Raw genomic sequence first — 57,127 nt, 5'->3', positions numbered from 1 at the left:
CTCTACCTTTTTTTAGCAACGATAACAATAGAAACGCCGAATGGAAAATTCATTCGGCTGAGCCAGTGCCGCTCTGCGGAAAAGAGCTTTCCGAAAAGGCCGTTGAGTGCCGATACGTTGATAATGTTCTCGGATTCGGGTTTGATGCCGGTAAGTTTCATGAATACGCGGCCGCCGAGGATCGGTGCAAAGAAAGTGAAATTCGCATAAGTCGCGCGTTCGACGGTGTAGCCCGCCTTTTCGATACGTTTGACGATCTGTGCCCGCGTGTAGCGGATGCGGTGATTCGAAATGTCGTCCTGCACGCCCCAAAGCCACATGAACGCCGGCACGAAAAACAGCGAATAGCCGCCGGTTTTTGTCACGCGGTGCATTTCTTTGAGTCCGGCGACATCGTCGTCGAGGTGTTCGATAACGTCGAGAGCGGTCGTCAGATCGAACGTCGCATCATCGTACGGCAGCTTTTCCGCGAGGCCTTTCTGAACTTTCAGCCCCTTTTTGCGGCAAAATTCCAATGCATCATCCGAAACGTCAACGCCTTCGGCATCGCCGTATTGCGACAGCATTTCGATGTTCGCTCCTGTTCCGCAGCCGACATCGAGGATCTTTAGTGGCGAGTGACGAGGGGCGAGTGACGAGCAGATCCGGGTTAGAAAACTTTCGAGTATCGCCCGGCGGCCGACGAACCACCAATGCGAATCCTCTACGCGGTCCATTATCGCGTAGGTGTGTTGTTGCATTTCTTGCGGCATCGTCGCGTTCATAAATTCATTTTGCCACAAAGCGATCCCGCGAAACACGCGAAAAATACGAACAAAGTCTGATCGATCTCTTGCACACTTTGTTCCCGTACCGGTTAGAAAGTTCGATTTCGTGTGTTTCGCGTATTTCGCGGATGGCTTTTCTTAAACCACCAGACCGAGCATCTGGCTGGCCGTCGGGCCCTGGTTGCCGTCCTCGCTCAGGCCATAGCTTTCGCTCAGGCGGCGGCGGATGCCTTCGTCGCTTACCTCGCAGACGCCTTTCTCGTTGTTGCAGAGGATCATCAGCGAAATGCCCTCGTTGGTGTATTCCTCAATTCCGACGGCGAGCATCCATTCAGCAGACGTCTTGTGAGCGGCGTATTCAAGCTCGAAAAGCGTCGGATCGAACATACTGAGAGGGCTGACGTCCGAATTTGAAATACTCGCTATCGTGCGTGCGAAATCGTACGCATGGCGGCCTTCGTGAACCAGAGTCCCTTCCGTGCCGCGTCCGCCCGTCGGGCCGATGGTCTCCGCGGCAAACGTGATGTGAACCTCGGCAAGTGCGTCCTCGACACTAAAACGCCGTGTCGCCATACGCATATTTGTCTTAACGGAATTTATCACTCCCGTGATGCCGGATGCGTTGATTTCGCTCACGGGAAGAACGCGTATGAGCAGCCGCGAATCTACGATCGCCTCCGCGACCTCGCGATGCTCCGCATTGCCTTTTGCGATGATGTGATCGAACGCCCGTTCGACCGCATCGCGATAGTGTCCATCGATGCCTCTTTCGAACTTCATGCGACCTTTCCGAATCCGCACCAGCTATTGCGGTTATGCCAGGTTATCTCAACGTCCTCGGCATTGATAGTTTTCCACCAGTCCTCAAAATCTTCTTTTGAAATATAGAACGCCGTCGGGGCGACGAGGTGGTCAAATACGATATTGTGCTGTTCGCGCCACCCGAACGTGCCCAGGTGATTCAGATAATCGTTGTAAAAGAGCTCTTCCGCGACTCCTTTCGCCGCGGCGTTCAGCGGCCGATAGACAAGTTTAGTGGTGAGGAAAAGCGGCAGCGTGGGCAGCTTTGAAAGTTGATAAAGAACGGGCTGCGAGATCCGCGACGTAAAACCCTCGCGTACGGGATTCACGTATTTCGTGATCCATTCGTTGTTTTCCGCACCATATATCCAAGCTGAAATGTGCCCGCCCTTTTTCACCTTGCCTGCAAGCGATACGAAGGCACCTTTCGGATCGGGCGTGTGATGCAGAACGCCGACGCTGAACGCGTAATCGAACGCCTTTTTCAGCGGCAGCTTAAAGATATCGCATTGAATTATGTGCGCATTTGGCATCTCCCGCGTCAACGCAAATGCCGATTCGACACCGTCGCCGAGGTCGATGCCAACGACGTCCTTTGCTCCCCATTCTGCGGCGAGTTTTGTGTGACGGCCTTTGCCGCAGCCGCCTTCGAGAACGGTCTTGCCAGCGAAAAACTCGGGTTTCACGGGCTGCAGCCATCCGAGGAATTGCTCGTTGTATTTCGGGTCTTCCTGAGTAAAATTCGTCCATTGCCAGCCGAAATTTTCGGCCGTTGCCGCCTTGTCTTCCTCGATCTTGCCCAGATCGACAAACCGCGGCACTCCGCGGACGACCTTGTATTCGCGGTCACATTTTTTACATGTCAGCACTCCGCCGATGATCTCTTTGCCGTCGTACTTTGACGCGTAAGCCAGCAAAATATCACCGCCGCAGGTCGGACATGCGAGTAGATCTAAAAGCCTCTCTTTCATATTAGATCAGCCACGAATTACACAAATTACACCAATTAGGGAGTGTTTCATTCGTGTCTTTCGTGCTATTCGTGGCTAGATCGCCAGTTTTCTGAATTCCTCGTATTCGCTGTACGGAAACGGCTGACGCCAGTTGAATTCGAATTCGTCTGTGTCGCGATCCTCATAAAGCTGATCGAACGTAGTTGCGAAAGCAGCGAGCACATCGCCGGCATCGCCCGCATAGCTGTAAACGAGTTCGCGTGTTGCAGAATCGCGTTCTTCCGTCGCGTATTGATAGATCTCGATCGCTATGTTTTTCCCGATACGAATGAAACGAAAATCGAATTCCTCCGGATCGCGGTTCCATTTGAGCAAATATTCCGCATCGCCGTCGCCTGACAATGCGGTCAATATCCGCATCAGATTCGGCAACGCCGTTTTATACGGCAAATGCGCGGTCGTGGTGTGAAATTCCGTCACGCCGTCGCTAAAACCGATCGACATCCATCCACACTGCGGCGAATTAAAACTTACTTCGAGTGTGCTCGACATAGTTCCTAGATTGTAAATTGTAAATTGAAAAATTGTTAATTGGTTAAGAAAGGTTTGACGATACCAATTAACAATTTTTCAATTTACAATTTACAATTAAAGCCAATGCATCAGTATCACGGACTGCTCAAACACATTCTCGCGAATGGCACGCGGCATGAGGACCGGACCGGTGTCGGAACGATATCGACTTTCGGCTATCAGACGCGTTTCGATCTGCGCGAGGGATTTCCGATCGTGACGACAAAACGCGTGCCGTTTCGCTGGGTTGCGGAAGAATTGTTTTGGTTCTTGAGCGGTTCAACAAATGATGCCGACCTGCAGGCACGCGGGGTTGATATCTGGGAAGAGTGGGCGACGGCAGAGCAGACCGCGAGATTCGGCCGGGAAGCAGGCGACCTCGGGCCGGTTTATGGATATCTGTGGCGTTCCTTCGGCGGCGATTATCCGCAAATGAACGGCGTCGATCAGATCGCGAGATTGATCCGCGAGATCGAGACGAATCCAAATTCCCGCCGGCTGATCGTCACAGGCTGGAATCCGGAAACCTGTGACGATGTCGCTCTCCCGCCATGCCACACACTCTTTCATTTCAAGGTAGAGAACGAGAGGACGCTGCATTGCCAGCTTTACCAACGCTCTGCTGACGCATTTCTCGGCGTACCGTTCAACATTTCAAGCTACGCACTGCTCACGCATCTCGTAGCTCACGTTTGCGGGCTCGAGGTCGGTGATTTCATACACACTTTCGGCGACCTGCACATTTACAGCAACCACCTCGATCAGGTCAACGAGCTGCTCAAACGCGAGCCCTTTGAACTGCCCACGCTGGAAATTGTCGACTCAGAAAGCCTAAACGGGCTGGACGGACTGCTGAATTTTAAATATGAGAATTTGAGATTAGAGAACTATCGCCATCACGGAAAGATCGCTGCACCTGTGGCTGTTTAGGTCATTTCACATTAGGCGGGTGCATCATTTTGGTGCGTATGGTGACGCCTTCTTCGGCAGTCAGCAGAATACGGCGTGCGTCGAAAGAAGATGTGTTCGCCGGCATATACGAGAGCAGATAGCGGTTCTTTTTCAGCTCATCACAAATGATCTTTGCCGCGTTCTTCGCATCGTCCAGCGGAAAAACAAGCCCGCCTGTTCCTTCGGCAAGCTGATTTATCACGGCGCCCGCTTTAGGCTGGTCGCGGCGAAAGGCACCGCCAGTCCGGTCATTGACCTGAAGCGCATAGACGACGATGTCCTGCGTCTGCAGCCGAGCAAGGATCTTGTCAAAAGCGGTGCGGCTGCCGCGGTCGAGCCCGTCGCCTATCAGCACGATCGCCGTTTTTCGCGTGCCGGGCATCAGCGGCAGCAGAATTTCTGCCACTGAAACGTCAAGTGCGTCAAAAAGATAGGGATTTCCTTTTTTGCGGAACGTGGCAAGGCTCGTTTCGATCTTTTTCGCATCGTCGGTCCATTCCTGGATGATCTCGGCTTTTTCGTCGTAGGCTATGACGAAGATCTGGTCGCCGTCATAGATCTCATACGCGAATTCCATCACGGCCTGCTGCAATTTTTCAGTTGCGGCGGGAAGCGTCAGCGAATTGTCGACAACGATCAATATCTTCGCGGGTGTGGGATCGAAGGCGAAGTTTCGTATCTTCTGTTCGATGCCGTTTTCGTAGAGGAAAAGGTTTTCTGCGAGGATCGGGACCGCGGCGTTTTCGCGGGAAGCGGTGACAGAAAGGACCGTTCCGTCCGGATCGATGCCGCGTACGCTCCGCCTCGATTGCGCGTTCGCTGCATCGCAGAGCAGAACTGCGAGCAATCCGAACATCAGCGATCGAAGTACGAAAGTTCTCATCAGGCCGCGGTTTTCGTGTCCGTACCGCCGGACGGTTTTTCGGTTCCGCTTGCAGACTTTGATGCAGTATCGGCCGAAGCGGTTGATTCAACCGATGAGCTTTTTCCAACGGCAGTGCTTCCGTCGCTGCCCTTTTTCGAATAATCGGTTACGTACCAACCGGCACCTTTGAACTGAAAACCCGAAAGCGACCATTGCTTCTCAAGGCGGCCATGACATTTTTCACACGTCGTCAGCGGGGCGTCCGATACGCTCTGACGCACCTCTATATGGGCACCACACTGCTGACATTTATATTCGTAGATCGGCATAGATCAATCACAAATACTCCCAATGAACATTATAACCGGAATCTAAATCGTAATGCGCGTCGAAATCATCAGTGCGGACAAGAATTGTCCTGCGGTTACGTATATGCCTATTGTTGCTGCAATGTTTGCCCTACTTTTGTTCTTCGGTGTCGTCTCGGCGAACGCCCAAAGCTCGCCGCGAAATGAACCGCCTCGTCCGGTCAGCGGCCTCGACCTGAAACGCTACTCGGGCAAATGGTACGAGATCGCCAAATACCCGAACCGCTTTCAGCGGCAGTGCATAGCCAATACGACCGCAGAGTACACTCTGAAAAACAACGGCCGCATAGAGGTCTTGAACTCGTGTACGAAAAGAGACGGCGTGTCCGATTCCGCAAAGGCAGAAGGCAAGATCGCGGACAAGAAGAACAATGCGAAGCTGAAGGTGCGTTTCGCCCCCGGCTTCACGTCCTGGCTTCCGTTCGTGTGGGCAAATTATTGGGTGGTCGATCTGGCGGAAGACTACAGCTACGCCGTCGTTTCAGAACCGGGAAGAGATTATTTTTGGGTCCTCAGCCGAACGCCGACGATGGACGAGCCCACATTTCAGGCAATCGTAAACCGTGCACAAGCTATGGGTTTCGATGCGAACCGGATCGTCCGAACGCCGCAGAACGCCACCGTCCGCGACGGCCGTGTGGTCTCGACCGAATAGGTAAATCTTACGCAGCGGCCGCGGTGTCGCCTTCGTGTTCAGCCAGGAACCGTTCAGCGTCTATCGCAGCCATACATCCGGTCCCGGCGGCTGTGATCGCCTGGCGATAATAAGAATCCTGAGCATCGCCCGACGCGAAAACGCCAGGAATGTTTGTCTTTGTCGTTCGGCCCTCAGTGATCAGATAGCCGGTCTCATCCATATCCAAAACGCCGCGAAACAGCTTGGTGTTCGGTTCGTGGCCGATCGCGATGAAGACTCCCTCGGTGGGGAAGGTTGTCGTCTCATTGGACACGTTGTTGTACAGCGTAACGCTCTCGACGCCGGTTTCTTTGGTCCCGTGTATCTCTTTGACCTCGGTGTTCCAAAGCACGTCGATCTTTTCATGTGCGAGCACGCGGTCCTGCATGATCTTCGATGCTCGAAACTCGTCACGCCGGTGAACGACTGTGACCTTTGAGGCAAATTTGGTCAGGAACAAAGCTTCTTCCATCGCGGTGTCGCCTCCGCCTACGACTACGATAGGCTTGCCGCGGAAAAAGAAACCGTCGCAGGTCGCACATGCCGAAACGCCGTTGCCGCCCAAGCCTTCGGGCACGGGAGCCTCGCCCGGAATATCCAGCCATTTCGCCGATGCACCGGTCGCGATTATAAGCGTCTCGGCCTTGATGACCTTCACGATGTCGTCGCTGTCCGCACTCGTTTTGGCGTTCAGGGTGAACGGCCTCGCCGAAAGATCGACATTGTCGATCCAAACATTAATGATCTCCGTTCCAAAACGCTCGGCCTGTGAGCGGAATTGTTCCATCAGGGCGGGGCCCATGATGCCTTCTGCAAAGCCGGGGTAATTTTCGACGTCTGTCGTTATGGTGAGCTGCCCGCCTGGCTGCGGCCCGTCGATCACCAGCGGATCAAGCTGCGCACGGCCCGCATATATAGCCGCAGTCAGTCCCGCCGGCCCTGATCCGAGTATCACAACCTTTCTGTGGATGGTCTCAATTTCCATGATCAAATGTTCCTTCAAATTAGTATAGTGGTCTGCGGTCGGCTTAGTCTATCTTGCCCGCGTCGCGAGTCAGATGCGATGAGCTAAAGGCCGAATATATCTTATTTTCAATGCCGCAATATAACTAGATTTATTCCGCAAATCGGCCAATCGTGCTACTATTAGTCGAGTTTTATTTTCTTTTTAGACCGTCATGGCATCCACACAGCCTCTTTTTGAGGAGAAAAGGTTCGCACTTCGCATGGCCTTGCGCCTGCCGATAGTCGTGTCAGGCAAAGCCGACGACGGCTCCACGTGGAGTGAACCGACAGAGACGGACGATATCTCAACGCTCGGTGCCTTGTTCCAGCTGAATCAGCCGATAGCTCCCGGAGAAAATCTTTACATCCGATCGCATCGCCCGAACGGTGCGCCTGTCGAGGTCAAAGCTCAGGTCGTCCGCGTGATGCCGGCGAGTTATGGAACTTCGCGGATCGGAGTTTCGATAGAGGAGCCGAAAGAGAGCTGGCTGCGGCTTTTCGTCGCGTGGATCGCCGACGACAATATCGTTCAGGGCGTCAGCGAGTAGATCTTCAAATGTGAAAAAGTGAAAAGGTGAAAATGTGGCCTCGTCGAATGCCGAACGCATTTTCTCTTTTTCACTTTTTTACGTTTTCACTTTTTAACTTTTCCTATGTACGAGACCATTACTTTAGAAAAGCGCGGCAAGGTCGCCGTGATCACCATTAACCGCCCCGATAAGCTGAATGCTCTTAATTCCAAAGTCCACGCAGAAGGCATTGCTGCACTCGACGAACTGCGGCGTGATGACGACGTGGTCGTTGTGGTGCTGACCGGATCGGGCCAGAAGGCATTCATCGCGGGAGCCGATATTTCCGAATTCGAAGGCCAGACACCTGTTACGCAGCGAAGCCAGTTTCAGGAACGCACGCTTTTCAACTCCATCGACATTTTTCCTAAGCCGATCATCGCTATGGTCAACGGCTTTTGCCTCGGCGGCGGTAACGAGCTTGCTCTCGCGTGCGATATACGCATTTGCAGCGACAACGCGAAATTCGGCCAGCCGGAGATCAACCTCGGCATCATTCCCGGCGGCGGCGGCACCCAAAGGCTGACACGGCTGATCGGTGAGGGCCGTTCGATGGAAATGAACCTGACCGGCGATATGATCGACGCCGAGACCGCATTGAAATTCGGCTTGGTGAATCACGTTTATCCTGCCGACCAGCTTGAAACGGAAACAATGAAGATGGCTGAAAAGATATCCGAAAAAGCACCGATCGCTCTGCGGCTTGCCAAGGAAGCCGTCAAATTTGCTTCGAGGTCGAATCTGGACGAAGGGCTCCGCCGCGAGGTCGATCTGTTCGCCATCTGCTTTTCGACCGAGGACAAGCAGGAAGGCGTCTCGGCTTTCCTGGAAAAACGCAAGCCCGTTTTCAAAGGTCGTTAGCGGCCATTGGCGGCCGTTAGGCTTGACGCGTATTGGCAGATTCGGTAGATTTTAAGTTCTCTTCATTGTGCATTTTTCATTCTGAACTCTGCACTTGAAGCGGGGACGTAGCTCAGCTGGGAGAGCGCATGAATGGCATTCATGAGGTCAGGGGTTCGATCCCCCTCGTCTCCACCAAGTTTTCAAAAGGCCGTCGTAATTGGCGGTCTTTTTATTTTGCGAAAAGTTTGCGGTATCTATCGCTGAGATCGTTGATATCGAATACTACAAAAAGATCGATAGTGCCGAATTCGCGGTCTAGAATCGGCGGACTGCAGACCTTTGCCCCGAGCCGTAGATACATATTGAAAAGCGGCGGCAGTTCGGCATCGCCTTGGCCGGCCGGTACATTCATTTCGATCGCGTTCCGGATCGGCTTTAGTCGAATTTCGTCGTGAGTATGTCCATCTGCAATGATCTTTTCGAACGCGCGAATGCCTATAGGTGCGTCGGTGGAGAATATCGAACAGCAGCCAAAGAAGTACTGTTTTCTCATGTGCCGAAGATAGGCGATCAGCGTTTTGAAAAGCAGGAAAAGCACCTTTGTATTTCGATGTTCTGCGGCAACGCAGGCACGGCCGATCTCGATCCCGCCGATCAGAATATCGTGCGGCAAATGTGATAGGTCGAATTCGGTCGCTGAATAGAAGCCGGATCGATTCTTTGCGGTCTCGATGGTGTTCAGCCTGTAGGTGCCGACGGTCTCGCCGGTCAATGTGTCCCGTACGATCAGATGCCTGCATTTGAAGTCGTATGCATCAAATTCCACACCTCCCGGCTCGCCGGCATGCTTGCCGCCAAGCTCTATGTTGAAAACGGCATGGCGCAGCCGCAATGCCGACGCGATGTCCGCTGCTGATTCAGCAATGAGTGCCTCATACCGGCCGTCAATGATGGACGGAAAAGCGGGTTGTTTGTTAAGGGGTTTCGATTGCGGCCGGCGAAAGGGAATTGCCGGCAGTTTCGAGCGAAGCTTTCTGAGAACCTGCATCGGCTCTCAGACTATTTCGGCGCGGTGAATGTATTGTTAAAACAACTTTAAGAAGTCATTAAATCTGCAAGGAGATCTCCTAGCAGCGAAGTTTGGAAAAAGCCGGCCGGGCCTCGAAAATGGGGGACTGCTCGCGGGAATAGTCATTCAGATTGCGTTTAAGGCGTCGGAAAACGAGGCACCTCTGCCGATCATTGGCCAGCCGTTCGGCAAGATAGTCCAGAGTGTCGAGTTCACTGGCATATTCACGTGCGGACCAAAGCTCGACCGGCGTGCCGCCCATTTGATCCGCGAGTTCACGGAGTTTCTTGTCGGCGGCGTTTTGCCCGTTTGAAAGAAATATCGAGACGTAAACCGGCATCAGCTGCTTTTGCAGCAAAAACTCCTCGGCGTTCTCAAGTTTGGCATTCTCGACGTGGCTCAATTCGTGTGCAAATTTCGCCCCGGCCAGCGCTCCCCTGCGAATAACCTTTCGGTAGCTTGATATCGCCGAGATCGAATGAAGGACAGGATAGTAAACGGGTTCAGGGAAGCCGAGTTCGAGTTCGTAACCGAGCGTGATCGTTGCAGCGATCAGCTTGCCATTCGGGTCCCATTCAAATGCATCGGTTCCCGCACCGCGGACGTATTTGTCCGATACGGCTACGGTCAGAGTGAAAGAATCGTCAGTCTCGAATGCCTGCCAACGCGAGCGCCCGAATTCTGTCGAGAAAAGCTCTGCTTTCCATCGCTGATAGTTCTCTTGCCACTGACCCGGAATATCCTCGACGATACGTGCGGACGCAGTACCTGCTACGGCGAAAATGAACGCCGCGCACAATACCCACAATGCCTTTCGCCGAAGGAACATATCGAAACCTATTTCAGAGGTTCATCAGATACGGTAAAGAAATCGCCGTTGCCGTTGTTCGTTCTGAGCATCCGCATCACTTCCTCAAAATTGAACGGCCGTGCTCCGCGGCGGCCGAATACGGCTAGCTGATTGCCGCTTTCGTCAACGGCACGGTCACGGTCGAGGCCCTTTGAGATGCTCAGAGCTTCGCCCTTTGTCTTGAACGTCGCGATCAGACGCGGTTCGGGCCGAGGGCTGAAACCGGCGTATGTCGGCATCGTTTCGGGGTCGGTGAGCTGAAGCACCTTGAGGCCGTTCTTGCCGTCGGCGACGTAGCCGTAGAGGCTGGCATTCGTCATCGCGACCTTGATCGAGTGAGCGTCGTTTATAGTGCCGTCCGCGGTGAACATTTGATCGAGCCGCGGCTGTTCGGGGCGTTCGACATCGATTATGGCGATGCCTTCCGAGCCGTTCGCGACGTAGGCATAGGTGCGGGCGACGTAAATATCGTGAGCGTGCGATAGCGGCACAGTTGCTCCTTCGACCTTACGGACGTTGCCGTTGATCTGCAGCTCTTTGATATCGAGAACATGCATCCCGGCCTTGTCCACAACGAACGCGTAGAGGAATTGCACCGCAACAGCACGCGGGTTGTCAAAGGGCATTTCCTTGACGATCCGCGGCTGCAGCGGCGTTGAAAAATCGATGATCACAAGGCTGCGGTCCGTCGTTACATAGGCGTAATTTCCGGCAAGGACGATGTTATTCGCTCCCGTCAGCACTCCGCCCGGATTGTAAGTCAGCGAGCGGCCGAGGAAATTATTCCGCGGATCGCCGTCGAGCAGCGTTGCGGCGTTGACCAGGATCACGCCCTCGAATTTATCCGCGATAAATAGGTATGCATAGATCGGATGTATGGGGCCTTCTTCGTTGACCGCTGGAGCCGGCTTGCCGGCGGCCTTTGCTTCAGCGTTCAGCCGCAAAGCTTCGTCCGGCGGCACCTGTTTATAGCTGCCGTCCTCGTTCCTAACGGTCCGCCATCGCGTCGGATCGACGCCGAGCGTAGTCGGCGAGGCAACGGATGTCGCATATTTCGTCGGCACGTAGAACTTTTGACCCAAGGGCGAAACGGGTGCCGTTACAATGCGTTCCGAAAAGCCTTTGTGATCTATTTGCGCGATGTCGTAAACGCGCAGGCCGCCTTTGCCCGCGGCGACATAGGCGTATTCACCGCGTACCTGTACTTGCAGAGCTTCGGGCCGGCCCTTATTTTCGTAAAATTCAGTCAGCTTTCGGCCGCCGTTCACGAACTTCTCGTAGTTGTCCTTATAGGCGAGCTTGTGCAGATTACTGCCGTAAACGGCCTGCGGCTCCGTGTGTTCGGTAACGACGACAGCCTCAAGCGCGTGGCCGGTCGCCACGTAAACGTATCGGCCGATGAAATTGACGAAATTCGTCCCCTGCAGCATCACCTGAGCCAGCCAGGCGTTGTTGTCCTTATCTTTGGAAACGTGGCAGTCAGAGCAGCCTTGCGTTTCCTTGCCGCGGACGGTGTGCGGGACGTGGGTTGAGAAAGACTGTCCCGAAAATCCTTCGGCCGATATGGTCTGCTGCTGCGAATAGATCCATTCGCGGTTCTGATTGCGCGAACTCACAAGAACAGCCGAACGTGAAGCGACAGGGGCGACCTGATGGCCAGTTACCGTGCCGTCTTTGCCAAGCATGAAAATATCGTCGCGAAGCACCTGGAAGTTATAGCTTGTAAAGTTGCGCGACATGCCGCCTTCATTGTGGCGGTTCGGCATCTTGCGGTTCGCTTCCATGCTCAGATGGCAGCCGAAACAGCTCGTCACCCACGACGTATGGCACGCGTAGCACGTCATGCTGTTCTCGCGGTGGGCAAGCATTTCATCGCTCGCTTTTGCATCGCCCCACGTTGAGTTGTCACGCTGCATCGTCTTTGCGTAGGCCGACTTTTCGCTGTAATCGTCATTGCCGGGCGTAACGGTATCGACGGTCTGCGTAACCTTCCAGCAGAGTCCGGGCTCGACCATCGAATTCTGCACGATGTCGCCGATCTTTAGCGGTATCTCTTCGCCCGTCTTTTTGTCGGTACACTTCTTGTTTCTGAGCAGTGCAGCGGTCATCACCTGCATTACGGGCATTCGACGGCCGTCAACGCCGCGGAACTGCAGCAGCGTCAGGTCGCGGCCGACAAGCGGCTTGTTCTGCTGCTGCCGCCGGTTCAACTCACCGCGAGGCGGCGGCATCACGGCAGGTCCGCTGGTGATGGTGTTCGCTTTGGCCCGCATCGAGCCGTGGCAATCTACGCAGCCGATCTCGATGGCCGCACGCGGTTCGTTGTATAGAATTCCGGTGCCGTGGTTGTCCTGACGGAAATGACAATCGACACAGTGCATGCCTTTTTCGAGGTGAATGTCCTGCAGATGGACCGCCTTGTTCCATTTCGCGGGGTCGCCGGGCAGGACGATCTGATCGTCCTTGTCGAGCAGGTTGCCCTTGCGGTCCTTCTTATAGACGTTCTTGAACATCCAGCCGTGGCCGTGAGCGTCGCCGAACTGCACGCGGTCGAGCTTTGCGTTGAATTCCGGCGTTCCCGTCTGCTGCAGGAAAACCGAATCTGACCACAGTCCGCGGAGCGATGAGCCTTCGGGATTCTTGTCCAGCTTTCGTGCTTCGTCGTCCTGGCTCGGATCTATCTGGCGGTCGGCAGGGTACATATGCTTGCCGTCCGATTCGTTGTCCCACCACATCTGCCCGACATAGGTCGAAAGCATGTTCGTACCCGGATGCATATGACAGGTCATACACTGCGATGTCGGTATCTGCGATGTGAACTGATGCTTTATCGGATGGCCGGGCTGGTTGCGGGGAATGCTTTTGTCCGCGGTAGCGGTAAAGCCTTGGTTGCCGTGGTCGGCGTATTGCGCCGATATGGTCTTTGATCTGTCATTCGCGTAAATGACGTGGCAAGATGTGCAGCCCGCCGAACGGTAGTCGCCGGGATGATCGTTGGTACCGAGAAAATTCAGCGTCGGATCGAGAAGACGCGTTTTCTGCAGGCCGAGATAGACTGGATCCGTACGGTTGAGCGTCCCGAGCCCACGCGGGCTTAGGCCCTTGTCAGGACGGCCGGGTTCTTCTTCCTTGTCGGGAAGTCCGACCTCAAGACGGCGTTTGCCGCCGCGTTCAAATACGCGGAGTATGTTGCCGGGTTGTGAAAGCTCCCAACGCGGCAGCGGGAAAAGCTCCGTCAGAAAGCCTTTGAACGCCTGCTCCTCGCGTGTCGGTACGGGCTTTTGGAAGAGAGCCTGCGGTCTGCCGTCCTCGTTGTAGCTTTCGCCGAAATGGGTGTCTTTCAAATGGAAGCCGCCATTGTTGTAAAGTGCGGCTCCCCACAGCATCGCTCCGTGTGCCATCATGCTGCGTGCCGACTTTTCGTTGGTTTCCGCGTGGCAAGAACCGCATGCCTGAGCGACCACGCGGAAATCGCCGGGATTTATGAAGCGAACAAATTCATGACTTTCTTTTGCCAATAGAGTGTTTGAGCGTTCCGGATTCTTGCTGGAACATTCGCCGTTCTTGCAGCCCCATTCTTTGGGGAAACGAGGCTGTACATGTGCGTCCCGCTGAATGATCGAAGCGGGATTTCCGCCGTGACATGCCGTGCAGGTCAGCCCCAAAGCATCTTTTCCGTCAACAAGTGTGTCGAAAACGTCGCCGCGATTGTTGTAGCGGTGCATCGGCTCGATATTGCCGTGGCATTTCAGACAGCCTTCCACAGGTGCTGCCGGAGCTTCGGCGGCTGCGGCGGGCGTTGGTGCCGCGGCGGCCTCTTCGGGTGTTGCGGTGGCAGCGGGTGCGGGCTGAGCCGCGTTTTGCCGGGGGCTGAGTTCCGCTTTGATTTCCATCCGCCATAAAGCTGAGGCGGCCAAAATACCGGCAAATATGAGCAGGACAGCAAATTTAACCCTTGTTGCGTTGAAAGTCTTTTCGGCCATTTAAGGTCAACCCCTCTTTTAGCGGATCAAAATATCAGTTTCACTTCGCTGAAAAGCGAGTATTGCGGTTTGGACGGATCGGGCACGACGCCCTGGCAAAAACTTGGTATCGGGCAGTTTCGCGTGCGGTCCGTAAAAACATCGCGAAAGCCCTTGCCCGGCAGCAGCATACTGCCGCCGAACGTCATAGTGACGTTGTTTATCAGAAACGGACGGTAAACCACGCCGAGACTCAGATCGACGCCGATGTCCTTGCGTATCCGCGGATCGAATAGCAAATACTGCAGAACTTCCGTTCGATGAAATCTCAAATAATTCGCGTTGAAAACTGCCTTTACGGTCTGCGTGACCTCGGCATCGACACCGGCGTTCAATATGAAAATGCCCGGATTTACAAAGTTCGCCTGGCCTTCAGTTTTGCTGGATCGAAGGCTCGGGAGCAGGCTGTTCGGCGAAACAAGCGCGACGTCCGTCGACAGCAGACGAATGCCCTGGCGGCTCCAATACGAGAACTGTCCGCCGGCAAAATTAGGATCATCGAAAATGGCATCAAAGCCTGTGGCTTTGTCGTCCCGCGGGTCGCTGTCGCCTGAAGCAAAAAAGGCTGACACTTTCGGCCGGAACCAATTCTTGTCTATCGAGAATTCAGCCGCGGCCATATGCGCGCCGATGGTCGTCCGTTTTGCCGCGATCTGATTGAAGGTGTCGCGTCCGAAAGCATAAAAATATGAGTGCGTCAGATTCAAAATGCCAAGGTGCCCGTCCCCGCTGAAACCGACATAGCCTGCCTGCACCTTGTGCAGACGAGGAATGCCTATGAGAGCCGGACGTACAATGAATCCGTTCGTATCGTAATGCGTGCGTCCGCGGTCATCGTTATAGGCGGCAAGCGCCTGGATCGTGTAGCCTTTCTTGATGAAATCCTGACGAAAGACATTGCCGATGACCACATTCTGATTGCGGAACTGAAAGGCGTTCAGATTACTGTTCGTGTCCTTTTCGAGCTGGTGAAACCACGTCGCGTTGAAATTGACCTTGTTGTTGTCCCATCCCCCGAAAACGCGTAATCCGAGGTTGTTGTCCGAATACAAAAAGCCCCTAAAATCAGCAACGAAAGGCTGGATGCCGGCCCTTACCGACACGAAATCGAAGTTCTTGTTCGTATCGAAAAGCTTGACCTCGACGAAAGCTTCCTCCAGCGAAACATGCGTATCGGTGCGGTTAGTGCCTCGCCGCGGATCCACATTGACGATGCCGTTCTCGCGTGCGTTCAAATAATTCGGAATGCTGAATGTCGGCGATATCTTGACCGCCCACGATCGCGGCCGAAATACGGTCTGCCCCTTGAAAAATTCGAAAGAGACCTGGACGACCTGATTGACCGAAAGGCTTTCAGGGCGGCCGAAGAAATTGTTGCTGTTCGGATTTGCCGAGCTCACGGCATTGCCGGACGGTGTGCGGCGTATCTCGACACCGGTCTTGCTGACGGCCGAAAGGACCATGAAATAGTCATCGCCGATGACGGGAATGTCGCCTTTTATCTTGCTTTGGTCGTACGGGTTGTACCACTTGCCCTTTCGAAACGGAATGTCGCGGCCGCGATTGCCTTCAGACCCGTAGCGTTCGTATTCCGGATAGGCGATGCTCCAGCGGTCGCGGACCTCGCGTCGTGTAATGGGCTTCGGTTCGGGCTTATCGGCACCTTCGGGGACCTCTTTGCTCGGATCGACGACGGAAAAGTCCAGCTTCCGCTCGCTGCCGTCGATGATGATGTTCTCAAGTACAGGGCATTTGCGTTTCGTCTCGTCGCAAATGAACTGTGCGAAGGTCCCGTATTCCGCCGCTTTGCCTTGATCGAACCTTGCCTCGTACGGTGCTGCGACACTGATCCTGTAGGCGCCGGCACGCAGACGGACAGAATAATTGCCGTCGGCGCGAGTGACGCGGGTCGTCCTTTCCGATGTCACCTGATTTACTATGACGACCGTCACGCCGGCGAGGGCTTTGCCTTCGGCGTCGCTGACGGTGCCGCTAAGGCGGCCGCTGGCTGACTGTCCGCTGATCAGTACCGCCAGGCAGAGAACAATGGCGGCGGAAAATATGGTGCGTCCTGCAGAACCCAGATCCATAAGAGTGGAGGGCCACGGAATAGCCGCGGTCGATGTCGAGATTTCTGACACTGCTTTTAGCACACTTTGATTTTTAATACAAATTAAATATATAAAGGCTTGACTAAAATTAAGGTTGGGGTAATACTTCTACGCATCATGAAGGACAACAATTTGGTGAAAACGGTAAGGTTTTTTGCCGGCTTCATGACAATGCTGATCCTCGGCATTCCGGCCGCGTCTCAAAGCCTAACAGTCTCTGATGTACAGACGGTCATCGCGCAGGCGGTCTCTAAAGCTGCGTCCCTGAACCGAAACGTCACCGTCTCGGTGACCGACAATGAAGGCAATCTTCTGGGCACCTTTACAATGACCGGAGCGCCGTCGATGACGCGAATTCGCAGCGTCGGCCGCGCCGGACAGGGACTCGAAGATCTGCTCGTTCCATCTGCTGCTGCATCGCACTCTAAGGCGGGAACGGCAGGACTGCTGTCTTCCGGCGGCAACGCCTTCACTACTCGAACAGCATCGTTCATTGTTCAGGAACATTTTCCGCCGACCATCGATAATCGTCCGGGCGGGCCGCTGTACGGCGTGCAGTTCTCATCGCTGCCGTGTTCGGATGTCGCGATCGCCGGGATGCCGTTGGGGCTTTCGGGTGATCCGGGCGGCATTCCTCTTTATAAGAGCGGAGTTGCGGTGGGCGGCGTCGGCGTCGAGGGCGACGGGCTCTATACCATCGACCGAAACCCGTACGACAATGACTACTCGTTCGAAGAGGAGATCGCGGTCTCGGGATCAAGAGGATTCGAATCGCCGGTCGATATCCGCGGCGATAACATTTTGGTCGAGGGAATTCGCCTGACCTTTGCAAATATCACAAATCCGAGCGTCGTCGCGACCATTCCTTTCGGCAGCCTTCCGGGTGCGGTGACCTCGGCGATCACGGCGGCGCCTGCCAGCGATTTTGTGCCCGGCGTGCTAAACGGCGTCAGCGGCCAGTACAGTTCGCGGTTCCCGACGGTTGCGGGTTCGCAGCTTTCACTTGCTGAGGTAAACCAAATACTCGGCCTCGCCGCAGATACTGCCAACCGCACGCGTGCCGGCATTCGCTGGCCGATCGGCAGCAACGCCCGCGTGAGCATCGCGGTCGTCGATGTCAACGGAGCAGTGCTTGGCTTATTTCAACAGCTCGACGCACCGAAATTCGGCCTTGATGTTTCCGTGCAAAAGGCACGTACTTCTATGTTCTTTGCCCGCAGCGACGCGGGAGCGAAACTCACGGCCGCAGGAATGGGCTCGTATGTAACGCGTGCCGCGGCTGATGGCTTGCCGCTAAACGGCACCACGGCATTTTCCGACCGCGCGGTCGGCTATATTCACCGCCCATTATTTCCGGACGGCATAAACGGCACGCCTGCGGGGCCGCTCAGCACACAGCTTGCAGACTGGAGTCCGTTCAATGTCGGGCTGCAGCTTGATCTGATCTTGCCGGCTCTTACAAATCCGCCGATGGTGTGCGGGACGGCCGCCAGGACGAAACGCAGAGGGCTGCCGCCGTGTCCGTGTTCCACCATTCCTGAGGTGCGAAACGGCCTGCAGATATTCGCGGGCGGCATACCGCTCTATCGCGGCAGTACACTTGTCGGCGGTATCGGCGTCAGCGGCGACGGCATCGAACAGGACGACCTGATAGCGGCCGGCGGAGGACAGAATTTCGCCCCGCCGCAGGCGATACGCTCAGACAATGTTTTTGTCCGCGGAACGAGACTTCCGTTTCTAAAGTTCCCGCCGCGGCCTTATCTATAAACTCTCCCGGAAATTCACTGATGCGAGGGGTCTTTGTCCTTATATTCCTGCTATTGCTGCCGGTTTTGCCCGGCAGCGTTTCCGCGCAGGAAACCGGTGCTTTGGACGTCACGGGCCGCGTCCGGATCGGAAAAGCTCAGGAAAAGATCGTCCGCAAACGCTTCTATCTGTTCAAAGGCGGCCTGGCCGCCAACAAGGACCTTGTCGAACGCATCAAGAATTCCCAGAGCACTACCCGCGATTGTTTTTATTGCGGGCTGAAGGCGAGCAGCGAATATATCGAATGGCTGCGTGCTGAGGATTGCGAATCGCCCTACTGCCGCGAGATCACTGAAACCGACGTGGCAAAGGTCCCGGAGTTTCAGGCAGCTTACACGAAAAGCCTCCGTCAATACGGCAACCGGCCTGCTGTCGCCCGCAGATGGCTGACAACGAACCTTGCTCCTGAACTGCGTGACGGATTCTACCGCTCGCACAAGGCGGACCTCGCAAGAGTTCTGGGAGATCAAAAACCGCTGCAGTCCAGCATGACCGACAGCGTTTCCGTGCGTGCTACTTTTATCGATCTGCCGATCGCCGCAGGTGCAAAGAATGAGACGTATCTTATCTCTAACATCCTGCCGATTGTCATTAAGGACAAGAGCTACATCTGGATATGCGAGGCGGACGTCAATTCTGCGAAGCGGACCAATCTTGTGCTTCAGGTACCCGAAGGCGACAAGCCCGTCCGACGGTGCGAAGTGATCGTCCGAGACGTCCCGCAATGCAAGGAGGGAAGCTGCGCAGCGAAATGAGACGTTTGCTGAACATCGCATTGCTCACACTGCTAGCCGCCTTGTTCGCGGGTCTTTGGGCCTTCGATGTCGATGCTCAGAACCGCGGACGCTTTTCACACAGTACTGCACAGCACAAAAAACTGAACTGCTCGGCGTGTCACAAGATACCGACGCCCAACTGGGCTTCGACAAGCGGTTTTCCTGACGTTCAGGACTATCCCGGCCACGCATCATGCGTTTCGTGCCACCGTCAGGACTTTTTCCGCGGCAATCAGCCCGCGTTCTGCGGCGTTTGCCATTCGACGGTCGGCCCGCGTGGAAAGGCGAGGTTTCCGTTCCCGCACCCGACCCGTAATTCGGACTTTTCGACCATTTTTCCGCACAACGTTCATCAGGACGTGATCGCGGAGCTTGCTCCGCCGCGTGTCGAACGCCCATATGCGGTCGCTCATTTCGTGATGGCGTCTTTTTCGCCTTTTAGAATCGACGATCCAAAACCGACCTTCAATAATTGCGCGATCTGCCATGAGACGGTTTCGAAAACCCCTAGGCATGCGGTGCGGGTTTCGGGCTCGCTGAAACCACTCGCAAATGCGGCAGCCGAGACGTTCGAGCCGAAAGCCGGCTTTTTCAAAGATATGCCGACCGGACACGCGGCATGCTTCACCTGTCATTATCAGGGTCCTAAGCCGACCGCGACAGATTGCGCCGGATGTCACGGCCTGACGGCATCGACGCCGAAGACCGGTGTCGTTTTCAAACGCTACTCGATCAAATTCGATCATCTGCAAAAAGAACACAGCACGCGCGACTGCATGACATGCCACGTACGCATCTCGCAAAACGCCGATCTAAAGACCATGAAAGACGCCGATGTTCCGTTCATCACGTGCGTGCAGTGCCATAACGACAAGATCTTGGAAGAAATGGGTAAGCGTGCGGACAGTCTGACAAATAACCAAGCGCCGTTCCAGTGCGTCTATTGCCATTCGACCGCGGTCGGGCGATTCCCGCTGCCGCCGAGCCACGAAAAGAGGTGATGACGACAACCAACGGCGCATCGAATTTTGTGAAAGCGGTGATCCTCGCGGCGGCGGGGTTTTTCGCCGTGAGCTGTCTTCAGCAGGCAGCTCGCACGCCCGTCCCGCTGACATCGTCTGAGATCCCCGAACCGGCAGCCGTAAAGGTCTCAGACAAGACGTTCAAGGAGTTCGATCACAAGATCCCGGAACATAAGGAATTCGAATGCGCGTCGTGTCACCGGCGTGAGGGAGCAAAGCTCGATATGGAATTCGCCGCGCACGATTCATGCGTCGGCTGCCATTTTGGCCAGTTTGCGGCGAATGATCCGGTCATCTGTGCAATTTGCCACAGTGACCTGAGCGGGACAGACCCGGGAATGAAGGACTTTCCGAATAAGTTCAATGAAGGCTGGAATATGAAGTTTGACCACGCAGCACATGACCGCGGCGACGGCCGCCCGAAAGAAGGGTGTGTTGCGTGCCATCTGCCGCAGGGCCCGGGAAAATCGATCCCTGTCGGCTTTCAGGCTCACACGACCTGCTATGCGTGTCACACGGCGGAAAGCGAGATCAGTTCCTGTTCGGTCTGTCACGAACTTGCACCGTACAGCCGTACTCTGCAGTCGCGTTATGTTTTTAGGTCGGCCTTCAGCCACGCCGATCACGGCCCGCGTCAAGGCGTCAGCTGCAATGAGTGCCATTCCGTGCGTGCTGGAGCTCCGCAAGGCCGTCAGGTAACGAACATCGTTGCGAAACAGCACAATGTCGCCGCGGGCAATAACTGCGTTTCGTGTCACAACGGCAAACGTGCTTTCGGCGACGATCCGATAAGTATGACGACCTGTACGCGATGCCATTCGGGTTCGGGCTTCAATATGCTTCCGGGTTCACCCTGAGGCGGGAAGTTCGGCGGGAAACGAAATCCCGTCATGCTTCATCTGACCGGACAGTTAACCCGATATGCCAATTCGTTGACATTGTTCCGCTTATCGGAGTTTAATAGGGAATCCATATGAAACACTTTGCCAAGATCTCAGTAGTACTTGTTTTCGCAGCGACCGCCGTCATCTTTGTCGCCGGCAGTGCTTCTCCGTCGGGAGCCTGGGACGCTATCGCGGCGTCAGTCCTCGCAACACCGACACCGCCGCCCGGAACAAAGAAGATCCCCAAATCTTATACTCTCAGCAAGGATAGCCTGTCTGAATACGGCGATGTGGCATTTGATCATGATACTCACGCATTCGGGCTTTACAGCCCGGACGGTAAATCACAGATCGCCTGCGTCGAGTGCCATCACACCGATCAGCCGAAATCGGCATTGAAACCGCCGCTCGTCACTTCTGAGCGAAATGAGATCCTGACGTGGGAGACCTTTCAAAAGTCGGATCAGAAGGTGACCGGCTGCCGCGACTGCCATTTTCAGGACGGAGCCGTTCCTGATGACAAGGAGATGCCGACCGCCGATTATACAGAGGGCGGCAAAAAGGTGACCAAGGACCTGAACAACGAGCTTGCATATCATATCAACTGCAATACTTGTCATGATGAAGCAGCGAAACTCCGGCCCGAGGTCAAAAAGACCAAAGGGTTTGCTACCAGCAAGGATTGCCTGATCTGCCATTTGAAAAACTGACCTTAATGGAAACTCGGCAATGCGAAAACTGCGGTGAAACCGTCGATGCGGCCAAGGCGTTCTGTCCGGGCTGCGGCAACGCCTTTGTAGAAGAAAAGGCCCGGGAAAAGGCGAGCGAATTTGAAAGCCACGACAGCACGGTCCAAATGGGCCAGACGATGTATAACCAAATGCTGTCGGACATGGGGCTGAATATCAAAAAGAGCCCGGCCAAACCTGAGGCCGAGGCAGTGCCCAAAAAGGTCGAGGTGGCCGCACCTGTCGCCCCTGCAGCCGCAGCACCGGTCGAGCTAAAGCCCGCCGCACCGTCGCCTGTCGAACTGAAACCGGCCGCACCGCCGCCTGCGACTCATCCGAATACGCAGGCCAAACAGCCGGCGACGGGCTCGAATAAATGGATCTGGATCATGGTCGCCGGCCTGGTACTGATATTTCTTTTTGCGGCATTGATCGTCGCTGCGGGAATTGGGTTTTACATTTTTACTGCCAGGTAGTTAACACAATTTGAAGACCTGCGATGCCGGAGGCACCGCGTCTTAAGATGCCGCGTGAAATAGAAAATCACGAGCAGTTGATCGATGCGTTTCGCAACGTAGAGATCGTGTCCGAGCTTGTCGAGCAGCTACCGAATGGTGAGTTCAGGAACGAGCTCGACATGGATATCATTCTGTTCGGCCGCAGCTATCGCGGCAAAAAGGTCGGCCCCTACTGCCGGCTCCTCGAGTTTCAGCCCGGCGAAATAATAGTAAAGGCCAATACTTGGGAAAGCAGTATCTTCTACATTCTGGTCGAAGGCCGCCTCGACGCATCTATTCCCGATGCCGGCGGTGGAATGCGTAAGGTCGGCGAGATCGCCGCGGGGAATTCCTTCGGCGAGATGGCACTGCTTTCGGGCACACCGCGAACGGCAAGCGTTTCAGTGTCTGATGGCAGCGTGCCGGCACTCGTTCTCGAATTCACACGCCCCGCGATACGCCTTCTGCGTAAGCTGCCGAAATTCGGCAAAGCTCTTGACCGCAACTACCGTAACTACGGTTTGACGCTTTCTATCAATGACCTGAAAGAGTTCCTCGGCCCGTCCGCCACGCCTGACATTCTTAAGAGGATTGGCGACGCCGCTCGTTTCGCCGTCTACGAAAAAGACCAGGTCCTTTTTAAGGAGGGCGACCCGATAAATCGAATTTTCTTCGTCCGCAGCGGTTGGATACAGCGTGTGAACGGCGTCGAATTCAATCCGCGTGCGGCGGAATTGCTGTTGGATACTGACGATTCCGTTGGGCTGGATTTCTTGGGTTCCGGCACAACGATGGGAAGCGAGGCCCTCGACGGGACGGGTGATTGGAAATACACGGCGACCGTTTGGGGCCGTGCCGAGGTCGTCGAACTTGCCGTCAGCCGCCTGCAGGACGATAAGGAGATGGCCGCCGCAATCGTACCGCTGCTTCGCGGGGCCGTCGAAGGAAAGCCTGTAATACCGAAACATCCCGAGGACAATCGGGTTCTGGCCGCCGCCACTCGCGAGATCGAGACGGGCGTCGTTGACGGCGTCAATCTGATGGTGATGGACATGGCGAAATGCGTCCGGTGCGGCAACTGCTCGCTAGCCTGTCACAAGGTTCACGGAACGACGCGGCTGACGCGACGCGGTATTCATATCGAGCGGCCTTTAAAAGAGAACGGCCGCGCGATGCAGAGTGTACTCGTTCCTACCGTCTGTATGCACTGTCAGGACCCGGAATGCCTAACAGGCTGCCCGACCGGAGCCATCGCCCGGCTGCCCGACGGCCAGATCGATATCGAACCGAAAACCTGCATCGGCTGCGGCGACTGCGCCACGCAATGCCCCTACAACGCCATTTCGATGATCCCGCGCAAAGGCGAAACGAATGGCAGCGGCGGCATTTTCTCGTGGTTTTCATTGAAACAGGCACCGATGCCCGAACCCGTAACGCAGACCGAAGACCTGGTCGCGGTCAAATGCAATCTATGCGAGGGCACCGGCCTTAATCCGCCCGGAGCAAAGACGCCCGCATATTCCTGTGAGGAAAATTGCCCGACGGGAGCTCTCGTTCGCGTTGATCCGCGCGAGTATTTCGACGAGGTCAAAGGTACCATCGGCTTGATACGACGCGGCGAGAACCAGGCTTACGGCGTCAACATTCACAAATTCGATCTTTGGGCGACGATCTGGCACATTGTCGGAACGCTCATCGTCATCGCGGGCGGCGTTGGTGCGTTTCTGGCGACCTGGCAATACACGCAAGACACCGCTCTTTTTCCGGGAGGCTGGGTGACGATGCGCTGGATAACAGGCATCGCGGGCCTCGCCGGTATTGTTTGGGTGATGGCGTATGCTGCTCGAAAGCAGGTCTATCGACGCCGAGCCGGTGCTTTGCGGTATTGGATGCTATCGCACATTTATATCGGCGTTCTGGCGGGCGTAGTTCTGCTGATTCACGGCGGGACGAGTTCGGGCGGGCTTGTGACGACGACGCTGATGATCTCGTTCGATCTGGTGATCTTGTCGGGTATCTTTGGTGCGTTCTGCTTCGTTTTTGTTCCGCGTCTGATGACGCGGATCGAGCCCGAGCCGCTGCTGATGGAAGACCTCGTTACGCGGCGTAACGAACTGCGGGCAGAACTATTCGCCCGTGCGGAAGAGACCGAGAACACGACGCTCAAAGCACTTATTGAACAGAAGGTCCGCCGCCGTTTCCTAGGTCTCGGTTATTTGTTGAAACAATATTTCAGCAAACAGGACCTCCGCGGAATGCTGGCCGACGCCCGCGAGGAATTTCGTTCCGCCGCCGCCGAAATGAGCCGTTCCGATGACGCTCGTCTTATGGAAGCGGTTGAAAATGCGGCGACACTTCGTCGGGTTGACGCTCTTTTGTATCTGCATAAAATGCTGAAGATATGGGTCGCCCCGCATGTTCTTTTTACAGCGATAATGCTGGTCCTTCTGGTGATACATATTGTTCAGGCGGTGTATTTCAACGTCCGTTAGCGTATGGCAGAAACGCGTGAAAACTTCAGGATAGTCTTTGCCAACACGGGCGAAGCGGTCGCTTACGCGCAAAATTCCGTCCGCATCGGCCGCCTCGACAGCTGCGAGATAACGCTCGACCACAGCACCGTTTCGCGTATCCACGCCGGCATAACACTGCAGGACAAGAAGTTCATCGTCGCCAATCTTTCCACGTCGAACATCATAACGCTGAACGGCCGCCTGCTGCCGCCGCAGGCCGACGACATACTTGCGGGCGGTGATACTATCCAGATCGGGCCTTTCACCATTGCGGTCACGATCGACAGCGGCATCGCCACGCTGACCGTCAACCGAGCCGTTACGGGTGCCGATGTCGCGGGCGAAAAGGCGGCTGCCAAAAAGCCTGAGTCCGTTTCGGGCGACGTACTGAAAGTCTTTTGGGAAAAGCGGAATCGCGAAAAAGAAGAATGGGGAACTCGTCTGCGGCCCGCCGAAAAGCCTGTGCCCGGCAAGGCGATGTACAATTGGCGTCCGACACGCGACCTTCGGCGTTCGTGGCGTATGGGCGTTTTTGTCTGGGCGACACTCGTACTGGGTGCGGCGGGCGTTTACGCTTTTTTGAAGTATCCGCAGGCATACGCACCGAAACCGCTTGCGAATCCGCACGCACAGCCGATCGAGGGCTCAGAGATCGCAAATATGGCGAACTCCAACTCCTGCACGACGTGCCACAGCCCGAACGAGCCGATGGAAAATTCGTGTATCGCTTGTCATCAGGCGAGCCAATTCCATCCGACGAATACAAAGGCACACGAAGATGCCGGTATCACCTGTACCGTCTGCCACAAGGAGCATCATGGTCCTGAGTTTCGGTCAAACATAACGGCGATCCGCATGTGCGCCGAATGCCACAACGATGCGAACAAGCAGACCTACAACGGCAAGTCCGTCGGTACACCGCACGGCGGCACCTACGGCTATCCGACACAGAACGGGCAATGGATCTGGCAGGGCGTTTATCGCGAGGTCGCCGACGCGATACCTGAACTGCTGCGGCCCGCGACCGGCGACAAGGATGAACAGGCTAAGCTGAGCCGCTATTTTCACACGATACACGTCGCCCGGCTCGAGGTGCCCGCCGGGCTGAAAGGTGACAAACGCGGCCTTGTTTCGTGCTCGACTTGTCACAATACTTTTGATCCGATCGACCGCGAAACACCGCGTCAGACATGCGCTGCTTGCCACACAACGCGTGAAGGCGATCCGACGCGCGACACACGTTTCGGCGTGAACACCAGCAATTGCATCTCGTGCCACGTACAGCATCCTTACAGCGGCCGACGATGGCAGGAGTTTCTGACCGACGAGGCTCTCGAACGCCGCCGCAAAGCGGTCGCACGCATCCTGGCACCCGAAACATTGGAACCGAAACCGTCACCGACGCCCGAACCTGAACCCGAACAATGAAGCTGCTGCATATCATTTTCTGCGTAGCGATCGCGGCATTCTTGGTCGCGTTGAACAGGATGTTCGTCCCGGCGGATGCGGCAACGTATGGCGGGCTGTCGCTCGTAGGCTGGCTTAGTATTCTCGCGTTCGTCGGCGTATTGGGATTTGTTGCGGTCGCGGGCGACGCGGCACGTGCGGCCACGTTCTTTCGCCGACGCGACATCATGGATGCCTCGGCTCCGAAGATCCGCACACTTGATGAGAACGAGCTTCGCGAGCTTGGCCTGGATAAATACCGCGGCCCGAGTTATCCGCATCCGATCATTTTCCCGGACCGATGCATCGGCTGTCAGGCATGCGTTGACGCCTGTCCGCACGATGTGCTGGCGATAGTTGACGGCAGAGCTTCGGCGGTCGCTCCCGACCTGTGTATGGAGGATACGGCATGTCAGGCGGAGTGTCCCGTAAATCCAAAGGCATGCATCGTCATCAACACGGCCAAAGAGGTGCGTTCGCTGCCGACGCCGACGCGAAACGGAGCTTCTTTTGAAACGAACGTTCCGGGCTGCTACATAATCGGCGACGTTTCCGGCGTGCCGCTGATCAAGAACGCCGTTAAAGAGGGCGCCGAGGTCATCGCACGCATCCGCGAAGAACTCGCCGCTGCGCCGCCCGATCCGCAGACGGAATACGATGTCGCAATAATCGGCATCGGCCCCGGCGGAGCCTCTGCCGCAGCGGCTGCACACGACGCCGGTCTGCGATACGTCGGTATCGAACAGAACAATATACTTTCGACCATCGACCTGTATCCAAAGGGCAAATATATCTTTTTCAAACCCGACACGAAGGACTGGGACGGCGGCATACCTGCGGTCGGGCTTGGACTTGCAAAAGCGAAATACGGCGGCGACGCGGCCGACGACGATTCGCCCGTTATCGAGGCCGCGGGTCCGGCGGTCGATGCGTTGATCCGGCAAAATGCGTCGGCAGTGCACGACAAACTGATCGGGCGAATACCGCAGCAGCTTCGCGGTGAGCTGTCGCCGCTGCTGCGCGAGAAAGCGGCCAAGGAGATGAAACGCCGCGTTGCCGCATTTCTGCGGTCAAAAGGCTCCGGTGATTGGGCCGCCGTCAGTCGTCAGCATCTCGAGCCGGCGGGCGAGGCACTTGCGTCAGAATTTCGCGCCGACGTCGTCGATCAGCTTCAGCGGAAAATTCCCGGCGACCAGCGTGAGAACATACTTGCGATCTGGCTTGGCAGCCTTGCCGATCGCGGCGTCAAGATCAACGAATACGAAAGCTGCAAGTCGGTCACGCGTGCGGACTCAGGCGACGGTTTCGTTATCAATACCGAACGCGCCGCCGACAAAGCACAGCAAACATATCGCGCACGCCGCGTCATCATCGCGATCGGGCTTCGCGGTGCGCCGAACAAACTGCGTCTGAAGGACGAGGAAAAGATGACCGTCACGCTGGACGGCCGCGAGACTCAAAAAGTGCAGTACGGCCTGTCGGAGCCTATGGCCTTCCGCGGCAAAAAGATCGTCGTAGTGGGCGGCGGCAACGTCGCGGTCGAAGCCGCAGTAGATCTGGTCTGCGTACGCGACGGCAACGCCATTTCACCTCGCCGCCCTGAGGATATGAATCAGGTTACCGTCCTCGTCCGCGATTTTCTGGCACCGACCGTCAAATTCGGCAACAAGCTCCAGCTTTACAGTTGCGCCGAACGCGGCCTGCTAGATCTGCGTTTCGGTGTCGGCATAAAAGAGATGCGCGAGCGGGAAGTCGTACTCGAGGACGTGCCGACAAAGCGGGAAATTGAGATACTAGAGAACGATCTCGTTTTCGCTCTCATCGGCGGAGAGCGGCCAAACCGCTTTTTGGAATCTATCGGCATCGAGATCAAGTAGTAAATGAATAAAGAGAATCTAATGTACGGAGTGATCGGCCTGCTCGTAGGCTCGATCATCGGTTTTACGTTCGCAAATAATGTAAACAGATCATATGTCGGCCAGGTGCCCGCGGCCGCAAATACCGCTGCGCCCGGTTCCGACCCCACTCTCCCGCCCGGCCATCCGCCGCTTGCCCCCGGCGGAAACTCGGACACGGCGATGCCGCAGATCGCTGAATCTATCGATAAGGCACGCAACGAGCCGCAAAATTATGAGGCGCAGATGACCGCTGCCGACCTCTACTATCAAATACAGCGTTTTGACGATGCTGCGAAATTCTACGAACAGGCTGTCAAGCTCAGGCCGAAAGATGCCGAGCCGCTGATCAAGCTGGGCAACGCGCGTTTTGACGGCGAGCAGTTTGCCGAGGCCGAAAAGTGGTACGTCAAGGCTCTCGAGATCGACCCGAAGAATCTGAACGTGCGGACCGACCTCGGCCTGACGTTCTTCCTGCGTGAACCGCGCGACCTCGACCGTGCCATCAAAGAGTTCAAGGCGGCGCTCGCGCAGAAGCCTGACCTCGAGATCGCACTGCAGAATCTGATGCTCGCTTACAAAGAGGCAGGCGACGAGGCGAACCGTAAAGCGACTGAAGACAAACTCCGAGCTATCAACCCGTCAAATCCGGCTCTGGGTCCGCGGCCGCAATAGCTTTTTGTGACAAGCCGGTCATAATTCACGCAGTTTTTGCATAAAACCAAAAGGGCGTTCGCAAAACGAACGCCCTTTTAAAGATTGGCTCCGCAGGTAAGACTCGAACTTACAACCCTTCGGTTAACAGCCGAATGCTCTGCCATTGAGCTACTGCGGAATAAGGCACGCCGCAAATCGCAGCGAACCTAAAGATTAGAAATTCAGCAATTGATTGTCAAGTATTATGGCCTGCGTTCGCCGTGGTCATGGCTTATTGAATATAATAAGGCAACTCGTTCGGGACGTCAGCGATAAAGGTGGGCACTGCTCCTATACCGCCGCCCTATACCGCCGCTCGGCAAATAAGGGAAAGATATGACGACATCTAAGACCAAGTTCTTAGTCGCAGCAGCGATACTGTGTGTTTTAGGCGTCGGCGGGGCTTGGGCACAATCGGCGGTGGTTTTTGTTCCTTCGACGGACACGATCGAGAGCGGAAAGGTAGTGATCGGGGCTGATCTCTACTCGCACTTCGGCCGGTTCAGGAACGGCGGCCTTATTTCCACCGGACCGACATTCGGCTACGGGCTGACCAAAAATATGGAGATCGGTGCGAATGCCTACGCCACGCGTACCGAAGGTGGTTGGACGGGCGAATTCCAGCCGAATATAAAATGGCGTCCGGTTGACCAGGATAAATTCGGCATCAGCGTATCGTTGGGAGCAATAGGTTATGTCCCGATCAAGGACAGCAGCCAAAAGACCGCCGCAAAGCTTTACGTAAACGCAAGCCGTTCGTTCAGATGGCGAAAGACGCACGTCTGACCGGCGGCATCTACCGCATCGCAGGCGGCGGCAGTGATTTTGGGGACAAGACCGGAGCTCTTGTAGGATTTGAACAGCCGTTGATCAAAGATAGGCTGGCCTTTGTTGCAGACTGGACAAGCGGCGTGAACAAGCTCGGTTATTCGTCGGCGGGGTTCAATTACAAAATGGGAAAGCAGGATCTGATCGTCGCGTATGCTTTCGGTAATACGGGCCGCAGAAACAACTTCCTCTCGCTGCTTTATTCGTTCACATTCTGATCGGTCGTCTTGGCTCTTTGTTTTGCTCGATAGACCTCGTCGTTCAGCTTGCCGCCGCTCATGAAATTCACCACCGCGAAATAACTTCTGGGAAAGATCCGTGCGATCCGGCTGATGATGGCGGCGTCCGGGCCGACCAGGATCCGAGGCTCCCGCCACAGCATGCCGGTAACGATGATCTCGGCAGCGCGTTCGGGCGTCGTACGGGAGAGCAGCTTATTCTGAAATTTTCGCTGTTTTTCCAGTTCTTCTTCGGTGATCGAAACGCCGGCGGCGATGCGAGCGTTGTTTACGATGTTCGTTTTCACACCGCCGGGATGTACCGACGAGACGGCGATATTTGTACCTTCGAGCTCGTGCCGCAGCGATTCGGTAAAGCCGCGTACCGCAAATTTGCTTGCACAATATGCGGCCTGTCCAGGCGGTGCGACCATACCGAAAAGGCTTGAGATATTTACGATGTGAGCTGAATCCTCCTTCTCGAGATGCGGCAGAAAAAACTTCGTTCCGTGAACGACGCCCCAGAAATTCACGCCCATCAGCCACTCGATCTCGTCCAGCGAAACGTCCCTCACGGTCCCGCCGAGAGCGACGCCGGCGTTGTTGATAAGGTGAGTTACGCGGCCATGTTCGCGGACGACTTCGTCAGCAAATTGCCGCATCGCATCGCGGTCGGCGACGTCCACCTCGTGCGTTGTTACCTTCGCACGGCCGGTGATCAGCTTCGCGGTTTCGGCGAGGCCTTCGGCGTTCAAGTCGGCTAAGGCAAGGCCCGCGACACCTTCTTTTGCGATACGAACCGCAAGCGCCCGTCCGATGCCAGAGCCCGCACCGGTTATCACCGCAACGCTGTCTTTCTTGATCGTCATCTCAGCCTAATGAAACTCCATCGTATCATCTTCCAGCCGTCCGTAGCGCAGCATCCGCAGGTCTTTGAAATAATTTTGATGCAGCCGCCAAGGGTGTTTTGAGCCCTGGCTCGGGATCTCGTTGAGGGCACGCAGGACGTAGCCGGAATTGAAATTTAGAGCCGGTTCGCGAGTGACGGAAGGGTCATTTAGCCGCGGGACGCAGTACGTATATCCATGCTCATCCATGTAGTTTATCAGCCGGCAGACGTATTCGCTGGTGAGGTCGCATTTGAGCGTCCACGAGGCGTTCGTGTAGCCGAAAGCTTGTGCCACGTTTGGCACGTCGTTATACATCATTCCTTTGTAGGCGACCTTTTCGCTGTGTACGACCGGCTCGCCATCCACGATGAGTTCGAGCCCGTCCATCAACTTTAATATCAGCCCCGTTGCCGTAACGACAATGTCGGCATCGATCGCATCGCCGTTCTTGAGCCGCACGCCGGAAGCGGTGAACGTCTCGATCTCGCCCGTGACGATCGACGCTTTGCCCGACCTGATAGAGTTGAACATGTCCGAATCCGGCACGATACACAGCCGCTGGTCCCACGGGTCGTATCGCGGCGTGAAATCGTCAAGATGCTCTTCGCCGAGCTCAGCCTTGATGCCCTTTGCGATGAGCCGCTTCATCAGAGCAGGCCGCCGCCGCGAGAGCGTGTAGAAAAAGCTCTGCCGCAATATGTTCTTCCAACGCGACAGCGTGTATGCGGCCTTGTCCGGCAGAATTTTGCGAAACGCATTTGCGATCCGATCCTGCGAAGGCATCGTCACGACATACGTCGGCGAACGCTGCAGCATCGTAACATGCCCCGCATCCTCAGCCATCGCGGGAACCAGAGTCACCGCCGTCGCACCGCTGCCGATCACCAGCACACGCTTGCCTGCGTAGTCCAAACCTTCGGGCCATTTCTGCGGATGCACCAGCGTGCCTTTGTAATCGCCAAACCCCGGCCAGTCTGGCGTGTAGCCCTCTTCATACCGGTAATACCCAGTACACAGATAAAGGAAATTACACGAATACCAAACTCTCCCGGTCTCCCCATCTCCCTGTCTCTCAGTCTCACTTCGCTCTTCCTTTGCGGCTTTGCGGCTTTGCGGGAGATCTTCCCCGCCGAGGGGCACACTCCCGATCGGTCGTGCCTCCGCCTCGACCGTCCACTTCGCCTCCACCGAGTCCCACTCCGCACGCCTGACACGGTGGCCGTAGCGGATCTCTTTTTCGAGGTCGTATTCTCGTGCCGTTTCGCGTATGTAATTCAATATCGCCGGCCCATCAGCTATCGCCTTACCGTCACGCCACGGTTTAAATCGATATCCGAGCGTGAACATATCCGAATCCGACCGCACACCCGGATACCGAAACAGATCCCAGGTCCCGCCGCTTCGTTCACGCCCCTCAAGTATCGCGAACCGCTTCCCCGGCAGGTCCATCCGCACCCGTGCCCCCGCCCCGATCCCCGAAAGCCCTGCACCTATTATCAAGATGTCGAAGTGTTTAATCGGGCTCATCGCAACCGAAGGAAAAACTCTTAGTGCAAATTAGTTAGCGGGAACAGAATTAATAGAAATTTGCCGGCGGTAAGCGGAAATATCCCAGTCTAATTCGCGCCAATATGATTTGTCTCTTTCAATGTGTACCTCAATGTCTGCATCTGTCCATCCGATACCCTCGATCCGTTTCAATAGTTCAGGCATGGGAATCACAAAGGCTATTCCTTCCTTCGGGGACGTGAAAACAATAAAACTCGATTTATCGGAACGAGAGAGAGCAATTCTCGCCTTTTCGTCAATTCGATACCAAAGCACCTTATCCATATTCGAGTTTTGAAAATAAACCATCTCGGTAACCGATTCATACATGAATCTGAACCGTACCGCTTTCTCGAATTCCGAATCGAATTCTCGCTCTAGAACAGTCTCTACGAACCGTCGAGTCTCTTGGGTATCCATGCGGGTCGCTCCGGCATCAACTGCAGGTTCCCGAAACTCAGTAATTTTACGCTCTTCTCCGTTTGAATCGATGAATTTCCAAAACGTCCATCCATTTTCTGTGTTGTCGGCAGGAGCACCGAACTCAGTCTTGACAGCAATGGCCGCTCGGCTTGGACTATCGAATATCTTCTCCTTGTAATAGATCTTGTGGCTAGCGGGATTAAATGAAGCATCAACCCGATGGCCATGGTAAGTTCCAAACACCTTGATATTGGCGGCTTCTTGAATTTTTGGTTCCTCGTAAAACCGCATACGGATTTCCGACGACGGCTCAAATACGTGCTTTTGCAAAACCCTAAAAATCTCCTCGATCCGCAAATCGAGAAAAAACTGATATTCGTCGTCGAGTTCCCCTGTCAAGAGATCCTTGCTTATAAGGTGATTTTCTAATGTCTTTTCGAATTCCGTATTACTTTCCTTGATCTTGTTCAGATATTCTGAGGGGCATTGTGAACTAATCTTGATATTCAGCTTCTTTGGAACCAGCGTCCTGTTTCCAACGCAGTCTATCAAATCAGCACCTGGTTTATCGGAATGGACTTTTTCCAAGTACGCCTTCGGGAAAATGTGATGATCTTCAAGCTCCGAATTAAGAGATAGCTTACTATCGTTGTTCCAGTTGATCAGCCCCCCTACATGAAAATTGATCAGATTCAAAATTCCCTTGTAGATAGCATTACCCTTCTTCTCAAATCCATATAAATCTTCCTTGCCTGTCACCTGAGATTTCTCTAACTTGTTGAAAAATGAAGCTGAGGAAATCTTGTTACCTTTCGCAATACTTGTCAAAATTGTTGAATCCTCGATTATCCTTTCATTTGACGCACCCGAATACCTCATTGAAAAAATCGAGTTCAGGTACCAATATGTAAGAAACTGCTTTTGTTCTTGGGTCATTCTGTGATAATCACCCCCCAACTCATTGAGGAAAATCATCATCGGAATGAGCATATTCTCGTAAGGCATCCAGCTCTGGGAAATAATAAAACTATTTTCATAAAGAAAATCCAGGGTGATCCGATAGTAAGTTGTAAGCCGATCCCACAAATCTTCGAAATCCGACGCCTTTAGATGTGAGAGAATATAGTTACGGTCCACCTCTTTGCCTTTGCTAGTAATGTACGCAATTGCACGAACAATGGTCTCGGGCGATAAATCATAGTTGGGATTTGTATCCCGAAAGTCTTCGATCTTCTTCTTAAGGTTAAAATTCCCGGTGTAGAGCTTGGCTGCCAAAATATCGATGAAGTTAAGTTGTACACCGCGGGTGTTGCTTCGCTCAAAAAATACGACAAACTTTTCGAGGCTCATATCCAAAAGATAAAATGAAAGCAATTTCTCTTGTTTGAAGAGTTCGACCAGTTTTTTCTTCAAATATCTATATTTCTTAAATTCTGCAGCAATATCAAAATCATCATCTTTACTGAAGCTTGCGTAATACAGAGAGTTTTCGAAGTAAGTCCGAATCTCAGCCTCGTCTAGATCTTCCTGGTCCATCCTCCATACATCCGAAATGCGGATTGACATCTGTTGAGGGTCCTCAGATCCCGCGAACTCAGCCAACAATGATTCTAAACTAGATTCAAGAAAGGGTTTTTCTAGTACCGCTTCATCCTTCGCAATAAACCAAACAGGGTCGATGCCTTTGATTGCCCGATATAATGCGGTGGTTCGCTGCTGTCCATCTAACAACAATCTAAATTCAGATTTATTCAGTCTTTGCCGTTCCGCAATCTGCTCCTTTGTTACTGTCTTGATTTCGAGACGCGGCCGCCTCTTACCTTTCTGTGCTTTGGGTCTAGTGTCGATTTCTCGGACGGCGATTTCAAAAGATGGAATCCCATAGATTATTGCTCCAACGAAAATATCCTTGACGATTGAGTCGAAGAGATCGTAAGTCTTGGTTATTTCCCAGACAAAATCGCGTTGAAATTCTGGCAATGAAACATAGCCAGCATCGATGTCAGCAACTACCTTCGTGATCGATTGAGTTTGTTCCATAAGACTATTTCTTTAATTATTGCTTTGGATTAGAAATTACAAAGAGATCCCATTTTGTTTGCGTGGATTGCAAAACATGACTTCCACCCCAAAACATACGCGAACATCACCGAGGCGGCGGTCGAGGCTTTGAGAAGCACTATTCACTCAGTACGATGCCCTGCAACCGCGTTTCCGTCCAAGCCGGGTCGCGGCGGTCATCGAGGACGGCATAAACATTGACGTTGGAGCCTTCCATTTTGTAGTAGACCGAATAGGGAAAGCGTTTGCAGATCATTCTGTAATAACCGCCGTCGAACTTTTGATGAACCCCGGCATAGATGTTGAGCGAGCGAAGGTCGGCCATTATCGAGCTTAGGAAATATGCCCCAAGCCCTTCGCCGAGGGCTTCGTAAAATCGGATGCCCTCAGCGATCGTGCGGCGTGCGGAACGCAGTACCCGAATTGTCATTTCAATTCGGCTTTGAGGTCTGCCTCGAGCTCATCAAGGCTGATGAACTCGTCTTCTCCGTTCGCCACCGCGTTCTCACGATCTGCGAGATAATCTCGGTGCCACGCAGGCGGTTCGCTGTTGACGTTACGCTCGGTCATGCTTTTCCAGAGAGCTTCCATCAGCTCGATCTGCTGAGCCGGCGTCATTTGTTCAATATCCGGAATTGTCTGTACGGTCATGCGGAAATTATAACATCGAGCCCAAATCTACCACCCCAAAATATAAGCAACCATCAACGGTGCGACGATCGAGGCGTCTAACACCGGATCAAATTGAAGAGATGTTTCTTATTATATTGAGTCCCAATGTCGAAAGCCGCTCGTCGTTTGTCCAAAATTCATCGCAGCCGTTTTGTATGGCGGATGCAAGATGGATCGCGTCCGGTGTTTTCAGATTGGGGTTATTGGCACGGAGAATGGCGGCTTCGGTGAACACAATATTGGTTACGGGCAAAACCGATATTCCGTGAAACCATCGCTTGAATTTATCTTCTAGCCGGTGGTTTCCGGTTCGCAGGGGGCCGACGAGGCATTCCATCACGGTCAGATCTGAAATAAATATCTAGGCATCCGGACGGCTTTCGAGCGAGGACTCAATTGCGGGAGCAAAGACGCGATGTTCTTCGACAAGATAGATAGCGACACTCGAATCAAGATAGATCTTCGGCTCCGTCAATCCCACGATTCACGAGCCTCCTCGATCTGCGCGTCGATCTCCTCAGCGGTGGGACGTGCATCGTCGGGCAATCGGTTAGACCTAAGGAAATCCAAAACGCTCTTTGCGGTTCGCTCCCCGTTCCCGTTCTCGTCGAGCAGTGTTACGATGGCCTTGGTGGTCTTCGTGACCTCTACCGGCTCCAGAAGCCGCACGTTTCCGCCTACGTCAATTTCTGCTTTTATCGTTGTCAACATAACTATTCCTTTGCCAATGAATTAAAGTAGGGCTTTCGGTTTGTGTCCGCCGCACTTTCATCTATGCAAATCTAACACCAATTGTTAGATCTGCATAGATAATTACCAGCCCAATACATAAGCAAACATCAACGGTGCGACGATCGAGGCGTCGGATTCGACGATGTATTTTGGGGTTGAGGCTTCGAGTTTGCCCCAGGTTATTTTTTCGTTAGGGACGGCGCCGGAGTAGGAGCCGTAGCTTGTTGTCGAATCGCTGATCTGGCAGAAGTAGCCCCAGACGGGGACGCCGTCGCGTTGCAGGTCCTGATGGAGCATCGGGACGACGCAGATCGGGAAATCGCCCGCGATGCCGCCGCCGATCTGAAAGAAACCGATCGTGGAATCATCGGCTGCGTTGTTCGTGTACCAATCGGCGAGCATCGTCATGTATTCGATACCGGTGCGGACGGTGTGAACATTTTCAATGTCGCCTGTGATGACGTGGCCCGCAAACATATTGCCCATCGTCGAATCTTCCCAACCGGGCACGACCATCGGCAGGTTCTTCTCCATCGCGGCGTACATCCACGAGTCTTTCACGTCGATCTGGTAATACTCCTCGAGCGAGCCGTTTCGCAGAACCTGATACATAAATTCGTGCGGGAAATAACGCAGTCCCTCGGCCTCAGCTCGCGTCCAGACCTCGACCATCGCTTTCTCCAGCCGCCGCATCGCTTCGTGTTCGGGAATGCAGGTATCGGTAACGCGATTCATGTGACGGTCGAGCAACGCCTGCTCGTCCTCGGCCGTAAGGTCGCGGTAATTCGGAACGCGCTCGTAGAAATCATGAGCGACGAGGTTGAACAGGTCTTCCTCAAGATTCGCCCCCGTGCAGGAAATGATCTGCACCTTATCCTGTCGGATCATCTCGGCGAGGCTCAGGCCCAGCTCCGCCGTCGACATCGCCCCGGCGAGCGTGATCATCATCTTGCCGCCGCCGTCGAGATGCTGTTTGTACCCTTCCGCCGCGTCGATGAGCGCCGCCGCGTTAAAATGCCGATAGTGATGCTTGATGAATTCCGTGATCTGTCCGTTCATAAGATTATTGCCCGCGAATAGCGCGAAAAAACGCGAATAGAAAATAATATCCTATTCGCGTCTTTTCGTGCATATTACGTCGAGTGCTATCGACGCTTTCTACGACCGCCACCTGATTTATTTGGTCGCTGGGTTAGTGCTGATGCCGCAACTGACTTAATCCTTGCGGGCGTTGATTTGGTTCGCAGCAGCGAACTTGCGATAGTTGCCACCTTCTTCGAAGTGGTCTCATTCTTACGTACCATAATAAACGTGGTTGAATACTCGGACGGCTTCCCACGACCGTCCGGCCTTGAACTAGACGGCAAGAGTATGAGTTGGTCGGGGAATACCTACGTTCGATACTAGATCAACGAGACGATTATCCCCGTACAAACTCTTCCTACCGCCATCCGAAACAACGAGCAGCGCGTAGTCAACTTTCATGTTTTCGCGTTCCAAGAATGACGCAAAGTCCGACAGAAGCCTATACGGCGATCTACTTCTTTGCTGAACTCTTGTTACTACGAAAACTGCCAAATTACACCACTGATGCTTCGTCGCATGTTGACGAAAATACGAAAAATTAACAGCCATAGCTATCAACTCCTATTCGAGTCTGGTTTGATTTACGGGGAACTTGTGATAGATTACGGATTGTCTAGATACGTCGTTTACCAAAAGTAGAAATTTCGGAGCTTCCGACTCGCCGAGAAGCACTTGGATTATCCCCAAACATCGAAGAAATTATTTCTTCGGCTTCTTGCGAACACGAATCGGAATAGCTTTCTTGCCATAGCTACGAGCATAAATACGCCGTCTAGCGCGTTTATTCCAGTAGCTGGCAACGAAAATTATCTCGAATTCATCTTTTTGAGTTGTCATACGTTTCCTCATTGGACCAGTGGCCTAGGTTAAGAGGAAACTTATCGGCTACACGACGTGGGCATTGCTTACATTGTAAGCAATTGTCGAACAACCAATGTCCCCGTTTCCTCGCGAAATGGGACCTGTAGAGAGCCTTCTGATGCGCCCTGGTAAGCTATTTAGAAGGCTCTCACTTTATCCAACAATCGAAGATTGCGTAACCGCACCTCTACAAATGCTGGATTAAGATTTACGATCTCCGATATTGATCGAACGGTAGCTCCACGCTCGACCTCGGCTTCAATAACCTGCTTGGGAAGAAATAGTGACTTACAGAATTCCCATGCCTGCCACTCAGGGCATTCGAACGCCTTAATCTCATCACGACGAAATAGACGTTGTTCTGGAGCGTGCGTTCCGTCATGAGTAAAATTCTCAATCTCGTTCTTCTTTTTGAATTGATGGGCATGCAACACACAGTGCCCAGCTTCGTGACCAATTGTAGACCGACCAAAGCGTAAGGTTGATCGGTCATGTGCTTCAATCAACTCCGTCGAAACTGCCGACTCTAACCGTGACGGATTCGTATATCCGTGAATGCCATGTGCCAAACGTTGATAGCCAGTCGAGATTCCAAACCGCTTGGGCAGATAGGTCTCGTAAAATCGCTCAATATCGAGAGCGAGCAGCCTATCTAAGGCCTCAGGACAAAAGTCTTTTAATGTGGTCGACGCAAACTTTTCAATGCGAAGCCTGCTGAGGCCATTTGCCTTCATTGTTGGTTTATTCATTCATAACCCCCTGTCCTGAATATCGGTAATGCCGCGGATCTAAGAGATTGAAGAACATCTAGTCTGCTTCACGAGCATCTAGTCCGCTTTCGAGAATCTTCGTGCGCATTTCTTCAACATACTTGTCTAAGACGCTCGTAAATCCATCATCCTCGCGAAGTAGAATCTGACTCATTTTCAGGAACTCTCCGAGTCGTGGCTCACCATCGACCCAAACTTTCAAACTTTTCGGAATATTCATCCGGACTTCATCGGCTAGATTTGCAAGGTGGCCATCGGTGACGCCGAGCAATTTCTCAATTTTCTCAACCACCGTTCGTTCCGGCGGATTCTTACGCCCGCTATCGATATCTGAAACATATCCAATTGACTTCTCTATCGTGGCGGCAATCTCCCTAAAAGTTAGGCCGCTATTTAGTCGTGCCCTTCTAAACGCTTCTGCGAACCTATTCATAGTTGTCTCCTTTCAGTTTTCCGCCCATAAGGCGGAAACGGCTAGTTTAAAATGCCGTTCGAATCGAACGGCTCTTTATACTTTACTCTCAAAGGAACTTCATGTCAATTTCACCTCAATATTTAGTATGCACGGTCATCGCTCCTACTATATCTAGAACGCTTCGCCGAAGCTGACCTCGCCGGCGACGGCGACCTGATATGCCGAGACGCGGCGTTCGAAGAAATTGGCCAGTTCTTGTACATCTTGCAGGTCCATGAACGAGAACGGGTTCTTCGCACCGAAGGCCTTGTTCAGCCCGAGCATCATCAGCCGCTGATCGGCGATGAATTCGAGATACTGCCGCATATCGGCGACCGACAGGCCCGCGACGCCGCCCGAAAGAATGTCCTCGGCAAACTGCATCTCGCAATCAACTGCCTCGTTGATCATCGTGACTATATCGACCTTCAGCTGATCGTCGAACAGTGCCGGTTCCTCTTCGCGGACCTTTTTCACGACCTCAAAAGCAAAGCTCATGTGTGCCGATTCGTCGCGAAAGACCCAATTCGTGCCTGCGGCGAGGCCGTGCAGCAAACCCTTTGACCGCAGGAAATATACGTAGGCAAACGCCGCGAAAAAGAACAGCCCCTCGATGCAAGCCGCAAAGCAGATCAGATTTAGAACGAAACGCCGACGGTCCTCGACCGTATTCAGTTGGTCAAGTTCGTTGATCGAATCGATCCATTTCAGGCAAAAATCGGCCTTTGTCTTGATCGACGGAATGTTCTCGACCGCCGCAAAAGCCGCCGCACGCTCGTTGTGATCGGGAATATACGTATCGAGCAGCGTCAGGTAAAACTGCACGTGCAGGGCCTCTTCATAAAGCTGCCGCGACAGATACATACGGGCTTCCGGTGCGTTGATGTGCTTATAAAGATTGAGCACAAGGTTGTTGGCCACGATCGAATCGCCGGTCGCAAAGAAAGCTACAAGCCGATTGATCAGATGCCGCTCCGACGCCGACATCTTATTCTTGAGGTCCATCACGTCGGTCGAAAAATCCACCTCTTCGACGGTCCAAGTGTTCTTGATGGCGTTCCGGTACATCTCGTAAAAGTCCGGATACTTCATCGGGCGAAGTGTTAGGTCAAATCCTGGGTCTAGTAACATGAGTTTATAAGTCTAAATCTATTTTGTTGCCGGCACAGGTGCAGTCGTGTATATCCCTTTAGGTCCTTGTTGCGACTCATACTGATTCTTATACAGTACGGGGATCAGCGGCCCTTGACCTGATTTATTTGCCTGCTCGATCGTTGTCCAATTTGAAAGGGATGCCGACATCCGATGAGTGTGCGTCTCGTGAGCCGATTTCAAGCTGGTGAGGTTCTTATCGAGGCCTGAGACCACGAGCTTTGCCCCCGCCATTTCTTTTTGCAATTGATCGACCTTCTTTTCCAGATCCTGGATCCGCTTCATCATCGCTTCATTGCCCATCGCCGGGTTCAGCACACTCGGGTTGTTGATCTGAGCACTCGATGATGTTGATGATGACAAGAACGCGGTAAGTGTGACCGCAAAAACCAGGATCAGGCCAAATGCTAAATGTTTCATTTCAGTTAACTCTCCTTTTCAGGTTCACTGACACGCTTCACACGCCTCGGGATTCTCAAGCGAGCATGCGAGTGCCTCGTCGTCCGTATATTGTTTCTTCGGCTCGGCGGCCGCTACGGTTTCACCGGCGGCGACCTGGGCGATTCGTGTCGCGGGCCGCGATCGCAGGTAATACGTTGTTTTCAGGCCCTTTTGCCATGCATACATATACATGGACGACAGCTTACCGATGGTCGGGCTTTCCATGAACAGGTTGAGCGACGCTGACTGGTCGATGTAGGCGCCGCGGTCTGCCATCATGTCGATCAAGGATCGCATGGGTATTTCCCACGCTGTTCTGTATATCGCCTTAAGCTCGGGCGAAAACTCCTCGATATCCTGAACCGAACCTTCGGCCAGTTTGATCTTGTTACGGATGGCGTCTGTCCAGAGTCCGGCGCCTTTCAGCTCGTTGACCAGATATTTGTTGATCTGTACGAAGTCGCCCGACAGCGTCTCGCGTTTGAACAGATTGGATACCTGCGGCTCGATACATTCGTAACAGCCGGCGATCGATGCGATGGTGGCCGTCGGTGCGATCGCGATCATCAGCGAATTGCGAAGGCCTGTCTGTTTGATCTTTTCACGCAGAGCGTCCCAACGCGGCATATCATCGGGCGTTACGCCCCACAGGTCGAACTGCAGATCGCCCTTTGCGGCACGTGTTTCGAGAAATGCCGGGTGTGCTCCTCGTTCCACTGCAAGGTCGCTCGAGGCGTCAAGAGCCGCGAAATAGATCTCTTCTTGAATTTTCGCCGATATCGCTTTCGCCTCGTCCGAGTCGAACGGCAGACGCATCTGAAAGAAAACGTCCTGCAATCCCATCAGTCCAAGCCCGATATTCCGCCAGCGGTTGTTCGACTGCGACGTGGACGGAATGGCGTAATAATTCAGATCGATGACCTTGTCGAGCTGGCGAACGGCGAGGCGGACGTTGCGTCGAAGCTTGTCGTAATCGAAAGCACCGTCTTTGACGTACCGTGCTGCGTTGATCGAACCCAAGTTGCAGACAGCGGTCTCATTATCGCTGGTGACCTCGATGATCTCTGTGCAGAGGTTTGACAGGTGCACGACATTCTCGGGCCGTGCGGTCTGATTCGATTTGCGGTTCGACGCGTCCTTAAAGGTCATCCAGCCGTTGCCGGTCTGTGCCATCGTACGCATCATCTTGGCGTACAGGTCGCGTGCAGGAACCTGGCGGACAAACAGCCCTTCTTCCTCGGCCTTTGTGTATGCCGCCTCAAATTCCTCGCCAAAAAGGTCGGGGAAGTGCGGCACGACCTTCGGATCGAACAGCGACCAAACGCCGTCCGCCTGAACGCGTTTCATGAAAAGGTCCGGAATCCAGTTCGCGATGTTCAGGTTGTGCGTGCGGCGTGCTTCGTCGCCGGTGTTGTCGCGAAGTTCGAGAAAATCGTCGATGTCGGCGTGCCACGTTTCCAGATAGACGCAGCATGCGCCTTTGCGTTTGCCGCCCTGATTCACGGCGGCGACCGATGAATCCAGCGTTTTCAGCCAAGGCACGATGCCGTTCGAATGGCCGTTCGTGCCGCGGATCAGCGAACCTTGCGAACGCACGCGGTGATACGCGATGCCGATGCCGCCTGAGAATTTCGATAGCATCGCGACGTCGGAATACTTCTTATATATGCTGTCGAGGCTGTCCTGCGGCGAATCGAGCAGGAAACAGCTCGAAAGCTGCTCGTGCTTCGTTCCGGAATTGAACAGAGTCGGCGTCGAAGGCACGTATTCCAGCGACGAGAACAGATCGTAAAGATCGATCGCCTCGTGCGGGCTTTCTGCCAGGCCGCACGCCACCCGCATCCAGAAACACTGCGGCGATTCGATGACGTCGCGTGTCGTCGGATTCTTTAGCAAATATCGATCATATAGAGTCCTTAGGCCGAAAAACTCGAACAGCTCATTCCGCGTCGGATCCAGAGCGTCGTTCAGCTTGCGGCTGTTTTCGGTGACGAACTGCATCACGCGTTCGTTCACGAGGCCTTCCTTATAGCCGAATGCGATACTTTGCGAGAAAGAATGTATCTCCTGATTTCGCACCTCTTTCTCGATGTATTGGTTCAGCAGCCGTGCGGCCATCCGTGAATATTCGGGCTCTTCGAATATCAGGCTCGCCGCCGTCTGTATCGACAGCTTGTCCAGTTCCTTTGTCGTCGCTCCGTCATACAGCCCGCTGATGGTCTTGGTTGCGATGCGCATAACGTCAACGCTCGGCAGATTCGTCGTACAGCGTGAGATAGCCCGAACGATCTTATTTATATCGACGGGCTCGAGCGAACCGTTCCGCTTGCGGACCTGCATCGATGTCTGGGTTGAATCTTCAGCTCGGCGGGCTGCTGCATTTTGAGTAGAGACAAAGGTATCCATAGTTTTTCAGACCCTGCGACCCTCAGAGACGAGGTGCTTCGTATTCTCTGTGCTCTCTGTGGGCTCTGTGGTGAAACGCACGTCAGAGCATCGCGGCGTATTTCGAATTTTTCAATCTCAAAGGCCAAAATGAGAGAGAAAATCCTCCGACCCCGTAGCAGATGTTTTCTGAGGGGGACATCTTTTCCAAATGGCCTTTTTGTGTAATTTGCAGGAGGTTGACCCGGCCGAGCGGCCGAAATTTTCCCTGCGTGGATATAGACTATATTGTGTCAGAAATGCTTTGTCAACACAAAATATAGTGGTTTGTGTTAAATTTTCACGCCCCTCGCTAAAGCCAATCATTTCAACATTTACGGCGCGATGCCTAATGTTCCGCCTAAATCACCGCGTAACATCCGCGTAACGCATTTAAGCACAATGATTTAGCTGAAATGTCGGTTAAGAGTTCTTCAGAAGCGGCGGCTATTTTGCCCGAATAGGACACGGAGAAGCCCGCGCGTAAGCAAGGCGGTAGCGAACCTTAATAGATCCAAAAAGCCTTTTGCGATCAAGATGTTATTGTAGTCCGAGCAGAGTTCCGGATATCGCCCTTGCTTACGCATGGGCTTTTGCAACAGTGCCGATGATCAGCACTCAACGACCAGTTCGTCGTGGGCGAAGCGGACGTTGTCGGGGAGCAGTTTGGTGTCGCGGGCGTGGAGGATGTCGTGGTTGAGGTGGGTGAGGTATGCTCGGCGGGGTTTGAGGTCGGCGATGTAGGCAAGGGCTTCGTCGAGACAAAGGTGTGTGGTGTGCGGTTTTATACGGACGCAATCCAGCACCAGCACGTCGAGATCACGTAGGGCGTCCATCGACTCAGGCGGGATCACCTTGAGGTCGGTCGCATAGGCGATGTCGTTGAATCGATAGGCGATGACGGGCAGTTTGCCATGGATGACCTCGATCGGCGTCACCTCGATCCGATCGCCGATGCAGAATGGCGAAAGCGGCTCGACCGTGTGCGGGATCAATTGCGGCAACCCGCCGCCGAAATGAGACGGTTCAAAGATGTATTTGAATATCCGACGCAGGTCGGTCCACGCGATCTCATTAGCATAAACGCCCATCGCGCCATGTCGGAAATTCAACGGCCGTATATCGTCGAGCCCGAAAACGTGATCGACGTGGCAATGCGTCAATAGAACCGCATCGAGCCGATCGATGCCGGCACGCAACGCCTGCTGGCGAAAATCGATCGACGTATCGACGAGGATCTTTTTATCCGCGTGTTCGACCAGCACGGAAACACGTAGCCGCTTGTCTCTGGGATCGGTCGAAACGCACGTCTCGCAGCGGCACCCTATCGAGGGCACTCCCGTAGATGTACCTGTTCCCAGAAACGTGAGCTTCATGATAATTATTTCACCACAGAGAACACAGAGAACACAGAGAGCACGGAGAAATGGCAGGAAGCAAGCCCTTGATTACGGCTAGGAACACCCTTTTTCTCGCGCAAATTGCTCAGTTACCCAAATGTCTTTGCCTCTGTGACCTCTGTGTGCTCGGTGGCTATTTCTTTCTCCCCAGAATATCGTCGCCGGTAAATTTCGCCGCGGCTTGTGCTTTCAGCTTTTCCTCGGTCGCCCGAACGAGGTGCACATACTGCATACGCATATCGCGGAGCAGGCCTTCAAAGAGCTTTTCTTCCTTGGGGTGCAGATTACCTTTGGTCTTTTCTTTCAGCATCGCCAGAATGTCGAGCCAGTATTTCGCACCGTCCAGGTCGAGCGAAACCTGTCCCGTCGCGGGATGCGGCATCGCCCCGAGCGACGCGGCGGCATTGGTCGCCAGGGTTGAGAGGAAATTGATAAAACTCGCGGGATCATCAGCTCCCGGTATCTCGTCTTCTGCGGCCGCACTTTCCTGAGGTGCATCTTTCGGCTGATCTTCGGATAGTTTCTGCTCGGGCTCGCTTGATTCAGCCCTCGGTTCCGGCTTCGGCTCGGGTTTCGGTTCCGGGACGATCTCAACACCCTCTTTCAGCGAACCGTCAGCGTTGAATTTGCGCCTGTCCGCTACCTTGAACGTTACTTCTTCCTGGTCTTCGTCTCTGCCTATCATATCTATCAAAGGATTCTACCATTTTCGCGAAAGGCAGTTAATCTTCAGCAGATAGGGACAAGTGAGAAGTGATAAGTCAATTCACTATTCACCGAAACTCTACACTTTTCGTCGGAGAATATTGCTCCATTGACTACGCAGCAAAGCTCGTTTCTAATTGTCCTATGTCCGAAGCTTTTGATGAACTCGTCGCTGTGATGGAGCGTTTGCGTGCGCCTGGCGGCTGCCCTTGGGATGCCGAACAGACGTACGCGTCGCTGTCGCAGTATCTGCTCGAAGAGGCGTATGAGACATTCGATGCGATCCAGCATGCCGAATCGACCGGAGACGTCGAGCATCTAAAAGAGGAGCTCGGCGATCTGCTGCTGCAGGTCGTTTTTCACTCGACCATCGGCAAGGAACGCGGTGAGTTCACCATCGACGACGTCAGCCGCGGCACCGCGCAGAAGCTCGTCCTGCGGCATCCGCACGTCTTCGGCGACAAAAAGCTCTCGCGTGCCCAAGATGTTCTCGATAATTGGGACAAACTGAAAGCAGATGAACGCGCGGCGTCCGGCAAGGCCGAGAAAACAAAGGATTCGCTGCTCGACGATGTGCCCGTACATTTTCCCGGCCTGCTCGAAGCGTTGAAAGTAACCAAAAAGGCCGCAAAAGTTGGTTTCGATTGGGAAAACGCGGATCAGATATTCGATAAAATATCCGAAGAAACCCACGAACTCCGCGACGCCGTCAGCAGCGGCGATTCCAAAGATATCGAGGGCGAGATCGGCGATCTGCTCTTTGCGGTTGTGAATCTCGCACGCCATCTCGATGTCGAGCCCGAGACCGCACTCAAACGCACGAACCGCAAATTCCGCGAGCGTTTTAAATATATTGAGGACAAACTGAAAGCCGGCGGCCGCACTGTCGAAGACGCCTCTTTAGAAGAAATGGACGCACTGTGGAATGAAGCGAAAACATTGCGTTCCTCAGCGTCTTAGCGGCTATTATCGGGGACCAGAACCGCTCACTCCGCAAAAAGCTCCTGTAGTCTTTCGATGACAATTTTCTGCGTGGCGGCATCGATGTCGCCGATCTTTTTCACGAGGCGTGCCTTATCGACGGCTCGAAGCTGGTCGAGGATGATGGAGCGTTTGCTTTTTAGCAGCTCGACGGCGATGCGCGTAGGGAAATCTCCCCGATAGGTTGAAACGGGTGCGATGATGACGTGTTCCAAATGCTCGTTCATCTCGTCGGGCGAGATGACAACGCATGGACGGGTATTTTTCGGATCGTCTGAAACCTCATCGTCGAGATTCAGCAGATAGGCCTCGAAACGCTTTACCATTGCCATTGCCTCCGGTCAAAATCGTTCGAACCGTCGGCGGTCAGCTCGTCGTCATTTTCGGCGATGCTGCGAAATGCGGCGTCCCAGCCTTCACGCGGTTTTCCGGAGCGTTTTATCAGGATGCCTTCATCGCGGAGTTCCAGATCCACCTCGCCGGAAATGCCGCTTTCTTCGAGCATCATTTTTGGCAGACGCAGGCCCTGAGAGTTTCCGATCTGTATGATCTGAGCTTTCATAATTACATTGTAATTACGTCCTGCTCAGAACGTCAATTAGTTTGCCCGCGAAACACGCGAAAGACACGAAAAACCGAGGAAGCGGTCGATACACCTGGTTCTTTACTATTCCCAGTATTCTCTGCGTCTACGCGTCTCTGCGGTAAAACCCTCCCGCAAAGCCGCCAAGACGCAAAGGACCGCAAAGTAAAGGCAATAACCTAAAACCTAATTTCGAGTATCCTCATCTTCTCCGTCGCCATCGCCCTGTGGCTTGGCTTTCTTCTCCGGATCGCCGGAGCGGCCGCCGTAGCTTTCGATCAGTTTGACGACCTCACCCTCTGCCGCCAGATCCCAGGCTGTCTCGCCTTCGTCGTTCTTTGCGTTCACTTCGGCACCCGCGGCGAGCAGCATCCGAACGTGCTCGACATCTTCGTCCCACGCTGCACGCATCAGCGCGGTCATGCCTTTTTTATTTGAGGCGTTGACGTCGGCACCTGCTTTGATCAGTAGTTTCAGGACTTCGTCCTCCACCTCGCCCGCGGCAAGGATCAGCGGTGTGTCGCCGTCCTCGTCAGATACGTTTACGCGAGCCTTGTATGAAAGCAAAAGCGAGACCAGCTCCGGCGTGGCGTCATCGTCGATCTGCATCAGCGGCGTTCGGCCCCTGCCGGTCGTGAAATTGACGTCCGCTCCGAAATCGAGCAACGCACGCGCGATCTCTAAATTCCCGTCGCCCACCGCAATGAACAGCGGCGTTATGCCGCGAGCATCACCTTCACTATCGTCGGGCCGCTCGCCCGCGTTCAGCAAAGCGAGCACCTCATCAATATCTTCGTCCGCGACCGCTTTGCCTAGCGGGGTGGTGTATTCGATCGTAACGGCGACGGCTCCCGTCATGACAACTAGATCACCAACATCCAGCTTGATCTCGTTAACAACATCTACAAAGACATTTATCGGTTCGATGTCCATTTCGGCGTCGTTCTTTGTCGTTTCCGCCTCGCGAATAACGATGGTCTCGGAATAGGTGCGAAATCCCGGCGAGCTCGATTCAAGCATGTACCGGCCGGGAGCCACCATTTCGAAAGCATAGTGCCCTTCGTCATTGGACACGGTATTTCGCTCCTGCCCGGATTCCAACAGAACGAGCCGAACCGCAGCACCGGGAATGACCGCACCGTTCGGATCTGTGACGGTGCCCGAGACCCTCGCTCCCGATGCCGCACTAATGCCGCTAGATACGGCAGGCGATGCTTCCCGCCGCTGCGATTCAGCAACTGCGGGGCGTTCGGCGGGCGTTTGCTGTGCGGGAAGCTGCGTTGCAAATGCGAGCAGCGTCGAAAAAGCACCCGCCGCCGCACGGGTGCGTTTTCGCGTGATGTTCACGAGCTGCTCGGCAAAGAGCGGCCGCTTCGACACAGGATCGGCGACGTAACGCACACAGAGCTCCCCGCCGCTGTTACGAACCAATCGGCGGGCCTGTTTCTCGGTCATTTGCGAGACAAAATTGACGTGTTTCGAGCAGTGCGAACAGAGCCTGACGACGTCGTTGCCGCTCATCTGTTCCCAATCTTCATTACAAGGCGTAGCGACCCTCAGCGAGTCGGCAAATCGTTTTCCGGACATAGTTCACCCTCCGCGGACACGATGTAAACCCAACGCGTCCAATGACTTAGACACCAGCTAAATGGAAATGTTCCGGGGAAAGTTGTGACTTCTAGTGCCTAGATGCGGCGAGTTTCGTTGATAGTTGCATCGCGGGCGAAAAGTTTTTTCGCTTAATTTATGTATTCGGTGCCGGCGGCGTCCGCGATCATCGGCGGTGCGTCGATAGCGGGCTCTTCCAGGTTCCATATCTCGTATAGTTCGGGCGGGCATTCGGTGATGAATCGCGACGGTTTTTGCAGTATTGTCTGGCGGTTGAAATCCGTCATCAGCAGCGGATATGTCAGATAAAGTTCATCTTTCGCACGCGTCAGAGCGACGTACCACAGGCGGCGCTCTTCCTCTTCGCTGTCTATCTCTCGCAGGCTGCGGGGCGAGGGGAATTTGCCCTCCGCGGCCCAAATTATGAAGACGGCTTTCCACTCCAGGCCCTTCGCCTGATGCACCGAAGTGAGCGTCAGCAGTTCGTCGTCCTCACCGCCGTGAATGACGTCCTCGCCGACGAGCGGCTGCGGCTGATCGAAACGCTCGGTTGAAAGCAGTGCCAGTTCCGAAAGAAATTCCGCTGTCGAGGTATATCGAGAAGCGTACGCCGCCAGTCCGCGAAGGTCTTCGGTACGCTGTTCGGCGTTCTCATAATTTTCTGCAAGGTATTGCTCGTAACCGCCGCCGAGCACAATCTCGATCTGTTTGCCGGGCTTGTCGCGGTTCTCGTCGTTGGTCAGAGATGTAAGAAGATCCAGAAATGCACGCCACGCGTCCGAGCCCATACGGCCGAATTTCTGCTCACGCAGGTTGCGAACTTCCAACTCGAAACCAGTCGTGCCGGCCTTGTCCGTCAACGCGATCGCCTCGTAAACGCGGTTCGCCGTGGCGTTGCCGACGCCGGGGATCATCTTTAGCACGCGTTTCCACGAAAGCTCATCGCGCGGATTTACGACGATGCGAAGATACGAAATGACATCCTTTATGTGTGCCTGTTCAAAGAACCTGACGCCCGATTGCACGCGGTACGGAATGCCGCGGCGTGTCAATTCCAACTGCAGTTCGATGGAATGGTAATGGGACCGGTACATCACCGCGATGTCGTTGAGATTGGTGCCTTCGTCGCGGAGTTCGAGAATGCGCGACGCGACAAAGACCGACTGCTGATCGACATCGGAGCAGGGAACCAACGCCGGCAGGAATTCACGCGAACGCCGCACCGCGGTCAGCATCTTGGGGAACTGTTTGCGGTTACAGGCGATCGACGTATTTGCTAGGCCGAGTATTTCGGGTGTCGAGCGGTAGTTGGTCTCGAGCTTATAGATCGCCGCTTCAGGATAACGCTGCGGAAATTCGTAGATATTGGTAAACTCCGCTCCGCGCCAAGCGAAAATGCTCTGCGCATCGTCGCCGACGACCATTACGTTGCGATGCTTGACGGCGAGAAGGTCGATTATCTCCGCCTGCAGCTTGTTCGTGTCTTGATATTCATCGACCAAAATGTGCTGAAACTGCTCCGCGTAAAGTGCGGCAATATCTGCGTGTTCCACCAGCAGCTTTTTCCAGTTAAGCAGCAGGTCGTCGTAGTCCATCACGTTCCGCTCGAGCTTTCTTGATCGATACATTACATCGACGCGGCGGATCTGTGCGGTGAGCGGATGAAACTGCGGATATTTTTCGATAATGATGTCATCAATGGGCTTATCGGTGTTGTTCGCGTACGAGATCATCGACTGTATGACCTCGGCCTTTGGAAAACGCTTTTTCTTGGTGTCGATGGCGGCCTCGTCGATGCAGACGTTGATGAAAGCACGCGCGTCCTCGCTGTCGAGGATCGAGTAATTTGCGTCGTAGCCGAGGCTGACGGCGTGGCGGCGAAGTATCAGATTTGCCACGCGGTGAAACGTGCCGCCCCATGTTCGATGCACATTTTGTGAGCCTGTCAGCGATTCAACTCGCCGCAGCATCTCGCGAGCAGCTCGATTCGTAAAGGTCGCCAGAAGTATCCGCTGCGGCGAAACGCCCTGCTCGATCAGGTACGCAACGCGGTATGTGATCGCACGCGTCTTGCCGGTTCCCGCACCCGCGACGACGAGTGCAGGGCCGGGTTTTGCAGTGACGACGCGAAACTGCTCCTCGTTCAGATCGCTCTTAAAACGGGCAAATCTTTCGGGCGTTTGGCCCTCGCTGCGCTTGAGAACGTACGTTTTCATACGTGAAACATCATACTATTATAGATAATTTCGCGATTTCGGCAATCTATCCGCGTGCGGGGTTGACGCGGCGCATTTCTTTAATTATGATTCGCGATGCGGTGAAAAACTTACGGACATTGCAGATACCGTGCTGCGTAGCGGTTTTAGTGGCTTTGCTGTGTACGTCCGTTTCCGCAAGTGCCTGTTCGCATCTACAATCAGGCGGCGATAAATCGCTTTCCTGTCATAACGACTCTCACGAACCCCCCTTAATTGGAACTTATTCCTCGGTTAAACCAAACACCATCACCACGCCCTGCGGCTGTTTTACGGCGAGCGCTGAAGTATCGATACTCGGCAGTTCGTCTGAAAAAAGCCAAAAGGGCCGTTCGGGCGATCAGGCATTAGAAGCAGAGCCATTCGAGGCTGACCCGCCTCGGTTCATACGCAGCCGGTATTCGCATTTTTCATTCTCCCATCAAAGTCATTTCTCGGGCAGCATAAGGATAACTGCGCCTTCACGCGGCCCGCCTGCGGTCTAAACTTAATTTCACATCATCGATCCGGCTAGGGCCGAGGTTCGTAGGAAGCGGGAATACCTCTTTCTCTCTGACCGGCGTGGCAACTCCAGCGTTTATAGTTCGAACGTTTGGCTGCGCATTTACAACCATTTAGATCTTCAGCATCAATGACGCGACAAATTAACATCATTTTCGCAATTCTAATATTCACTTGCTGTGCTGCGGCACAGTCTCCGTTCACACTTGAGAGCAGTTCGCTGATCACAATGACCTCGGTTGAGGTAGAGGCACGCGAAAAGGCCGCGACGCAAGGCAAGGTCCAAGGCAGTATCTTGAGCTTCACACAGAAGGAGATCCGTATCGTAATTACTACCGGCCCCGCCGATGATGCTCTTTCATATCGAATTCAAGGGCTGAAAAATCCCGCGATCGCCGTTCCGGAGGGTGCGGTCTTAAGGATATTGTTTGTCAATTCTGATGCCGATATGCGTCATGATGTCCGTTTCGGATCTGTCGAAGGCGATTTTGCACTTGCACCTGATATCACTTTGTCTGTCGGCGGCTCTCGGCTTGCGGCCCGATCGGCAGAGGGCGAAATACAGGCTGAGGAGCTTGTCTTAAGACCGATTCAAAAAGGAAATTCCCGCTACTTTTGCTCGGTCCGCGGCCACGCCAGGAACGGTATGTGGGGCAGCATCGCGGTCGGGGTAAAACCAACAGCCGAGCCGTCAGCAACTACTGCTCGTCACGGCCATCGACGTACACAGTTGCCCGGCACGGACACCACGATTGAGGAACCGATGCCCTCAACGATGAACATCGGCGACACGATGGAGCGTGAATCTTCGGGTACGGCGTGGAATCCGGACTCGTCGCCTGTTTACGGCTACATGAAAAGCTATGACGACGGCGGGATGTTCATGGTAATGGGCTCGGCGTTTCTTCGCTATACACGCATCGGCGGCGAACGCGACGTTTCCGTTGCGGGAAAGGGAAGCCGCAGCCGGCCCGATGCCCCGACGATGCTGATGCTGATGTATTCAAAGCCGCTGAATGCCAATACACAATTCGGCTTCAGGACAATGGTCAGCGCCGATCCTATTTTTCAAAAAGGCTGGGGCTATCCGCTCTTGTTTCAAAGCGGCGAACTTTACAACGGCCGGCCGATCCACGACCGCCAGCACCCGCATGACCTTTTCTCGGAGCTTGCGGTTTCCGTTTCGCATCGCTTTGGCAAAGGCCGTTCTGTTTATCTTTATGCGGGTTATCCGGGCGAACCGGCGCTCGGCCCGCCCGTTTTTATGCACCGAATTTCCGCAAAGAACAACCCGGATGCGCCCATTGCTCATCACTGGCAGGACGCCACGCATATTACGTGGGGCGTCGTGACCGGCGGCGTATCGCTGGGCAAAGCCAAATTTGAGGCGAGCGTTTTCAACGGCCGCGAACCCGACGAGAACCGCTGGAAACCTGACAGGCCGCGTCTGAATTCTTTCAGCGGCCGCTTTTCGTTCAATCCGACGAGAAATTGGGCGTTGCAGGTATCGCACGGTTACTTACGCGACCCTGAACCGGCCGAACCCGAAGTGCGCATCCTGCGAAAGACCTCGGCGTCGGCGGTCTTCAACAAGGCGTTAGATAATGACCGCAATTTCGCCGTGTCGCTGATTTGGGGACGCAATCACAAGAACGGTAAAGGCTCGGATTCCTATCTAGCCGAAGCGAATTATGATTGGGCAAAGAACGCCCTATTCTCGCGATACGAGATAGTAAAAAAAGAGGGTCACGAACTCGTGCTGGAACATCCGCTGGAACACGACAGCTTCTGGCTGCGTGCATTTTCGCTCGGCTACATTCGGGATATCTATTCAGGAAAGGGGCTCGATGTCGGCATAGGTTCGATGTTCACGATCAGCCGCAATCCCGAGCCGCTCCGGCCGGTTTACGGTGGTACGACGCACGGCGGCTGGCAGGTCTTTATGCGATTCCGTCCGTCGAAAATGAAAATGGATTGAGATCAATTTACTGCAAAACTGATATTCACGACCGCGGTCATGTCCTTTTCGATGGTCGATGTATCGTAAACGCCGTAATCGGAAACTTCGGTCGAATCGGCAGCCGTTATCTGCAGGACGCCCATCTTTGCCGACCGCACCGCACCTATGGAGTTTCCCGTACTGGCAGCGATCTTTTCGGCACGCTCTTTTGCGTCTTTGGCGGCCTCGCCGAGCATTTCAATTTTCAGGTCGCCGATCTTTGTGTAATAGAATTTCGGCGCGGACGATTCGATCAGTATCCCCTGATTGATCAGTTCCGTGGATTCACGTGCGATCTGAGCGATACGCTGAACGTCGTTAGAACGCACCTCTATCTGCTGCTGAAGTGAATAGCCGGTGATCTCGCCGGTCTCATTGCCGTCGGCATCGCGGCGTTTGAGCGTGGTGGTCGTGATAGCGGAAACCTCCATCTGAGCTTCCGTTATGCCTTTTTCCAGCAGATATTGTTTGATCTTAGGGATGCCGTCGGCAAGCTGGCGGTACGCGTCGGCCAATGTCGGAGACTGTGCCGAGATACCTGCACTCCAAACAACGAGGTCTGACGTGATACGGCTTTTAGCCGAGCCCGTGACGGTGATGGCTTCGTCGCCGCGCCGCGAACGGGCGTGAAACCAGCCAAATATCAGCGAAGAGATCATCAACCCTATCGCCAAAACCAACGCCGCCTTGAATATGCCGCTGCCCTTTTCGTCGCTCATAGTGGAGTCCTCCCCTTGTGCCGATTCGCCTGTATCATACTCTCAGTCCGGCAGAATTGAAAGAACTTTTTTCGCGTATAGCCCTCTTTGCAAACCGCTGCCCTCAAACGCTACGATTGATAGATAAGGAAGGAATAAATTTATGAAATTACCTGGCGGGCTCGATCTGAATTCGATGATGCAGCAGGCACAGGCGATGCAGGAGCAAATGAGCCGTGAGATGAAGGAAATGGTCGTTGAAGCGACGGCCGGCGGCGGTGCCGTGAACGTAAAGATGCGTGGCGATTTTCAGGTCATGTCCATCGAATTTTCTCCTGACCTGGTGAAGGACGGCGATGTCGAGATGCTGCAGGACCTTGCGGTCGCTGCGCTCGGCGAAGCACACCGAAAGGTCGAAGAATCGCTTAAGGGCAAATTGGGCGGAATGCTGCCGCCCGGGCTGATGTAATATACTACGTCCCTTACACGGCCCTTATTATGCTCGATTATTCAGAACCCGTCGCGAAACTCATCGACGAATTCAAACGGCTTCCCGGTATCGGGTCAAAGTCGGCTCAGCGGCTCGCATTCTACATAATGCGACGGCCTGAGGCTGAGGTAGAGCGCTTTGCCGAAACCCTTCGCGAGGTCAAAGAGCGGATAGTTTTCTGTTCCGCATGCAACAACCTAACGGACGTCGATCCGTGTCTTTATTGTTCCAACGTTAAACGCGACCGCTCGATCATATGCGTGGTCGAGGAGCCTTATAATCTCGTCGCAGTGGAAAAAACGCGTTCCTATCGTGGGCTATATCACATCCTTCACGGTTCGTTGTCCCCGATGCGCGGCATCGGGCCGGATGAGCTTATGATCAAGAATCTGCTGACGCGCCTCAGGCCGGAGAATAACGGAGGCGTCGAGGTAAAAGAGATAATCATCGCGACAAACCCAACGACAGAGGGCGAGGCAACCGCAAATTACCTCGCCCGTCTGATAAAGCCTATCGGCGTCTATGTGTCCCGTATCGCGATGGGAATGCCCGTCGGATCCGATCTGGAGTTTGTCGATGAGGTGACGATGGACCGTGCCTTGGCCAATCGTCACGCAATGTGAGCTAGAACCTCACGGTCTCTTCGCTGGCGTCGGACGCGCTTCGCGAGCCTTGCCACTCTTCCTTCGACTCGTAGAAATTCACGTCAAAACTGAGCAGAGATTTCGCGGGAATGCCGTCGAATTCATTCGGAGCGTCATCAAATTTAACGATGGTCCCGATACCGATGACCTCGCTGCCAAGATCTTTTACCAATTGGATCGTCTCGCGTATGGCCGAGCCTGAACGATTGATGTCATCGACAATGATCGCGGGATATACGTCGCCCTGGCCGATGTATTGGCGAAACTGCCGCTTGCCCTCTTCCATTTCTGCCCAATAGATCTGCTCTGCCCCCAGTGCCTCGCGGACGCCGAAAGCGACCATAATGCCGCCGGGGCTCGGACTGACGACCGAAACCTTAGGCAGCCGGCTCGAAATGGATTTTTCCATACGAAACATCCTGCTCAGGCCCACCGACAATATTCTTGCGTTGTCGTAATAGCGAAAAGCGAGCGGCATCTGAAAATAATGGGATGCACGCTTGCCGTTAGGGTAAACAAAATGTCCGCGGCGGTATGCGCCTGTTTTAACGAGGATGTTCATTACCTCATCCGCTGTCGGAACCAGATCAACCATGAATTAACTCTCCTTAAAGAAAACGCAATTATACAACGATACGCTGCGGGGCTTCCAATTCGGAGCCGATCATATCAGGTTTTCTGTAGAAATTATTAACGAACGCAGGTCCTCCGATATGCCGTCGGGCAGTTCGCCAGCCGTGAACCAGCCGATCCCTCGAATTTCCTTGCTTCCGATCGCTCCGTCGCCGCGGCCCTTTGCCGTGAACGAGATCTCGAGATGGCTGCCGACCGTTCGCTGACGCAGCAGCTTCAGATCGTATATTTCGACGCCTGATTCTTCCATGACCTCGCGGCAGGCGGCCTGTTCCGGCGTCTCGCCGTATTCAACAAAACCGCCGGGCAAACCCCAGCCTTTGTCCGGGCGAAAATAATGATCGAGCAGCAGGATCTTTCCCTCGTCATTTCGCACGATCGCAGCGGAAGAGACGGTGAATTTCGGCTGAACCGATCGTGTAACACGCGCACGTGTCCTCGGCGACAACATCCGCCATACCTTGCCAACTGCATCCATCAGCATTCCCACAGTCCGCCCTCCACGCCATCAGAGGCTTGCATCTAGAATAGCCGACGATTGCCGATTATCCACATCCGCAAAAAGGAAGAACCACTCGCGTGAGCGGGTGGCTCCGCAGGCCGGCAGCCTGCAGAGGTTGCAGAGGCCCGCGCGTAAGCAAGGGCGATATCCGGAGCGTTATCATACGGGAGCGGCTTCGCCGGAAGAGGCCTGTGATCATTTAGTATGCTTTGGTCGTTCGCTATCGCTCTTGCTGACGCGCGGGCTTCTGCAAGTTCTTCAACAAAATACCCCGCTTCAAAGAGCGGGCAATTCTGTCGGACCGCAGGCAGCCTGCGTCCCGACGATTCACTCCAGCCCGACGAAATCAACATCTGTCAGAGTGTCTTTCACGACAACAGTCCTTGGCACGAAGCGGTAGCTACGAGACTTAACGCTCATTTCGTAAGAGTCACCAACGGGAAGGTCCTCGAAGCGGTAGTAGCCAAAACTCGACGTGATCGCAACTCGAGTAACGCCGTCAGATCCGGTCATCGACACTGTGGCGTTACGCAATCCGCGGCCGTCCGGCGTCATCACGCGACCGGACACATCGACAACGGCGGCGGTCGGAGGCCGATCCACAGACAAGATCGCGATCTCGCGGCCGATCCCGCTCGGCGGCATACTCACGAGCATCGCGAGGTCCGGCACAGCGTCGCCGTCGAAGTCCGCGAAGACGGGGCTCCACGGTCCCCAATAGACCCCGAGGCGATGGGGAAAGGTAAAGTTGCCGGCGCCGTCGTTGTAGTACATCGCGATGCCGCCCGCCACGGTGGCCATCATCAGGTCGAAGTCGCCGTCGCCGTCCACGTCGCCGACTTCTAGGCCTTGAACGCCCTGGAGGTCGGGTGAGTACGGGGC

Annotated in this window: 54 protein-coding genes and 2 tRNA genes (1 of these 56 only partly in view); 21 read left to right on the top strand and 35 right to left on the bottom strand. The window is 54.3% G+C overall.

The genetic code is table 11. The features are described 5' to 3' along the window. Window positions 1–2 precede the first annotated feature (2 nt). The 4 genes from IPM50_07485 to IPM50_07470 all read right to left on the bottom strand — a co-directional run bounded on the left by IPM50_07485 (window position 3) and on the right by IPM50_07470 (window position 3,073). Window positions 3–764: a class I SAM-dependent methyltransferase gene (locus tag IPM50_07485; GenBank protein QQS34397.1), complete on the bottom strand. Its 762-nt coding sequence runs from the start codon at window positions 762–764 to the stop codon at window positions 3–5. 141 nt (window positions 765–905) lie between these two features. After that, window positions 906–1,547: a hypothetical protein gene (locus IPM50_07480; protein QQS34396.1), complete on the bottom strand. Its 642-nt coding sequence runs from the start codon at window positions 1,545–1,547 to the stop codon at window positions 906–908. Further along, entirely contained in the window at window positions 1,544–2,539 is a 996-nt protein-coding gene (locus tag IPM50_07475) for a methyltransferase domain-containing protein (GenBank protein QQS34395.1), read from the bottom strand. The genes IPM50_07480 and IPM50_07475 overlap by 4 nt, the downstream gene beginning before the upstream one ends. A 75-nt stretch (window positions 2,540–2,614) precedes the next feature. Then, on the bottom strand, window positions 2,615–3,073 hold the full coding sequence (locus tag IPM50_07470) for a hypothetical protein (protein ID QQS34394.1): 459 nt from the start codon (window positions 3,071–3,073) through the stop codon (window positions 2,615–2,617). A 105-nt stretch (window positions 3,074–3,178) separates the two neighbouring features. On the opposite strand from IPM50_07470, the gene IPM50_07465 reads away from it, so the two are divergent. Next, on the top strand, window positions 3,179–4,024 hold the full coding sequence (locus IPM50_07465; protein ID QQS34393.1) for a thymidylate synthase: 846 nt from the start codon (window positions 3,179–3,181) through the stop codon (window positions 4,022–4,024). A gap of 1 nt (window position 4,025) precedes the next feature. Here the strand turns inward: IPM50_07465 and IPM50_07460 are convergent, their stop codons facing one another. Beyond that, a complete protein-coding gene (locus IPM50_07460; GenBank protein ID QQS34392.1) occupies window positions 4,026–4,928 on the bottom strand; it encodes a VWA domain-containing protein in 903 nt (300 codons plus the stop codon). Then, window positions 4,928–5,239, bottom strand: coding sequence for a zinc ribbon domain-containing protein (locus tag IPM50_07455; GenBank protein QQS34391.1), 312 nt, complete (start codon window positions 5,237–5,239; stop codon window positions 4,928–4,930). The genes IPM50_07460 and IPM50_07455 overlap by 1 nt, the downstream gene beginning before the upstream one ends. A gap of 52 nt (window positions 5,240–5,291) precedes the next feature. Between IPM50_07455 and IPM50_07450 the strand changes: the two genes are divergently transcribed. Beyond that, a complete protein-coding gene (locus IPM50_07450; protein ID QQS34390.1) occupies window positions 5,292–5,933 on the top strand; it encodes a lipocalin family protein in 642 nt (213 codons plus the stop codon). A gap of 7 nt (window positions 5,934–5,940) precedes the next feature. Here the strand turns inward: IPM50_07450 and trxB are convergent, their stop codons facing one another. Continuing rightward, window positions 5,941–6,939, bottom strand: a complete 999-nt coding sequence (gene trxB / locus IPM50_07445; GenBank protein ID QQS34389.1) for a thioredoxin-disulfide reductase — start codon at window positions 6,937–6,939, stop codon at window positions 5,941–5,943. Window positions 6,940–7,132: 193 nt separating this feature from the next. Between trxB and IPM50_07440 the strand changes: the two genes are divergently transcribed. The 3 genes from IPM50_07440 (at window position 7,133) to IPM50_07430 (ending at window position 8,566) form a co-directional block, all read left to right on the top strand. Continuing rightward, on the top strand, window positions 7,133–7,507 hold the full coding sequence (locus IPM50_07440; GenBank protein QQS34388.1) for a PilZ domain-containing protein: 375 nt from the start codon (window positions 7,133–7,135) through the stop codon (window positions 7,505–7,507). A gap of 105 nt (window positions 7,508–7,612) precedes the next feature. Then, entirely contained in the window at window positions 7,613–8,389 is a 777-nt protein-coding gene (locus tag IPM50_07435) for an enoyl-CoA hydratase/isomerase family protein (GenBank protein QQS34387.1), read from the top strand. Between the two features lie 101 nt (window positions 8,390–8,490). Then, window positions 8,491–8,566: transfer RNA gene (locus IPM50_07430), tRNA-Ala, on the top strand. Window positions 8,567–8,600: 34 nt separating this feature from the next. On the opposite strand, the gene IPM50_07425 is transcribed toward IPM50_07430, so the two are convergent. The 4 genes from IPM50_07425 to IPM50_07410 form a co-directional block, all read right to left on the bottom strand. Beyond that, entirely contained in the window at window positions 8,601–9,419 is an 819-nt protein-coding gene (locus IPM50_07425; GenBank protein ID QQS34386.1) for a GNAT family N-acetyltransferase, read from the bottom strand. 79 nt (window positions 9,420–9,498) lie between these two features. Further along, window positions 9,499–10,269, bottom strand: coding sequence for a hypothetical protein (locus IPM50_07420; protein ID QQS34385.1), 771 nt, complete (start codon window positions 10,267–10,269; stop codon window positions 9,499–9,501). An 8-nt stretch (window positions 10,270–10,277) separates the two neighbouring features. Further along, entirely contained in the window at window positions 10,278–14,273 is a 3,996-nt protein-coding gene (locus tag IPM50_07415; protein ID QQS34384.1) for a hypothetical protein, read from the bottom strand. A 26-nt stretch (window positions 14,274–14,299) separates the two neighbouring features. Further along, window positions 14,300–16,402, bottom strand: coding sequence for a carboxypeptidase regulatory-like domain-containing protein (locus tag IPM50_07410; protein QQS34383.1), 2,103 nt, complete (start codon window positions 16,400–16,402; stop codon window positions 14,300–14,302). A 138-nt stretch (window positions 16,403–16,540) separates the two neighbouring features. Here IPM50_07410 and IPM50_07405 point away from each other — a divergent pair, with 138 nt between their 5' ends. The 10 genes from IPM50_07405 to IPM50_07360 all read left to right on the top strand — a co-directional run bounded on the left by IPM50_07405 (window position 16,541) and on the right by IPM50_07360 (window position 28,665). After that, a complete protein-coding gene (locus tag IPM50_07405) occupies window positions 16,541–18,190 on the top strand; it encodes a heme-binding protein (protein QQS34382.1) in 1,650 nt (549 codons plus the stop codon). 20 nt (window positions 18,191–18,210) lie between these two features. Next, window positions 18,211–18,984 carry a hypothetical protein gene (locus tag IPM50_07400; GenBank protein ID QQS34381.1) on the top strand — a complete coding sequence of 258 codons (774 nt, stop codon included), beginning with the start codon at window positions 18,211–18,213 and terminating at the stop codon, window positions 18,982–18,984. Beyond that, window positions 18,981–20,006, top strand: a complete 1,026-nt coding sequence (locus IPM50_07395; protein ID QQS34380.1) for a hypothetical protein — start codon at window positions 18,981–18,983, stop codon at window positions 20,004–20,006. The genes IPM50_07400 and IPM50_07395 overlap by 4 nt, the downstream gene beginning before the upstream one ends. Then, window positions 20,006–20,884: a hypothetical protein gene (locus IPM50_07390; GenBank protein QQS34379.1), complete on the top strand. Its 879-nt coding sequence runs from the start codon at window positions 20,006–20,008 to the stop codon at window positions 20,882–20,884. Before IPM50_07395 ends, IPM50_07390 begins: the two co-directional genes overlap by 1 nt. A 116-nt stretch (window positions 20,885–21,000) precedes the next feature. Continuing rightward, window positions 21,001–21,621: a cytochrome c3 family protein gene (locus IPM50_07385; protein QQS34378.1), complete on the top strand. Its 621-nt coding sequence runs from the start codon at window positions 21,001–21,003 to the stop codon at window positions 21,619–21,621. A 5-nt stretch (window positions 21,622–21,626) separates the two neighbouring features. Next, window positions 21,627–22,115, top strand: coding sequence for a hypothetical protein (locus IPM50_07380; GenBank protein ID QQS34377.1), 489 nt, complete (start codon window positions 21,627–21,629; stop codon window positions 22,113–22,115). Window positions 22,116–22,138: 23 nt separating this feature from the next. Then, window positions 22,139–24,628 carry a cyclic nucleotide-binding domain-containing protein gene (locus IPM50_07375; protein ID QQS34376.1) on the top strand — a complete coding sequence of 830 codons (2,490 nt, stop codon included), beginning with the start codon at window positions 22,139–22,141 and terminating at the stop codon, window positions 24,626–24,628. 3 nt (window positions 24,629–24,631) lie between these two features. After that, complete coding sequence (locus tag IPM50_07370) at window positions 24,632–26,077, top strand: FHA domain-containing protein (GenBank protein QQS34375.1); 1,446 nt, start codon at window positions 24,632–24,634, stop codon at window positions 26,075–26,077. After that, window positions 26,074–27,972, top strand: coding sequence for an NAD(P)-binding domain-containing protein (locus IPM50_07365; protein ID QQS34374.1), 1,899 nt, complete (start codon window positions 26,074–26,076; stop codon window positions 27,970–27,972). Before IPM50_07370 ends, IPM50_07365 begins: the two co-directional genes overlap by 4 nt. A gap of 3 nt (window positions 27,973–27,975) precedes the next feature. Further along, complete coding sequence (locus IPM50_07360; protein QQS34373.1) at window positions 27,976–28,665, top strand: tetratricopeptide repeat protein; 690 nt, start codon at window positions 27,976–27,978, stop codon at window positions 28,663–28,665. Between the two features lie 85 nt (window positions 28,666–28,750). On the opposite strand, the gene IPM50_07355 is transcribed toward IPM50_07360, so the two are convergent. After that, a tRNA-Asn gene (locus IPM50_07355) sits at window positions 28,751–28,825 on the bottom strand. 197 nt (window positions 28,826–29,022) lie between these two features. On the opposite strand from IPM50_07355, the gene IPM50_07350 reads away from it, so the two are divergent. Continuing rightward, complete coding sequence (locus IPM50_07350) at window positions 29,023–29,472, top strand: hypothetical protein (protein QQS34372.1); 450 nt, start codon at window positions 29,023–29,025, stop codon at window positions 29,470–29,472. Further along, on the top strand, window positions 29,451–29,732 hold the full coding sequence (locus IPM50_07345) for a hypothetical protein (GenBank protein QQS34371.1): 282 nt from the start codon (window positions 29,451–29,453) through the stop codon (window positions 29,730–29,732). The genes IPM50_07350 and IPM50_07345 overlap by 22 nt, the downstream gene beginning before the upstream one ends. Here IPM50_07345 and IPM50_07340 read toward each other — a convergent pair. The 15 genes from IPM50_07340 to IPM50_07270 all read right to left on the bottom strand — a co-directional run bounded on the left by IPM50_07340 (window position 29,714) and on the right by IPM50_07270 (window position 45,331). Continuing rightward, window positions 29,714–30,601 carry an SDR family oxidoreductase gene (locus tag IPM50_07340; GenBank protein QQS34370.1) on the bottom strand — a complete coding sequence of 296 codons (888 nt, stop codon included), beginning with the start codon at window positions 30,599–30,601 and terminating at the stop codon, window positions 29,714–29,716. The two genes, IPM50_07345 and IPM50_07340, sit on opposite strands and share 19 nt — an antisense overlap. 6 nt (window positions 30,602–30,607) lie before the next feature. Further along, window positions 30,608–32,149, bottom strand: a complete 1,542-nt coding sequence (locus tag IPM50_07335) for an NAD(P)/FAD-dependent oxidoreductase (protein ID QQS34369.1) — start codon at window positions 32,147–32,149, stop codon at window positions 30,608–30,610. Between the two features lie 30 nt (window positions 32,150–32,179). After that, entirely contained in the window at window positions 32,180–34,633 is a 2,454-nt protein-coding gene (locus IPM50_07330; GenBank protein ID QQS34368.1) for a DUF262 domain-containing protein, read from the bottom strand. Between the two features lie 139 nt (window positions 34,634–34,772). Further along, window positions 34,773–35,084 (bottom strand): type II toxin-antitoxin system RelE/ParE family toxin, encoded by a 312-nt coding sequence (locus IPM50_07325; GenBank protein QQS34367.1) that lies wholly within the window; start codon window positions 35,082–35,084, stop codon window positions 34,773–34,775. After that, window positions 35,081–35,305 carry an addiction module protein gene (locus IPM50_07320; protein QQS34366.1) on the bottom strand — a complete coding sequence of 75 codons (225 nt, stop codon included), beginning with the start codon at window positions 35,303–35,305 and terminating at the stop codon, window positions 35,081–35,083. The genes IPM50_07325 and IPM50_07320 overlap by 4 nt, the downstream gene beginning before the upstream one ends. 88 nt (window positions 35,306–35,393) lie before the next feature. Further along, the gene (locus IPM50_07315) at window positions 35,394–35,666 is read right to left on the bottom strand and encodes a type II toxin-antitoxin system VapC family toxin (protein QQS34365.1); all 273 of its coding nucleotides are present in this window, start codon (window positions 35,664–35,666) and stop codon (window positions 35,394–35,396) included. 131 nt (window positions 35,667–35,797) lie between these two features. Continuing rightward, the gene (locus IPM50_07310; GenBank protein QQS34364.1) at window positions 35,798–36,037 is read right to left on the bottom strand and encodes a hypothetical protein; all 240 of its coding nucleotides are present in this window, start codon (window positions 36,035–36,037) and stop codon (window positions 35,798–35,800) included. Between the two features lie 102 nt (window positions 36,038–36,139). After that, entirely contained in the window at window positions 36,140–37,117 is a 978-nt protein-coding gene (locus IPM50_07305; protein ID QQS34363.1) for a deoxyhypusine synthase family protein, read from the bottom strand. Window positions 37,118–38,142: 1,025 nt separating this feature from the next. Continuing rightward, a complete protein-coding gene (locus IPM50_07300) occupies window positions 38,143–38,754 on the bottom strand; it encodes a hypothetical protein (GenBank protein ID QQS34362.1) in 612 nt (203 codons plus the stop codon). Between the two features lie 58 nt (window positions 38,755–38,812). Beyond that, on the bottom strand, window positions 38,813–39,208 hold the full coding sequence (locus tag IPM50_07295) for a helix-turn-helix domain-containing protein (protein ID QQS34361.1): 396 nt from the start codon (window positions 39,206–39,208) through the stop codon (window positions 38,813–38,815). 153 nt (window positions 39,209–39,361) lie between these two features. Further along, window positions 39,362–40,360, bottom strand: coding sequence for a ribonucleotide-diphosphate reductase subunit beta (locus IPM50_07290; protein QQS34360.1), 999 nt, complete (start codon window positions 40,358–40,360; stop codon window positions 39,362–39,364). Window positions 40,361–40,378: 18 nt separating this feature from the next. After that, window positions 40,379–40,801 carry a hypothetical protein gene (locus IPM50_07285; GenBank protein QQS34359.1) on the bottom strand — a complete coding sequence of 141 codons (423 nt, stop codon included), beginning with the start codon at window positions 40,799–40,801 and terminating at the stop codon, window positions 40,379–40,381. A gap of 24 nt (window positions 40,802–40,825) precedes the next feature. Next, a complete protein-coding gene (locus IPM50_07280; GenBank protein QQS34483.1) occupies window positions 40,826–43,162 on the bottom strand; it encodes a ribonucleoside-diphosphate reductase subunit alpha in 2,337 nt (778 codons plus the stop codon). 695 nt (window positions 43,163–43,857) lie between these two features. Beyond that, entirely contained in the window at window positions 43,858–44,622 is a 765-nt protein-coding gene (locus IPM50_07275) for an MBL fold metallo-hydrolase (protein QQS34358.1), read from the bottom strand. 157 nt (window positions 44,623–44,779) lie between these two features. Next, window positions 44,780–45,331, bottom strand: a complete 552-nt coding sequence (locus tag IPM50_07270; protein QQS34357.1) for a DUF1844 domain-containing protein — start codon at window positions 45,329–45,331, stop codon at window positions 44,780–44,782. Window positions 45,332–45,495: 164 nt separating this feature from the next. Here IPM50_07270 and mazG point away from each other — a divergent pair, with 164 nt between their 5' ends. After that, on the top strand, window positions 45,496–46,311 hold the full coding sequence (mazG, locus tag IPM50_07265; GenBank protein ID QQS34356.1) for a nucleoside triphosphate pyrophosphohydrolase: 816 nt from the start codon (window positions 45,496–45,498) through the stop codon (window positions 46,309–46,311). Between the two features lie 26 nt (window positions 46,312–46,337). Here mazG and IPM50_07260 read toward each other — a convergent pair whose 3' ends face one another. The 4 genes from IPM50_07260 to IPM50_07245 form a co-directional block, all read right to left on the bottom strand. Next, the gene (locus IPM50_07260; protein ID QQS34355.1) at window positions 46,338–46,664 is read right to left on the bottom strand and encodes a type II toxin-antitoxin system PemK/MazF family toxin; all 327 of its coding nucleotides are present in this window, start codon (window positions 46,662–46,664) and stop codon (window positions 46,338–46,340) included. Then, entirely contained in the window at window positions 46,652–46,894 is a 243-nt protein-coding gene (locus IPM50_07255; protein QQS34354.1) for an AbrB/MazE/SpoVT family DNA-binding domain-containing protein, read from the bottom strand. The genes IPM50_07260 and IPM50_07255 overlap by 13 nt, the downstream gene beginning before the upstream one ends. Window positions 46,895–47,101: 207 nt before the next feature. Continuing rightward, the gene (locus IPM50_07250) at window positions 47,102–48,502 is read right to left on the bottom strand and encodes an ankyrin repeat domain-containing protein (GenBank protein QQS34353.1); all 1,401 of its coding nucleotides are present in this window, start codon (window positions 48,500–48,502) and stop codon (window positions 47,102–47,104) included. A 152-nt stretch (window positions 48,503–48,654) separates the two neighbouring features. After that, window positions 48,655–50,739: an ATP-dependent helicase gene (locus IPM50_07245; protein QQS34352.1), complete on the bottom strand. Its 2,085-nt coding sequence runs from the start codon at window positions 50,737–50,739 to the stop codon at window positions 48,655–48,657. A gap of 670 nt (window positions 50,740–51,409) precedes the next feature. Here IPM50_07245 and IPM50_07240 point away from each other — a divergent pair. Beyond that, on the top strand, window positions 51,410–53,257 hold the full coding sequence (locus IPM50_07240) for a hypothetical protein (protein ID QQS34351.1): 1,848 nt from the start codon (window positions 51,410–51,412) through the stop codon (window positions 53,255–53,257). Window positions 53,258–53,259: 2 nt separating this feature from the next. Here IPM50_07240 and IPM50_07235 read toward each other — a convergent pair whose 3' ends face one another. Then, window positions 53,260–53,997 carry an SIMPL domain-containing protein gene (locus IPM50_07235; protein QQS34350.1) on the bottom strand — a complete coding sequence of 246 codons (738 nt, stop codon included), beginning with the start codon at window positions 53,995–53,997 and terminating at the stop codon, window positions 53,260–53,262. Between the two features lie 142 nt (window positions 53,998–54,139). Here IPM50_07235 and IPM50_07230 point away from each other — a divergent pair, with 142 nt between their 5' ends. Both IPM50_07230 and recR read left to right on the top strand, forming a co-directional pair. Further along, window positions 54,140–54,445, top strand: a complete 306-nt coding sequence (locus IPM50_07230; GenBank protein ID QQS34349.1) for a YbaB/EbfC family nucleoid-associated protein — start codon at window positions 54,140–54,142, stop codon at window positions 54,443–54,445. Window positions 54,446–54,474: 29 nt separating this feature from the next. After that, a complete protein-coding gene (gene recR / locus IPM50_07225) occupies window positions 54,475–55,089 on the top strand; it encodes a recombination protein RecR (GenBank protein QQS34348.1) in 615 nt (204 codons plus the stop codon). Window position 55,090: 1 nt separating this feature from the next. Here the strand turns inward: recR and IPM50_07220 are convergent, their stop codons facing one another. The 3 genes from IPM50_07220 to IPM50_07210 all read right to left on the bottom strand — a co-directional run. Next, a complete protein-coding gene (locus IPM50_07220) occupies window positions 55,091–55,705 on the bottom strand; it encodes a phosphoribosyltransferase (protein ID QQS34347.1) in 615 nt (204 codons plus the stop codon). 69 nt (window positions 55,706–55,774) lie between these two features. After that, a complete protein-coding gene (locus IPM50_07215) occupies window positions 55,775–56,227 on the bottom strand; it encodes an NUDIX hydrolase (protein ID QQS34346.1) in 453 nt (150 codons plus the stop codon). A 345-nt stretch (window positions 56,228–56,572) separates the two neighbouring features. Further along, on the bottom strand, window positions 56,573–57,127 hold the final stretch of the coding sequence (locus IPM50_07210) for a VCBS repeat-containing protein (GenBank protein QQS34345.1). The gene runs 2,208 nt beyond the window's last position; only the last 555 of its 2,763 coding nucleotides appear in the window; its start codon lies off the right edge, out of view; it ends in the stop codon at window positions 56,573–56,575.

Source organism: Acidobacteriota bacterium (assembly GCA_016700075.1).
Lineage (GTDB): Bacteria > Acidobacteriota > Blastocatellia > Pyrinomonadales > Pyrinomonadaceae > OLB17.
The sequence above is the reverse complement of the archived record's forward strand: the minus strand, read 5'-3'. Positions and strand labels throughout refer to the sequence as shown.

Bases quoted from the DNA above. Each gene is read 5' to 3' on its own strand.
- IPM50_07385 (QQS34378.1), top strand. From the start codon at position 21,001: ATGAAACACTTTGCCAAGATCTCAGTAGTACTTGTTTTCGCAGCGACC.
- IPM50_07290 (QQS34360.1), bottom strand. From the start codon at position 40,360: ATGTTACTAGACCCAGGATTTGACCTAACACTTCGCCCGATGAAGTAT.
- IPM50_07320 (QQS34366.1), bottom strand. From the start codon at position 35,305: ATGACCGTACAGACAATTCCGGATATTGAACAAATGACGCCGGCTCAG.
- trxB (QQS34389.1), bottom strand. From the start codon at position 6,939: ATGGAAATTGAGACCATCCACAGAAAGGTTGTGATACTCGGATCAGGG.
- IPM50_07365 (QQS34374.1), top strand. From the start codon at position 26,074: ATGAAGCTGCTGCATATCATTTTCTGCGTAGCGATCGCGGCATTCTTG.
- IPM50_07325 (QQS34367.1), bottom strand. From the start codon at position 35,084: ATGACAATTCGGGTACTGCGTTCCGCACGCCGCACGATCGCTGAGGGC.
- IPM50_07440 (QQS34388.1), top strand. From the start codon at position 7,133: ATGGCATCCACACAGCCTCTTTTTGAGGAGAAAAGGTTCGCACTTCGC.
- IPM50_07485 (QQS34397.1), bottom strand. From the start codon at position 764: ATGAACGCGACGATGCCGCAAGAAATGCAACAACACACCTACGCGATA.
- IPM50_07335 (QQS34369.1), bottom strand. From the start codon at position 32,149: ATGAGCCCGATTAAACACTTCGACATCTTGATAATAGGTGCAGGGCTT.
- IPM50_07305 (QQS34363.1), bottom strand. From the start codon at position 37,117: ATGAACGGACAGATCACGGAATTCATCAAGCATCACTATCGGCATTTT.
- IPM50_07460 (QQS34392.1), bottom strand. From the start codon at position 4,928: ATGAGAACTTTCGTACTTCGATCGCTGATGTTCGGATTGCTCGCAGTT.
- IPM50_07380 (QQS34377.1), top strand. From the start codon at position 21,627: ATGGAAACTCGGCAATGCGAAAACTGCGGTGAAACCGTCGATGCGGCC.
- IPM50_07370 (QQS34375.1), top strand. From the start codon at position 24,632: ATGGCAGAAACGCGTGAAAACTTCAGGATAGTCTTTGCCAACACGGGC.
- IPM50_07390 (QQS34379.1), top strand. From the start codon at position 20,006: ATGACGACAACCAACGGCGCATCGAATTTTGTGAAAGCGGTGATCCTC.
- IPM50_07240 (QQS34351.1), top strand. From the start codon at position 51,410: ATGACGCGACAAATTAACATCATTTTCGCAATTCTAATATTCACTTGC.
- IPM50_07235 (QQS34350.1), bottom strand. From the start codon at position 53,997: ATGAGCGACGAAAAGGGCAGCGGCATATTCAAGGCGGCGTTGGTTTTG.
- IPM50_07435 (QQS34387.1), top strand. From the start codon at position 7,613: ATGTACGAGACCATTACTTTAGAAAAGCGCGGCAAGGTCGCCGTGATC.
- IPM50_07350 (QQS34372.1), top strand. From the start codon at position 29,023: ATGACGACATCTAAGACCAAGTTCTTAGTCGCAGCAGCGATACTGTGT.
- IPM50_07270 (QQS34357.1), bottom strand. From the start codon at position 45,331: ATGATAGGCAGAGACGAAGACCAGGAAGAAGTAACGTTCAAGGTAGCG.
- IPM50_07280 (QQS34483.1), bottom strand. From the start codon at position 43,162: ATGCAGGTCCGCAAGCGGAACGGTTCGCTCGAGCCCGTCGATATAAAT.
- IPM50_07405 (QQS34382.1), top strand. From the start codon at position 16,541: ATGAAGGACAACAATTTGGTGAAAACGGTAAGGTTTTTTGCCGGCTTC.
- IPM50_07245 (QQS34352.1), bottom strand. From the start codon at position 50,739: ATGAAAACGTACGTTCTCAAGCGCAGCGAGGGCCAAACGCCCGAAAGA.
- IPM50_07400 (QQS34381.1), top strand. From the start codon at position 18,211: ATGCGAGGGGTCTTTGTCCTTATATTCCTGCTATTGCTGCCGGTTTTG.
- IPM50_07220 (QQS34347.1), bottom strand. From the start codon at position 55,705: ATGGTTGATCTGGTTCCGACAGCGGATGAGGTAATGAACATCCTCGTT.
- IPM50_07420 (QQS34385.1), bottom strand. From the start codon at position 10,269: ATGTTCCTTCGGCGAAAGGCATTGTGGGTATTGTGCGCGGCGTTCATT.
- IPM50_07310 (QQS34364.1), bottom strand. From the start codon at position 36,037: ATGTTGACAACGATAAAAGCAGAAATTGACGTAGGCGGAAACGTGCGG.
- IPM50_07410 (QQS34383.1), bottom strand. From the start codon at position 16,402: ATGGATCTGGGTTCTGCAGGACGCACCATATTTTCCGCCGCCATTGTT.
- IPM50_07395 (QQS34380.1), top strand. From the start codon at position 18,981: ATGAGACGTTTGCTGAACATCGCATTGCTCACACTGCTAGCCGCCTTG.
- IPM50_07465 (QQS34393.1), top strand. From the start codon at position 3,179: ATGCATCAGTATCACGGACTGCTCAAACACATTCTCGCGAATGGCACG.
- IPM50_07300 (QQS34362.1), bottom strand. From the start codon at position 38,754: ATGAATAAACCAACAATGAAGGCAAATGGCCTCAGCAGGCTTCGCATT.
- IPM50_07480 (QQS34396.1), bottom strand. From the start codon at position 1,547: ATGAAGTTCGAAAGAGGCATCGATGGACACTATCGCGATGCGGTCGAA.
- IPM50_07475 (QQS34395.1), bottom strand. From the start codon at position 2,539: ATGAAAGAGAGGCTTTTAGATCTACTCGCATGTCCGACCTGCGGCGGT.
- IPM50_07425 (QQS34386.1), bottom strand. From the start codon at position 9,419: ATGCAGGTTCTCAGAAAGCTTCGCTCGAAACTGCCGGCAATTCCCTTT.
- IPM50_07255 (QQS34354.1), bottom strand. From the start codon at position 46,894: ATGAAAGCTCAGATCATACAGATCGGAAACTCTCAGGGCCTGCGTCTG.
- IPM50_07215 (QQS34346.1), bottom strand. From the start codon at position 56,227: ATGCTGATGGATGCAGTTGGCAAGGTATGGCGGATGTTGTCGCCGAGG.
- IPM50_07455 (QQS34391.1), bottom strand. From the start codon at position 5,239: ATGCCGATCTACGAATATAAATGTCAGCAGTGTGGTGCCCATATAGAG.
- IPM50_07375 (QQS34376.1), top strand. From the start codon at position 22,139: ATGCCGGAGGCACCGCGTCTTAAGATGCCGCGTGAAATAGAAAATCAC.
- IPM50_07295 (QQS34361.1), bottom strand. From the start codon at position 39,208: ATGAATAGGTTCGCAGAAGCGTTTAGAAGGGCACGACTAAATAGCGGC.
- recR (QQS34348.1), top strand. From the start codon at position 54,475: ATGCTCGATTATTCAGAACCCGTCGCGAAACTCATCGACGAATTCAAA.
- IPM50_07360 (QQS34373.1), top strand. From the start codon at position 27,976: ATGAATAAAGAGAATCTAATGTACGGAGTGATCGGCCTGCTCGTAGGC.
- IPM50_07230 (QQS34349.1), top strand. From the start codon at position 54,140: ATGAAATTACCTGGCGGGCTCGATCTGAATTCGATGATGCAGCAGGCA.
- IPM50_07340 (QQS34370.1), bottom strand. From the start codon at position 30,601: ATGACGATCAAGAAAGACAGCGTTGCGGTGATAACCGGTGCGGGCTCT.
- IPM50_07250 (QQS34353.1), bottom strand. From the start codon at position 48,502: ATGTCCGGAAAACGATTTGCCGACTCGCTGAGGGTCGCTACGCCTTGT.
- IPM50_07275 (QQS34358.1), bottom strand. From the start codon at position 44,622: ATGAAGCTCACGTTTCTGGGAACAGGTACATCTACGGGAGTGCCCTCG.
- mazG (QQS34356.1), top strand. From the start codon at position 45,496: ATGTCCGAAGCTTTTGATGAACTCGTCGCTGTGATGGAGCGTTTGCGT.
- IPM50_07330 (QQS34368.1), bottom strand. From the start codon at position 34,633: ATGGAACAAACTCAATCGATCACGAAGGTAGTTGCTGACATCGATGCT.
- IPM50_07260 (QQS34355.1), bottom strand. From the start codon at position 46,664: ATGGCAATGGTAAAGCGTTTCGAGGCCTATCTGCTGAATCTCGACGAT.
- IPM50_07470 (QQS34394.1), bottom strand. From the start codon at position 3,073: ATGTCGAGCACACTCGAAGTAAGTTTTAATTCGCCGCAGTGTGGATGG.
- IPM50_07345 (QQS34371.1), top strand. From the start codon at position 29,451: ATGGCGAAAGACGCACGTCTGACCGGCGGCATCTACCGCATCGCAGGC.
- IPM50_07415 (QQS34384.1), bottom strand. From the start codon at position 14,273: ATGGCCGAAAAGACTTTCAACGCAACAAGGGTTAAATTTGCTGTCCTG.
- IPM50_07285 (QQS34359.1), bottom strand. From the start codon at position 40,801: ATGAAACATTTAGCATTTGGCCTGATCCTGGTTTTTGCGGTCACACTT.
- IPM50_07450 (QQS34390.1), top strand. From the start codon at position 5,292: ATGCGCGTCGAAATCATCAGTGCGGACAAGAATTGTCCTGCGGTTACG.